Raw genomic sequence first — 45540 nt, 5'->3', positions numbered from 1 at the left:
TGCATGCCGCCGGTGTTCAGGACGGCGCGGGTCATGCGGAAGACGCTGTTGAGGTTGGTGTCGATCACGTCGTGCCACAGGTCGTCGGTGAGGTCTGCGGTCACGCCGCCGCCGGAGCGTCCTGCGTTGTTGACCAGGATGTCGATGCGGCCGTAGCGCGCGACGGCGGCTGTCACGAAGGTGTGGGTGGCGGGTGTGGAGCGGACGTCGACGGCGGCGCCGTCGACGTCCAGGCCTTCCTCGCGCAGTTGCTTGACGGTCGAGGCGACGTTTTCCGCGGTGCGGGCGCCGATGAACACCTGGTGGCCCTGGCCGGCCAGGAGGCGGGCGACGGCGAGGCCGATCCCGCTGGTGGCACCCGTGACGAGCGCCACGCGGGAGCTGGACTCTGTCGTGTCAGGCGCCGTGTCAGGTGTCTGGTCGGGTGTGTTGTCGGGTGTCATGTCGGGTGTCCTTTCAGGCCGCGCGGGCGGCGGCCAGCCGCTCGTTGACGGTGTGGATCAGCTCCCGGGGCGTCAGGGCGTCGGTCAGCGTGTCGTCGTCGAGCGAGATGCCGTACTCGCGCTCGATGCAGCCGCCGGTCTCCAGCAGGGCCAGCGACTCGTAGCCCAGCAGGGCGAACGAGGTGTCCAGGAGGTCGCCGTCGGGGTGGGTGGCCTCGTCGGCGCCCGCGGCCTCCCGCAGGATGCGCTTGAGGTCGGCGAGGGTGAAACGTCGGTCCGTCATGTCGGTCTGCTTCCTTCGTGTGGGGCTCGGCCGGCGCCGCGGTGCTCCGGCGCCGGTGCGCGGCGGGCGGCTCACCGGCCGCCGCGCACGACCATCGCGGAGTTGAACCCCCCATGGCCCCGGGCCAGCACCAGCGCGGTGCGCAGGGTGGCCGGGCGCACCTGGTGGAGCACCAGGTCCAGGTCGTACTCGGGGCAGGGGTCGATGTGCACGGTGGGCGGGATGACGCCGGCCCGCATCGCGAGCAGCGCGCAGGCCACGTCCAGTGGTGCGGCGCCGGAGTGCAGGCGGCCGGTCATCGTCTTGGGCACGGTGACCGGGACCCGCCCCGAGCCGAAGACCTCACTGATCGCCTCCGCCTCGGCGCGGTCCAGGTCGGGCACGCCCGCGCCGTCGGCGAAGACCACGTCGACGTCGCCGGGGGCGGCGCCCGCGTCGTCCAAGGCGATGCGGATGGCGGTGCGCAGGGTGGCGGGGCGGCCGCTGCCGGGCGGCGGGTCGAAGGTCGCCCCGTACCCGGAGATCTCGCCGTACACCCGGGCGCCGCGGGCGCGGGCCGAGGCGGCGGACTCCATGATGAACAGGGCGCCGCCCTCGCCGGGCACGTAGCCGCGGGCGTCCCGGTCGAAGGGCAGGTAGGCGCGGGTGGGTTCGTCGCTGTCGCTCATCCGCCCGCCCGCGAGCTGGGCCACCCAGCCCCAGGGGCAGACCGAGGCGTCCACGGCGCCGCACACCATCAGCGAGGTGCCCCTGCGCACCAGGCGCCGGGCCTGCGCCAGCGCGTCCAGGCCGCCTGCCTGGTCGCTGACGACGACGCCGCTGGGCCCCTTCATGCCGTGCCGGATGGAGATCTGGCCGCTGTTGACCGCGTAGAACCAGGCGAAGGACTGGTAGGCGGAGACGAACTGGCTGCCCTTGGACCACAGTTTCCGCAGCTCGTCCTGGCCGAACTCGAAGCCTCCCGCGTGGCTTGCGGTGACGACGCCCATGTCCAGCGCGTCGAAGGAGCGCGGGTCGACGCCGGCGTCGGCCAGCGCCCAGTCCGCCGCGGCCAGCGAGAGCCGGGTGACGCGGTCGGTCTGGGCCAGGAGCCGGCCGGGCAGGTGCTCGGCGGCCTCGAAGCCGGGTATCTCGCCCGCCAGTTGGGCGGGGTAGCCGGAGGGGTCGAAGCGGGTGATGCGGCCGATGCCGCTCTTGGCGCCCAGGGTGGAGGCCCAGTAGTCGGCGGCGCCCAGGCCGTTGGGGGCGGCGATGCCCATTCCGGTGACCGCGACCGCCGTCATTCGGTGCTCCTTTGCGCGCAGGTGAGCACCATGGCGCTCTGGAATCCGCCGAAGCCGCTGCCGACCGTCAGCACGGTGTCGACCCGCTGGTCGCGGGCCGTCAGCGGGACGTAGTCCAGGTCGCATTCGGGGTCCGGCGTGTGGAGGTTGGCGGTGGGCGGCACGACGTCGTACTCCATCGCCAGCGCGGAGGCGGCGATCTCGATGGAGCCGATGGCGCCCAGCGAGTGGCCCACCATCGACTTGATGGAGCTGACCGGGGTGCGGTAGGCGTGCTCGCCCAGGGCCCTTTTGAACGCGGCCGTCTCGTGCCGGTCGTTCTGCTTGGTGCCCGAGCCGTGCGCGTTGATGTAGTCGATCGCCGTGGGGTTCAGCCGGGCCTCGTCCAGGGCCAGGCGGATGGCCTCGGCCATCTCCGCGCCGTCCGTGCGCAGTCCGGTCATGTGGTAGGCGTTGGAGCGCGTGGCGTAGCCGGCGATCTCGGCGTAGATGTGCGCGCCCCGGCGCCGGGCGCTCTCCAGCTCCTCCAGGACGAAGAAGGCGGCGCCCTCGCCGAGCACGAAGCCGTTGCGGGTGGCGTCGAAGGGCCGCGAGGCCTGTTCGGGCGCGTCGTGGCGGGGCGTGGTCGCCTTGATCGCGTCGAAGCACGCCATGGTGATCGGCGAGATCGGCGCGTCCGAGGCCCCGGCGACCATGACGTCGACGGTGCCCTCGCGCACCAGCTCGACGGCGTAGCCGACCGCGTCGATGCCCGAGGTGCAGCCGGTGGAGACGACCGTGGAGGGTCCCTCGGCGCCCACCGCCCAGGCCACCTCCGCCGCGAACGAGCTGGGCACCAGGTAGTTGTACAGGTGTGGCACGGCGTAGCGGTGGTCGACCAGGTCCAGGCGGCCGCCGTCGCTGACGACGCGGTACTCGGTGTCCAGGCCCATGGTGGCGCCCACCGCGCTGCCCACGGCCACGCCGATGCGGTGGCGTTCGAGCGCGTCCAGTTCGGCGCCGCTGTCCTGGACCGCGCTGCGCGCGGTGACCACGGCGAACTGCGCGGCCCGGTCCATGCGCCGCACCTCCTGCGGGCTGAGGCCGTGTTCGAGGCCGCAGAAGTCGGCCTCGGCCGCCACCCGGGAGCGGAACGGCGCGGGGTCGAAGAAGGTGATGCCGCGGGTCGCGGTGCGTCCCTCGCTGATGAGCTGCCAGAACTCCTTGCGGCCAAGACCGCCGGGGGCCAGGACCTCCAGGCCGGTGATGACGACGCGGCGCTGTGTCATGCGCCGGCCTCCCAGGAGTAGAAGCGCCGGGCCATGGCGTCGGCCGGGGAGCGCCAGGTCGCCGGGTCGTAGGCCTCGATGTGGGGCTTGAGGTCGTCACTGATCCTGACGAAGCGCGGGTCGTCCTTGGCCAGCTCGATCCGGGCGCCCCCGTCGTCGTTGTCGAAGTCCTGGAGGTGGAAGTAGAGGCCGCGGTAGGCGAAGAGTTGACGGCGCCGGGTCCCCATCCGGTGGGGCATGTCCGTGGCGTCGAAGTCGGTGAACAGGTCGGCGACGCTGCGGCTGGAGTCGATCGCCATCCGGGCCACGATCAGCGTGCTGTGCATACCTCGCTCCTTGCGGTGGACGCCGGGCAGGACGCCGGGCACTGGACACGACAGGGACAGGGCCGGCGGGCCGGCGCGCAGCGGCCCGGGGCCGGGCGCCGGGCGGGCTTGGGGGCCGGCCCGGCGCGGCCGGGACGGGCAGGGCTCACTCGGCCGCGCGGCTGTGGATCACCCGGTAGGAGTTCCAGTCGCTCTCGGTCTTCAGGGCGTCCACCCGCGCCTGGGACTTCTGGCGGGTCTCGGACTGCTGCGCCGGCGCCTGGTTGCGGTGGGCGTCGTACTGCTCCTTGCCGGCCCACTGCGAGTAGACGACGACGAAGGGGCCCTCCAGGAAGCGGGCGCGCAGTCCCTTGAAGACGCTGTGCGAGCGGTAGCCGGGGACGTCGAGGAGCCAGGACTGGCCCTCGCCCAGTTCCGCGATCAGTTCGTCCTGGTGGCCCGGGGAGACCTTGAAGATCTCGATGACGGTGTGGTCGTCGCGTTCGGGCGAGACCTCGGTCGCCTCGCCCTGGGAGGGGTGGCGCTGGGTGTACACGATCTCGCTCTGCAGCAGCCGGATCGAGGTGGTGATGTCCTGGAAGACCGGCAGCGTGCGGTGCTTGAACTCCTCGCCCGCGTAGCGCTTCTCCAGGTCCTCGCCGCTGCGCCACTGGATGAAGTTGGCGGTGCCGGGGCTGTCCTGGCCGGCGTGCACGGTGGAGGAGATCCACCCGTCGAAGGCGGCGGTGTCGACGATCTTCCGCATCTCCTGGATCAGCTTGTCCTGCTTCTCCGGCCGGTCGGTGGTGAACAGGTTGAGGACGGTCAGGTGCTTGTCCTGGGTGGAGATGTAGGGCATGGCGTGGTGTCACTTCCTGTCAGGAGTGGATGCGCACGGCAAGGGGTGCGCACGGCGCGGGGGGTGTCAGGCGGCGGGGCCGAACCAGCGCTCCAGTGCCTGGGTGAGGGGGCCGGCGCCCTGGTCGGGCGAGATCCAGGCGATGTAGCCGTCGGGGCGCAGCAGGATCGCGTCGGCCGCGGGCAGGTCCGTGCCGCGGTCGGCCTCGACGATGTCGATACGGTCGGACCAGGCCTTGGCGGTGCCCGACAGGGGGCTCTCGCCGCCGAAGTCGAGCAGGACGCCCCGGCCGGCGTGCAGCAGGCTGTAGAGGCTCGTGCGCCGCCCCTGGCAGGTCAGTTCGCCGTCCTGGAGGCGCCGGCCGAGCAGGGGGTGCTCCCCCGGGCCGACGTCGTGGCGGATGTCGAGTCCGGTGACCATGCCGACGAGGTGGCGCTGCACCGACTCGTACCGGGTGAGTTCGGTGAACACGTCGAGCAGCGGGGTGATCTCCTGGCCGCCGAGGTAGAGGATGCGCTGGGCCAGGGTGTTGGTGAGGATGCGGGCGCCGACCGGGTGGCGCTCCGCGTGGTAGGTGTCCAGGAGTTCCTGGGGGGCCAGGCCCTTGAGGACGAGCGCCAGTTTCCATCCGAGGTTGACCGCGTCCTGCACGCCGGCGCTCATGCCCTGGGCGCCGATGGGCAGGTGGATGTGGGCGGCGTCGCCCGCCAGGAACACGCGGCCGCTGCGGTACTGGCCGGCCTGCCGGCTCACGTCGGTGGTCGAGCTCACCCACAGCGGGGTGGCCTGGTGGATGTCCTCGCCCGACAGCTTCTGGAAGGTGTCGGCGACCTCTTCGAAGGTGATGGGGTCCGCGCTCTCGCGCAGCGGCTCGTCGCGGTCGTAGTAGATGATGCGGCAGCGGTCGGGGCCCAGCGGCAGCACCATGATCATGCCGCCGGGCACCCGTTCCCCGGCGAAGCGGGGCCGCAGCCGCACCCCGGCGACATCGGCGAAGCGCAGCTCGATGGCCGGCTCGGTGCCGGGGAAGTCGATGCCGGCGGCCGTGCGCACCGCGCTGCGGGCGCCGTCGCACCCGATGACGTAGCGTCCGCGCAGCTGGGCGCCCTCGGCGCCGGCGCCGGACACCCGCAGCGTCACCCCGTCCTGGTCCTGGACCAGGCCGGTGACCTCGACGGAGCGGCGGATGCGGGCGCCCTGCTCGGTGGCCCAGCCGGCCAGCATCGCCTCGGTGCGGGACTGGGGTATGCCCCGCGCGCCGTAGGAACCGCCGCTGAGCACCTGGTAGTCGAGCGGCACCCCGCCGAAGTGCCCGGCGGGGATGACGCCGACCTCGCCGAGGCGGGACAGCAGGCCCCGCTGCCCGAATTCCTCGATGGTGCGCGCGGAGAATCCAAGAGCGCGTGACTGCTGCATCGGCTCGGCGAGCCTGTCGACCACGAGAACGGAAATTCCGTGCAGGCCGAACTCGCCGGCGAGCATAAGTCCTGTGGGGCCCGAACCTACGATGATCACGTCCGCGTCATAATTATCCATCGTCGCCCGTCCGCCCTCTTCCGGTTGATGTTCCACGAGTATGGACAGCACCGGACGGGGCGGTAAAGAGACGCCGTTACAGGGCTTCTACAGCCCACTACAGAAACGTGCGGTGAATGTCAGATCTTCTACAGGAAGGGTTGGTCGGGGCACTGTTGTGGGCCCATTCTCAAGCATGACCTCGACTGAATCCGAATCATTCACTCCGGACACGGACATGGTGGACGCGTTGACCGTGCGCGGGCTGCTGGACCGCTATCTCCTGGCGTTGGACACCGAAAAGCTGGACGACGCGTGGGCGCACACCCTGTTCACCGAGGATGCCCTCGTCGCGTTTCCCCTGAGCCAGTACGAGGGAATAGACGGGCTCGCGGAATGGCACAGCAGCGCGCTGGCGCATTTCGCACGCACCCAGCACCTGAATTCTTCGGCGGTGGTGGACTGCGCGGGCGACGTGGCGACGCTGCGCGCCAACCTCGTCTCCACGCACGTCCACCATCCCGGCGGCGAGGGACCGGAGTTGTTCACCACCGGCACCTCGGTGAGCGGCGCGGCCCGGCGCACCCCGGACGGCTGGCGGCTCACCCGGCTCTCGTTCGGGCTGATCTGGGTGGACGGGGTGCCGCCCGGCGCGCGCGGCTGATGTCCCGCAGGACCGCCGCCGGCGCGGCGGTGCCGGCGGGCCGTGCGGGCTCAGCAGTTGAGGGTCGTCGCCCGGTCGACCACGATCTCCACGACCACGCGTCCGGGCGGGTTCGGCGGCCCGGAGAAGTAGCGTTCGCTGTAGCGGCGGACCCCTTCGGCGACGCGTTCGGGGTCATCGACGACGCGGGCGGTGCCCTCCAGACAGACCCAGGCGAAGCCGTCCACCTGGCAGAGCGCGACGCGTGCCCGCGGCGCGGCCAGCACGTTCTTGACCTTGCGCGTCGTGTTGAGCGTCAGGACGCGGACCAGGCCGGCCCGCGGGTCCCAGGTGAACCGCACGGGCGTCAGGTGGGGCGAGCCGTCGGGGCGCAGCGTGGTCAGCACGGCGGTGTGCGGTGCCGCCAGGAACGCCTGGGCCGAGGGGGACATCGCCGTCGTGCTGCCGCGCTGCGGGGAGAGCGTCATCGTCTGGGGCTCCTCATTCCGTCACCGGCGCACCGCGCCCTGGCACATCACCGTCGCGGCTCGCGGGCCGTGCCGGGAAGGGCCCGGTCAGTCGATCCCGCGCACCACGTTCGGCTCCGCGGGGGCGTCCTCGTCGTCGTCCACCCCGGCGAGCCGGAGCAGGGGCGCGCCGGCCCCTTCCGCGCCGCGTACCTGCCGCTCACGTTCGGCCTCGTCCATGGACTTCTCCTTACGCGAGCGTGCGCCCTGCGGGGCTGCGGAGCCCGATTGCTCCACCCGCCCACGTTGGCAAGGCGTTCTCGAGGCCGGGCGGAGGGGTGGCTCGAGTCCGCCTCGACACCTCGCCGACGGCCCGGGCGCTTGAGTCAGCTTCGAATCCGGTTCGACCCGGGGCCTACACAGTGACGGCTCTCGGCGCACCGGAGCCGCCGCAGTCACCGCGGCCACGCCCCTCGGAGGGATCCCCCATGGCCAGCTTGATCAGGCGTTTCTGGCGCGAGGTGTACGCGGCCCTGCAGGCCTACGGCGCCATCTACATGTCCGGGCCCTGCCCCGCCCCCGCCCCGGCAAAGACGGAGCCGGCGGGCCACGAGCCTGCGGGCAAGGTCCCGCCCAGGCTGACGGGGCCGCCCACGGCCCATCCGGAGCGGCTGTGCCCGGAGGTCGCCCTGAGCCCGGTGGAGCAGGCACTGAACCGGCAGCTGCGGGCCGGGTCCTGACCCCGGCAGCGCGCCCGGCAGGCCCCGGCGCCCCGGCAGGTCCCGGCAGCGCGGCGGGGGTTCGCTCCCGGGCGGGGCCTCACACTTCGTGCCGGCCGCGCAGCCGCTCGGCGAACAGGCTCCACTCCTTGCTGAGGCTCTCCGCGATGGGGGCGATGACGCCGACCCAGTGCGCGGGGACGGCGCTGACGAGGTCCTGCCAGCCGTCCGGGTCGCCCGCGTGCAGGGCCATCCACTGGAGGAACTTCTTGCCGCCCTCGGTGTAGCGCAGGCACGGGTCGTTGGCGACCTTGGCCGCGACCGTCTCCCAGGCGGGGGGCTCGTCGGCGGGGCCGGCGGGCCGCGGGGACGGGGTCGGGGGCGGGCCGTGGGTGTCCGGCTCCCGGGTGTGGCCGGCCGCCGGGGTGTCCGCGGGCCGGTCGGCGGGGTGCAGGGTCAGCCGCGGCCCGGGCCCCCGCAGGCCGTTGCACTCGGGGCTGACCCCGCGGCGCAGCCGGGCGCTGACGTCGTGGACGGTGCCCAGGGACACCTCGGTCTCCCGGGCGACTTCCCTGAGCGTGGCGTCGGGGTGGGCGTTGATGTACGCGGCGGCGCGGCGCCGGCCGTCGCCGGCGCTCACCGAGCGCAGTTTCCCGTCCAGGCCCAGGCGTTGGCCGCCCGGCGGTGTGGGGCACGCGGAGCGGTCGCGCAGGGACGCGATGGTTTTCGCGCTCAGTCCCGTGACGCTCGCGATGGCGCGGTCGGACCATTCGGGATGGGACAGGAGCACGCGTTCTGCTCCGGATACGCGGTCGGCCTTCGACAGCGGAAGTCCGTGCGAACTGTTGGCCCTCATGGCGAGGACGAGTGCTTCGGCGTCCGTGCAGTCGACGAGGCGTGCTCTGATGCTGTGGTCGCCGCAGAGTTTCGCCGCCTCCAGCCTGTGCAGCCCGTCGATAATCCGCCAGCCGTCTTTCCGGACGAGAATGGGCGGCAACGGGGAATGACCCGACGCGTCGACGAGGATTTGAAGGTATGCGGCGTTGATACCGCCCTGGCGCAGGCGCAGTCCGGGTGACAGTGCGTGGACCGGGAGTTCCTGTACCGGTGTGTTCTCGATGGTTTCGGGGCCGTTTACTTCACCGGCCGCCGATTCTTCGCACCTTAATCTGGTGGAACTCAATCCGTCTGCGATCACCGTAGCCCGCCCGTCGTTGAAAGCCATCCGGTGTGCCCTTTTTTGCTGCCATTCCGGGTGAGCGTCGCAGCGGAATCTCTAGCCTCGGTCGAGGGTGGGTTGACGTTCGTCGGACCGTGGCGGGGCGGGCGTGGCGGGGTGGTTTCAGCTCCGCGTCAGCAGGCCGCGGCTGCGCAGGACCCAGCGTTCCAGGGGGCTGAAGAGGAGCAGGTCGATGGCGACGCCGACCAGGAGGATGAGCAGGATCGCCTCGAAGACCATGGCCATGTCGCTGGCGTTGCGGCCGTTCTCCAGGAGCTGGCCGAGTCCCAGGCCCAGGTCGGGGAAGGAGGCGATGATCTCGGCGGCCATGAGCGAGCGCCAGGAGAACGCCCAGCCCTGTTTGAGTCCGGCGACGTAGCCGGGCAGGGCGGCGGGGAGCAGGACGTGCCAGGTTCCTCGCAGGCCGGTGGCGCCCATGGTGCGCCCGGCCCGCAGGAACAGCGGTGACACCTGGTCGACGCCGGAGACCAGGCCGTTGGCGATGGAGGGGACCGCGCCGAGCAGGATCACGGTGTACATCATCGAGTTGTTCAGGCCCAGCCAGATCACCGCGGGCGGCACCCAGGCCACCGAGGGCAGGGACTGCAGGCCGGACAGGATCGGGCCGATCGCGGCGCGCAGGAACTTCAGCCGGGCCACGAGCAGGCCCAGCGGGGTGCCGATGAGCAGGGCGAGGCAGAAGCCGAGCAGGCCGCGCGAGACGCTGGTCCAGATGTAGCCGAGGAGTTCGCCCTCCCGCCACGCCTGGCGCACCACCTCCAGCACCGCGCCCGGAGAGGGAAGTCTGCTGGGGTCGTCGACGATGCGGAAGGAGATCAGCGCCTGCCACACGGCCAGGACGAGGGCGAGGGCGATCAGCGGCGGCAGGACCTTTTCGCGCAGGGTCAGCGTGAAGGGCCTGCGGATCTGCTGGGGTGTCTCCAGGGCGTCCAGGCCGGCGAGGTCGTTGCCCTCCTTGGCGGCGGTGGTCTCAGTACTGGCCATGTCGGCGGATCTCCCCCCGCAGTTGTTCGGTGATCTCCAGGGACAGCTCCGCGACGGCGGCGTCCTCGATGCGGCGCGGCTGGGGGATGTCCACGCTCCACTGGCGGGCGATGCGCCCGGGGCGGGAGGACAGCAGGATGACGCGCTGGGCCAGCCGCGCGGCCTCGCGCACGTTGTGGGTGACGAACAGCACCGACAGCTGTGTCTGGCGCCAGATGCGGGTCAGCTCGTCGTGCAGCACGTCGCGGGTGATGGCGTCCAGGGCGGCGAAGGGTTCGTCCATCAGCAGCAGCCGGCTCTCCTGGGCCAGCGCGCGGGCCAGCGCGACCCGCTGGCGCATCCCGCCGGACAGCTCGTGCACCCGCTTGCCGTGGGCGTCCTTGAGGCGTACGAGCGCCAGGAGTTCCTCGGCGCGTTCGCGGCGCTGCGGGCGGGCCACGCCGCGCAGTTTCAGGGCGAGTTCGATGTTCTTGCCGGCGGTCAGCCAGGGGAACAGGGCGTGTTCCTGGAACATCAGCGCGGGCCGGCCGTCGGTGGTGATCTCTCCGGTCGTGGGCCGGTCCAGGCCCGCGACGAGGTTGAGCAGGGTGGATTTGCCGCAGCCCGAGGCCCCCAGGAGGGTGACGAACTCGCCGGGTGCGACATCCAGGCTGATGTCGTCCAGCACGAGCTGCTGCCCGGCGGGGCCCGGGAAGGACTTCGAGACGTGCTCGATGCGGGCGGCGTGGCGGGTTGTCGCGGTGCCGTCACCGGCCTGGGCGAGGGTCGTGGCCATGGTGGTCACCTCCTGGGACGTCATCGGGGCGGCTCACCGGGCGCCCAGGCCCGCGTCGTCGACGGGGCTGCGGCCCGCGGCCTTGAGGACCTTGTTGAGCGGGCCGAGGTCGTAGATGCCCTTCAGGTCGGGCTTGTCGAGCAGGCCGGCCTTGACGGCGTGCGCCGCTTCGGTGTCCAGGGTGTCGGCCAGCGGGTCGTCGGTGAAGTCGATCGATTTCCATGCCGGGTCCAGCACCTCGTCGGGCAGGGCCTTGCCGGCGTCGGCCGCCAGCTGCTGGTTGGCCGATGCCTTGGCCCGGCCGGGGTGGGCGTCGATCCACCGGTTGGTGTCCACCGACACCTTCAGGACCGCCTCGACGACCTTGGGGTGCTCGGTGAGGAACTTCTGCGACACGATGATGTTCGTGATGACGAACGTGCCGCCGGGCCACAGCGTCTTCTCGTCCAGCAGGACCTTGCCGCCCTGGGCGACGAGCTTGGAGGCGGTCGGCTCGGGCACCCATGCGCCGTCGACGGCCCCGGCCCGGTAGGCGTCCGGGGTGACCTTGTTGTCGCTGCGCACCACGGTCACCTCGCCCTTGCCGCTCTGCGGGTCGACGTGCCAGCCCTGCTCGGCGGCCCAGTTGAGGAAGGCCACGTCCTGGGTGTTGCCGAGCTGCGGGGTGGCGATCCTCTTGCCGCGGACGTCCTTGAGGGAGGTGACCTTCTTGGGGTTGACGACCAGTTTCACGCCGCCGGAGGCCGCACCGCCGATGATCCGCAGGTTCTTGCCGCGTGACTTGGTGAACCCGTTGACGGCCGGGGACGGGCCGATCCAGCCGATGTCCAGGGAGCCGGAGTTCAGCGCCTCGATCTCGGAGGGGCCTGCGTTGAACACCGCGTACTTCGCCTTCGTGGCGCCCAGCGCCTTCTGGAAGAAGCCCTGCCGGCGGCCCACCAGCGCGGTCGCGTGGGTCAGGTTGGGGAAGTAGCCGATCCGTACGGAGTCCAGGCCGTCGATCTTCTCCGCGCCGGCGGCGACCTTCGCGGTGTCGTCCTCTTTGGCGTCGGAGCCGTAGCCGCACGCGGTGGTGACGGCGGCGAGCAGGCACAGCACGGCGAGGACCGGCACGTGGCGGCGCGGCACGGTGGGGCGGTGGTCGGGCACGGGGAATCTTCCTCTCGTCAAGTGGGTGCCGGCGGGCGGCGGGGGACGTGGTCAGAAGTCCCATCCCTCGTCCTGGGCGCCGGCCGGGTCCGGGGAGGCGAACGACTCGCCGACCATGCCCGCGGTGAGCGTGGCGCCGTCGCCGGGGTCGATCAGGATGAACGAGCCGGTGCGCCGGGACTGGGCGTAGGAGTCCAGGGGCAGCGGCTCGGCGGTGCGGATCGTGACCCGGCCGATGTCGTTGGCGACGAGCTGCCCGGGGTGCGGGTACCGGGACAGGTCGTCCAGGGTGAGCCGGGAGGCGATGTCCTTGACGATCGCCTTGACCGTGCGGGTGCCGTGTTTGAGGAGCACCCGGTGGCCGGCGCACAGCGGCTGGTCGCCGACGTGGCACACGGTCGCCTCCACCTCGCGGGTGGTGGCCGGCGCGTCCTTGCTCGGCACGATCAGGTCGCCGCGCGCGACGTCGAGGTCGTCGGCCAGCAGCACGGTCACCGACTGCAGGGCGCCCGCGGACCCGACGGGCCGGCCCAGGCGTTCGATGCCGGCGATCCTGGTGGTGCGGCCCGAGGGCAGCACGCTCACCTCCTGCCCGACGTGCAGGGTGCCCTCCGCGATCCGCCCGGCGTAGCCGCGGTAGTCGGGGTGCCGGGGGCTCTGCGGGCGGATCACGTACTGCACGGGCAGCCGGGCGGCGCAGGTCGCCAGGTGGTGGCTGACCGGCACGCTCTCCAGGTGTTCCAGGACGGTCGGGCCGCCGTACCAGTCCATGTGCGCGGAGGGTTCCACGACGTTGTCGCCGGCCAGTGCGGAGATCGGGACGACGGTGACCTCCGGGCCGCCCAACTCCTTGACGTAGGCGGTGTATTCCTCGGTGATCGCGGTGAACACGGACTCCTGGTGGGAGACGAGGTCCATCTTGTTGACGGCCAGCACGACGTGCGGGACGCGCAGGAGGGCGGCGATGGCGGTGTGGCGGCGGGTCTGCTCGACGACGCCGTTGCGGGCGTCGACCAGGATGACGGTGAGGTCGGCGGTGGAGGCGCCGGTGACCATGTTGCGGGTGTACTGCACGTGTCCGGGGGTGTCGGCGAGGATGAACCGGCGCCGGGGGGTGGCGAAGTAGCGGTAGGCCACGTCGATGGTGATGCCCTGTTCGCGCTCGGCGCGCAGGCCGTCGGTGAGCAGCGCCAGGTCGGGGGTGTTCCGGCCGCGGCTGCGGGAGGCGTGGGCGACGGCCTCCAGCTGGTCGGCGAGCACCGACTTGGAGTCGTGCAGCAGGCGCCCCACCAGGGTGGACTTGCCGTCGTCGACGGAGCCGGCGGTGGCGAAGCGCAGTGTGCCGACGGTTGTGTCGTTCAGAGCGGTCATCAGAAGTACCCCTCGCGCTTGCGGTCTTCCATCGCGGCCTCGGAGAGCTTGTCGTCGGCCCGGGTCGCGCCGCGCTCGGTCAGGCGGGACGCGGCGATCTCGGTGATGACCTTCTCGATGGTGTCGGCGTCGGAGTCGACCGCGCCGGTGCAGGACATGTCGCCCACCGTGCGGTAGCGCACCCGGCGCTTCTCGGTCCGCTCGCCGCCGGTGGGGCCGCCCCACGGGCCTGCGGTCAGCCACATGTGGTGGCGGCGGAACACCTCGCGTTCGTGGGCGAAGTAGATCTCGGGCAGTTCGATGCGTTCGCGGGCGATGTACAGCCAGATGTCCAGCTCGGTCCAGTTGGAGAGCGGGAAGACGCGGACGTGCTCGCGGGGCAGGTGCCGGCCGTTGTACAGGTTCCACAGTTCGGGGCGCTGGCGGCGCGGGTCCCACTGGGAGAACTCATCGCGCAGCGAGAACACCCGCTCCTTGGCGCGGGCCTTCTCCTCGTCGCGTCGTCCGCCGCCGAACACGGCGTCGAAGCCCTGCTGTTGGATGGTGTCGGTCAGTGGCCGGGTCTGCAGCGGGTTGCGGGTGCCGTCCGGGCGTTCCTTCAGGATCCCCTGGTCGATGTAGTCCTGCACCGAGGCGACGTGCAGCCGCAGTCCGTGCCGGGCCACCGTGCGGTCGCGGTAGGCGAGGACCTCGGGGAAGTTGTGCCCGGTGTCCACGTGCAGCAGCGCGAAGGGCACCGGCGCGGGTGTGAACGCCTTGCGCGCCAGGTGCAGCATGACGATGGAGTCCTTGCCGCCGGAGAAGAGGAGCACCGGCTTGTCGAACTCGCCCGCCACTTCACGCAGGATGTGCACCGCCTCCGACTCCAGCGCGTCCGGGTGCGAGAGGGCGCAGGGGGTGTCGCTGCCCCCGTCGCCTCCCGTGACCGGGTCGAGGGTCGGCGTCATAACAGTCCCCTTTCGGTGAGCACGGCGTACACCGCGGCGGCGGACTCCTGAACACTCTGGTGCTGCGGCTCGATGCGCAGGTCGGGTGCCGCGGGCTCCTGGTAGGGGTCGTCCACCCCGGTCAGGCCGCGCAGTTCGCCGGCGGCCTGCTTGGCGTAGAGGCCCTTCACGTCGCGGGCGCTGCACACCTCGAGGGGGGTGGCGACGTGCACCTCGAGGTAGGGGGTGCGGTTGCTGTCGTGGCGCTTGCGCACCGCCTCGCGGCTGTCGGTGTACGGGGCGATCACCGGGACCAGCGCCAGGATGCCGTTGCGGGCCAGGAGTTCGGCGACGAAGCCGATGCGCTGCACGTTGGTGTCCCGGTCGGTGCGGGAGAAGCCGAGGCCGGCCGAGAGTGCCTCGCGGATCTCGTCGCCGTCCAGGACCTCCACGCGGTGGCCGTCCGCGCGGAGCCGGTCTGCCAGCTCGTAGGCGATGGTGGTCTTGCCGGCGCTCGGCAGGCCGGTGAGCCAGACGGTGACTCCGCTCATCACGTGTCTCTCCTGGGGGTCGGGGGCGTCCGTGCGGGTCAGGCGGTGGCGGCGGGGGTGCCGAACCAGTGGTCCAGGACGTCGGTCAGGTCGCGGTCGGTGCCCGGGGATGTCCAGGCGACGTAGCCGTCGGGGCGGATGAGGACCGCGTCCAGTGCGGGGTCCTGGGGGGCGGCCCAGGTGCCGGTGACGATGTCGATGTGCGGCGCCCGGTCCTCGGCGAGCCGGGCGGCCTTGCCCGCGTGCTCCGTGGCGATGAGGATGCCGCGCGCGGGGTGCAGCAGCTGCGCGATGCGGGCCCTCGTGCCGTCGGGGCGCAGCAGTTCTCGGTCGGGTGGCATGCGCAGGCCCAGCAGCGGGTGTGCGCCGGGCCCCATGTCGTAGCGGATGCCCAGGCCGCTCAGGAGGCCGGCCAGGTGGGCGGCCGCGTCCTTGTGTGTCATCAGTTCGCCCAGGACGTCGCGCAGCGGGGCCATCTCCTGTCCGCTCAGGCGCAGTTCGATGGCGGCGCGGGCGTTGCGCGACAGCTGTGCCCCGATCGGGTGGCGTTCGGCGTGGTAGGTGTCCAGCAGGTCCTGGCCGCACCGGCCCGCCAGTACGGCGGCCAGTTTCCAGCCGAGGTTGACCGCGTCCTGCACGCCCACGCTCAGCCCCTGGGCCATCGCCGGCGGCTGGACGTGCGTGGCGTCGCCCGCCAGGAACACCCGGCCGCGCCGGTAGTGGGCGGCGACCCGGGAGGCGTCGGTGAAGCAGCTGATCCACCGGCACTGGCCGTGGTGGATGGACTCGCCGGTCAGGCGCTGCCAGGCGTCGGCGAGTTCGGTGTACGACAGGGCGTCGCGGTCCTTGGGGCGCGCGCCCCGCTCGTAGGCGACGATGCGGGTGACGCCGTTCTCCAGGTCCATCGCCATGACCATGCTGCCGTCGGGGAGGTTCTCGCCGATGCGCCGGCGGCGGGTCTCGATGCCGGTCACGTCGGCCGTGTAGAAGCCGCGGGTGGGTTCGGGTCCGGGGAAGTCGATGCCGGCCAGCTTGCGCACGGTGCTGCGTCCGCCGTCGCAGCCGATGACGTAGCGGGCGCTGTCCTGCCCGGCGCCCTGGGGCCCCTCGAAGCGCACGGTGACGGCGTCGGACTCCTCGCGTACGTCGGTCACTCGGCAGCCGCGGCGCACCGGCACGCCGAGTTCGCCCGCCCAGTCCTCCAGCATGCGCTCGGTGCGGAACTGGGAGACTCCCCTGGCGCCGCTGTGGTTCTCCGCCAGCATGCCCAGGTCGATGGGTACGCCGCCGAAGTGGCTGTCGGCGGGCTCCGTCGCGCCGAGCCGGCCGAGGAGTCCGCGCTGGTCGAAGCTCTCGACCGCGCGCCGGGTGAGGCTGGCGCCGCGGGACTCCCGGGCCGGGGCGGGCAGTTGCTCGTAGACGACGACGTCGGCGCCGCCCAGGCGCAGTTCGCCGGCCGCCATCAGCCCGACCGGGCCCGCGCCGACGACGATCACGTCCGTGGTCATGCTCGCGCTCCTGTCCGGTGGGGGGCGGTGGGGGTGCCGAACCAGTGGCCCAGGACGTCGCCCAGGTCGCGGTCGGTGCCCGGAGAGGTCCAGGCGACGTAGCCGTCGGGCCGGATGAGGACCGCTTCGGGCACGCCGTCGGGGTGCGGGCCGTCGGCCCAGGTGCCGGTGACGATGTCGATGCGCCGGGCCCAGTCCTCGGCGAGCCGGGCGGCCTTGCCCGCGCCGCCCGCGCCGCCGGTGTCGATCAGTACGCCGCGCGCGGGGTGCAGCAGCTGGGCGACGCGGGTCGTGGTGCCGTCGGGGCGGGCCAGTTCGCGGTCGGGCGGCATGCGCCGGCCCAGCAGCGGGTGCGCGCCGGGGCCCAGGTCGTAGCGGATGCCCAGGCCGCTGACGATGCCGGCCAGGTGCCCGGCCGCGTCCCGGTGTTCCGTCAGCTCGCCCAGCACGCCGCGCAGCGGGTCCATGGCGGCGTCGCCGAGGTAGAGCAGGGAGGCCGCCTGGGCGTTGCGGATCAGTTCCCGGCCGATCGGGTGGCGTTCGGCGTGGTAGGTGTCCAGCAGGTCCTGGCCGCACCGGCCCGCCAGTACGGCGGCCAGTTTCCAGCCGAGGTTCGCCGCGTCCTGCAGGCCGGCGCTGAGTCCCCAGGCGGCCAGCGGCGGCATCGCGTGTGCGGCGTCGCCGGCGAGCAGGATGCGGCCGCGCCGGTAGTCCTGGGCCAGGGCGGCCGCGTTGTCGCAGGCCCACATCCACTGGGCGCGGGCCTGGTGGAGGGATTCGCCGGTGAGCCGCTGCCAGGCGTCGGCGATCTGAGGGAACGTCAGGGCGGCGGGGTCCTGGTGGGCGGGCAGGCTCTTGTCGTGGACGACGATGCGCTGGCGGCCCTCGCCCAGCGGGGTGCACACCACCATGTGGCCGCCGGGCAGGCGTTCTCCGATGGGCCGCGGGCGCAGCGTCACCCCGGTGATCTCCGCGGTGTACATGCCGCGGGTGGCCTGCCACTGCCGGGCGGGGATGCCGGCCGCGGTGCGCACGGTGCTGTGCGGGCCGTCGCAGCCCACCACGTAGGGGGCGGTGTGCCGGCCGGGGCCCTGCGGCCCGTCGTAGGTGACGGTGACGCCGTCGCTCCGCTCGTGCACGCCGGTGACCTCGCAGCCGCGGCGCACCGGCACGCCGAGGTCGGCCAGCCAGCCGTTCAGCATGTCCTCGGTGCGGGCCTGGGACAGTCCCAGGACGCCGCTGTGGTCCTCCTCCAGCATGCCGAGGTCGAACCGGACGCCGCCGAAGTGTCCCATCGGGCCCCACCGGAATGTGCCGAGCCGGGGCAGCAGTCCGCGCTGGTCGAATGTCTCGGCGGCCCGCCGGTTGAAGCCGAGGGCGCGGGATTCCCCGGACGGTGCGGGGAGCCTGTCGAAGACGGTGACATTCACACCGCCCAGGTGGAGTTCGCCGGCCAGCATCAATCCGACGGGTCCGGCACCGACAATTATGACGCCAGTTTCCATTGTTGACCTTCCACGCGGGGCGGCTGAGGAATCGTCGACGTAAAACTACACATCACCCTGTTCGGCTGCAATGAAGGTGATGAATTCATAAACGGGGCCTGTTGTTTGGGCGTTCAACCGCGGATTTCACGCGGCTGAACGCGGCGGGTGGCTGTCACGGGGTCGGTTCGGGTGCCGGGTTGGCCCGGCAGGTGGCGTCGGCGTGTGTGCCGGGGGCGGGCCGGGTGCCGTCCTTCAGGTAGGCGCCGACATGGTCGTTGATGCAGGTGTTGGCGTTGCGGGACAGGGACGTCTCGTGTTCGTAGCCGTCGCGTTCCAGCAGCAGCCGGGAGTCGGGGAAGCGCCGGTGCAGGTCGTAGGCGCCCGCCAGCGGGGATCCGGCGACGTGCTGGCCCTGCACCAGCAGGACGTTCACGTTCTTGGCGCCGATCTTCTGGGGTGTTCCCGCGGGGGCCGGCCAGGAGGCGCACGGCGCGTTGTACCAGGCGTTGTACCAGGTCAGGAAGGTGGTGCCGGCGCGGTACTGGCGTGTGTAGTCCTCGTGCCAGCGCTGCCAGTCGCGGGGCCAGGGCGTGTCGGTGCACTGGACCGCGTTGTACATGGCCTGCTTGTTCTGGGTGGGGTAGCCCGGGTCGTTGAAGTTGGCCTGCAGGCCTGCCGGGTCGCCGCGCAGCACCCAGTCGGCCAGGGCTTTGGTGTGGCCGGCCCAGGAGGAGCGGCGGTAGAGGTTGACCAGGAAGATCTCGGTGTACTCGGCCGGGCCGATGCGTCCCTGGACCGGCTGCTCGCGGAGCTTTGCCATGCCCGCGTAGTACTGCGCCTCGACCGCGGCCCGGGTGGTGCCCAGGTGGTAGGCCGCGTCGTGGCGGGCGATCCAGGAGAAGTAGTTCTGCGCGCTCTTCTCGAAGGTCACGTTCTGTTCGAGGACGTCCTGGTACCAGCCCCGGGCGGGCTGGACCACGGTGTCCAGGACCATCCGGCGCACCCGGTGGGGGTACATCGAGGCGTAGACCGAGCCGAGGTAGGTGCCGTAGTCCCAGCCGAAGTAGGTGAGTTGGTCCTGGCCGAGTGCCCGGCGGATCAGGTCCAGGTCGCGGGCGGTGTCCTTGGTGCTCAGAAAGTTCAGCATGTCGCCGTGGGCGCGGCCGCAGCTGGCGGCGAAGTCGCGGGCCTTGGTGCGCCAGGCCCGTTCCTCGGCGGCGGTCGCGGGCACCAGGTCGGCGCGGGCCTTGCCGGGCCAGACGTAGCCGGGGTCGCAGGTCAGCGCCGGCCGGCTGGCGCCGGTGCCGCGCGGGTCGAAGCCGATCCAGTCGTAGGTGGCGCCGACGGCCGGGGACAGCCCGGAGGTGCCCTTGGCGAACCGGGTGGGCAGGTCGCGGCCGAACTGGCCGGGCCACTGGCCGCGGTTGAGCAGCACGATGCCCTGGTACTGCTCCTGGGGTGCGGTGTGCCGGGCGCGGGTCAGCGCCAGTTCGACCGTCCGGCCCCGGGGGCGGCGGTGGTCCAGGGGGACGTCGAGCGAGCCGCACTCCAGGCCTTTGAGCAGGCCCCCGACGACGGGGTCGTTGTCCGGGCAGGGCGACCAGGAGATGCCGGCCGCCGGCCGGTGGTCGGGGCCCTTCGCCGGTGCCGCGGCGACCGTTCCGGCCAGGGCGGTGGCGGCCGCCGCCGTAATTGCTAGGAACTTCCTCACGTAATCCCCTTCTTGAGGCAGGTACGGCGCCGGGCCCATTCACGGGCAGGGCGGCGGAGCCGGTTTTCACGGGCAGGTCCGGGGAGCGGCGAGAGACTATCTGCTGCGGGAAGTGGCGTGAAAACAACTACGGTTGAACAATGGCCGCCGGTCGAGCGGGGGTGGAATGGCGGTATCGGCGCCGGCGCATCGGTACAAAAAAATCCCGCGGAGCAGCCGTGAATTCGGCGCTCCGCGGGGGAATTGCAGAAGAAAGGGAGGGTGGTGTCAGTGCGCTCCGTCGGGTGTGAGCGGCGTGCCGGGTGCGGGCGGGCCGCCGGCGGCCATCTGCTGCATCCGCTCGCGCATGTTCGCGGTGGTGTTGGCGTGCGGGAACTCCCTGTCCGGCGCGTCGGCGCCCAGGAACGCGCACAGCGGCCCCCAGCCCTCCTTCACGTCGTAGACCAGGAGGTTGTCCGCGGGCACCGCGTCGATGATCTCGCGGTTGCGCCGGTGGTAGACCTCGATGGCCCGGTCCTTGTCGGAGAAGCGCCCCTCGAACAGCCCCTCCCAGGTCATGACGGTGGTCATGCGGTAGACCCGGGCCTGCCTGCTGCCGGGCTCGGGAGGGTTCTCCCGGTTCTTCAGGACGAACTGGTACAGCGTGTTGTAGGTGCTCTCGTACCAGCCCTCCGCGTCGCGCACCGTCAGGACGACCTTGGCGTCGGGGAACGCCTTGGTGATCTGCTGGTAGTAGAAGGAGGGCGGGCCGTCCACCGCGGAGGTGTACCCCTCGAACACCGCGTCCCAGTCGGCTTGTTGCCCGTCGCAGATGATGCGTTCCCACTGCTCCAGACGCTTCTCATCACCGACGATGTCGAACATGTGGTAGCAGGGGCCGTAACCGAGCTGTTCCAGTGCCACCTGCAGTGACGTGGTCCCGGTCCTGCCTAAACCGGCGTTGATGAGCTGCAACACGTGAGGTTCCTTCCCTCCGGCTGGGTGGTCGGCTGGGTGCGTGCGCTTTCGCAGGGGGCGCGGTGCCCTGTGCGGGGTGCGGCTGTCGCATCCCTCCCACGCGGGTGGTCCCGTTCGTCACTGCTATGACGCCCGGCGGCGCGGAGATGTGACAGGAGCTGGTCACCACAGCGCTCTGCGGTACGGCAGTTGGTGCCGCACCGGGTGTGCGGGGGCGGTTCAGCGCCAGGCCGCGGGCACCTGCCGGGTGGAGACGTTGATGCGGTTCCAGAGGTTGACCAGGCCGATGTGGATGACCAGGGAGGCGAGTTCCTCCTCGGTGTAGTGGGCGGCCGCCTCCTGCCAGACCTCGTCGGGCACCGCGTCCTCGCGGCCGGTGAGTTCGGTGACGTCCTCGGCCAGCGCCAGTGCGGCGCGCTCGGCGGGGCTGAAGCCGGCCGCCTCGCGCCATTCGGCGACCAGGGGCAGGCGTTCGTCCGCGGCCGCCTGCCCGAGGTCGTCGGGGATCGTGTAGATCCGGCCGTTGAGCTGGCTCACCCGCAGCCGGATGAGGTCGAGCGTCTGCTGCGGGACGCCGACCTTGCCGATGACCTGGGTCAGGTCGAGCAGGGGCTGCAGGGCGTCGGGGACGACCAGCGAAGGGTTGTTCATCCGGGGTGGCATCGGGGCGTCTCCTGTGGGTCGGGCCCGCGCCGTCGCCGCTTCGCCGCCTCCCGGCACGGGGCACGGGGGCGCGAAGGAGAGGCGGGGCGGGCAGCGGCGAGTGCCGGTGCACCAGGCTGCCGCCGCGCCCCGCGTCCTGCAAGTGGCCGCCGAACGGCCCGGGCCTGTCGTCGCACTCCTGCCTGCCCCGCGGCGCCCGGCACGCACCGGATGCCGCGGGCCCGTGCTCCGGGCGAGGGCAGGAGCGTGACGACAGGGCCGCGGCCCGCCGGGCGTGTTCGGCCCAAAGGCCCGCGGGTGCCCGGCCAGAAGGGTGCCGCGCGTGTTCGACCGCGAAGTTCGCGCAGTTGAACATCGCGTTCACGAGGGGCCCGCCGGGTGTGCTGCCCGATCTGTGTGAGTCTTCGATGCGCTGCGCCGCGCGTGCCCCACCCACCACCCACCACCTTCCCCTCCCCCGACGGCGGGGATGCCAGGGGAGCCAGGGATGCCAGGGACGACAGAAGGGACCACCGACGTGCCGGTCGAGAAGATCGCGCTCATCACGGGCGCCAACAAGGGCATCGGGCAGGAGACGGCCCGGCAGTTGGGCGAGCGGGGCGCCGTCGTCCTGATCGGCGCCCGGGACGAGGTGCGCGGCAAGCAGGCGAGCGCCCTGCTGGCCGAGCGCGGCATCACCGCGGTGCCGCTGCGCGTCGACGTGCGCGATGCGGACTGCGTGGCCCGGGCCGCGGCGTTCGTCGAGCAGCGCTACGGGCGGCTGGACATCCTGGTCAACAACGCCGGCATCGCCGGAGGGTTCACCGGGGCGCCCAGTCAGGCGACCGCCGGCGATCTGCGGGAGGTGTACGAGACCAACGTCTTCGGCGTGGTCACCGTGACCAACGCGATGCTGCCGCTGCTGCGCCGCGCCGAGGCCGGACGCATCGTCAACATGTCCAGCCATCTGGCGTCGCTGACCCTCAACGCCGATCCCGCCTCCCCGATGGCGCACGTCAACATGCTCGCCTACCAGTCCTCCAAGACGGCGCTCAACGCGATCACGCTCGCCTACGCCAAGGAGCTGCGGGACACCCCGGTCAAGGTGAACGCGGCCCATCCCGGCGTGGTGGCCACGGACATCAACGGCCACCGCGGGCAGCGCACCGCGGCCCAGGGTGCCGTGATCGCGGTCCGTCTCGCACTGCTGGACGCCGCCGGCCCCTCGGGGGCCTCGCTGTCGCAGGACGGCCCGGTGCCCTGGTAGCGGCCCGCGCCGGCGGGCGTGCGGCGGGCGTCCGGCCGGCCGGGCGCTCCGATGAACCTCGTCCTCTGCTCGGCTCATCCTCGAGAGCCGGGCCCGAGCGTGAGGCCCGGCGCGTGAGATCCGGCGCGTGCAATCCGGGAGATACCGGACCCGATGCGGGAGGAGAGCGGGAGCGATGAGCTTCATCAAGGTGTGTCCGGTGGACAAGATCCCGGCGCAGGGTGCGCTCGCGGTGGAGGTCGGCGACGAGCCGGTCGCCCTGGTGCGCAGGGACGAGGCGGTGTACGCGGTCAGTGACCTGTGCTCGCACGCCGAGGTCTCGCTGGCCGAGGGGGAGGTCTACGGCACGACGATCGAGTGCTGGCTGCACGGGTCGTGCTTCGACCTGCGCACCGGCCGGCCCGTCAACCCGCCGGCGACCCGGCCGATCGCCACCTACCGGGTGAAGGTCGAGGACGGCTTCGTCTTCGTGGCGCCGGAGCCCGTCGAGCACGGACCAGGGACCAACGACTAGGGGCAGGTAGTCATGACGTCAGCGCAGTCAGCCGGGCCGGCGGCCGGGCGGCCGGCCCCGCCGGTCATCGGGATCACGGCCCGCACGGTGCCGGTCACCATCCAGGGCACCGACATGGTGGTGAGCCTCTCGCTCCAGTCGCACGTGGACTTCCTGGCCGCCGCGGGCTGCATCCCGGTGGTGATCCCGCTGCGGCCCGGCAACGAGGAGATCCTCGGCGGCCTCCAGGGCCTGCTGGTCCCGGGCGGCCCGGACATCGACCCGGAGCTGTACGGGCAGCACCGCCACCCCACGACCCGAGGCGGCAGCCCCGGGACGGACCGCGCCGAACTCTCCCTGATCGGCGCCGCGCTGGAGAGCGGGCTGCCGCTGCTCGCCATCTGCCGCGGCATGCAGCTGCTCAACGTGCGCTGCGGGGGCACCCTGCACCAGCATCTGCCGGAGGTCACCGGCAACGACGCCCACCGCCCGCAGTCCGACACCTTCGAGTTCGGCCGGCACCCCCTGGACGTGCGCGCCGGCAGCCACATCGCGCGGATCTTCGGCGGCGACACCGCCAAGACGGCCTGCCACCACCACCAGGCCCTGGACCGCATCGGCGCCGGCCTGACCGTCACCGCCCGCACGCCGGACCGTGTCGTCGAGGCCGTCGAGGCACCCGGCCACCCCTTCGCCGTCGGCGTGCAGTGGGAGGCCGGCCAGACCGAGGACGACCGTCTGCACCGGGCGCTGGCCGACGCGGCCCGGCGCCGCTGAACCGTCCGGCGGGATCCACCCGTCATCGACCGGGACTAAAGAGCCCCTGGTCACGCTTCGCAGCATCTCGGATCAGAACGCTCGGATCGCAAGTGCACGGACGCACACGACACATTCCGTGTCGCCTTTCATCCCCGGCACATTCGGCAGTCCCCATGAGCGTGTGACTGTCACCTTCCGGAAGGACAACAATGGGAGCAGTCGAGGTTCCGGTTCTTATCGTGGGCGGTGGCGGATGCGGTCTTGCCGCCTCCAACTTCCTGTCCGACCACGGTGTGGGCCATCTGCTCGTCGAACGGCACGCGGAGACCGCGCACGTGCCGAAGGCGCACTACCTCAATCAGCGCACGATGGAGATATTCCGTCAGCACGGTCTCGACGGGCCGATGGTGGAGCAGGGGGCGCCCCTGGAACTGTTCGGGAAGCTTCGCTGGGTGACCTCGCTCGCCGGGGACCGGCCGATGGACGCGCAACAGATCCATGAGATCGACGCCTTCGGCGGCGGCTCGCTGCGCGAGCGGTACGCGGCGGCCGGCCCCGTCCTGCCGGTCAAGCTGCCGCAGGTGCGCCTGGAGCCGCTGCTGCGCGCCACCGCCGAGGAACGCAATCCCGGGCGCGTCCTGTTCGGCCACGAGATGGTCTCCTTCACCGACGAGGGCGACCGGGTGGTCGCCGAGATCCGCGAGCGCGCCACCGGGGAGACGACCACGGTCAGCGCGCGCTACCTGATCGGGGCCGACGGCGGGCGCACCGTCGGTGACGCCCTGGGCATCGAGATGCAGGGCGTGCACGGCCTGCTCGACGTGACGACCGCGTACTTCACCGCCGACCTGTCGCAGTGGTGGGGCGAGGGCACCCTGCTGACCCACCTGCTCAACCCCTACGACCCGGACCTGTGCAGCAACCTCATCGAGATGGGGCCCAGCTGGGGCAAGGCCTGCGAGGAGTGGGTCCTGCACTTCCCCCCGATGGACCCCGACCGGATGGATGCCGAGGCGGTCACCGCCCGGGTGCGTGAACTGCTGGGCCTGCCCGGCCTGGAGCTGGACCTGCACCACGTGACGAACTGGACCGTGCAGGCGCTGGTCGCCGAGCACTACCGCAAGGGGCGGGTGCTGCTGGCCGGCGACTCCGCGCACCGCCAGCCGCCCACCGTGGGCCTGGGCCTGAACTCCGGCATCCAGGACGCCCACAACCTGGCGTGGAAACTGGCCGCGGTGCTCGGCGGCCACGCCGACGACTCCTTCCTTGACACCTACGAGGCCGAGCGGCGTCCCGTGTGCCAGCTCAACGTCGACTGGGCGGTGTCCGCGGCCTCCCACCACCAGGCCGTCCTGAACACCGTGGGCCTTGGCCCCAACGCCCCCGCCCAGCGCAGGCAGCGGATGTTCGCCGCCTACTTCGAGCAGTCCCCCATCGGCGAGGTGGTGCGGGCCAGGACCGCGGAGATCCTGGACACCCACCGCGCGGGCTGCCAGGCGCACGACTTCGAGATCGGCTTCAACTACGAACAGGGGGCGCTGGTCCCCGACGGCAGCAGTCCCCCGGCGCGGGTGCCCCTGCGCGACGTGTACCGGCCCACGACCCGGCCCGGGCACCGGCTGCCGCACGCGTGGCTCGAGCAGGACGGCCGGCGCCTGTCGACCCACGACCTGACCGGCTCCCCGGCCCGGTTCGTGCTGCTCACCGGAGCCGACGGGCACGCGTGGGCGGAGGCGGCCGCGCAGGTGGCCGAGAAGCTGTCCCTGGCCATCCACGCGGTCCGTATCGGCCCGGGCGCGCCGTACACCGACGTCGACGGCGGCTGGGAGCGCGTGCGCGAGGTCGCCGGGGACGGCGCCGTCCTGGTGCGCCCCGACAACCACGTGGCGTGGCGCAGCACGGGCGCCGCGGAGAATCCGGCGGACCTCCTGGCGAACGCGTTCTCCCGCATTCTCGATCACCGTTCCGGCGGCGGTTCCGCTTCCTGATCTCGAAGAAAGGTGAAAGGGGCGGGGGTTGAAAAGCCCCTCCCCTTTCACGGCACCCCCGGGCAGGCCGGGACAACCTATCGGCGAGGCAATGGACTTCGGAGGAATACGGTGGCGGTAGACGGAGCAGTCCTGGTGCTGGGCGGAACCGGCCGGCAGGGCGGCGCGACGGCCCGCGAGCTGCTGGCCCGGGGGCAGGTCGTGCACGCCCTGGTACGTGATCCGCAGGCCCCCGCGGCGCTCGCCCTCCAGGCGGCCGGTGCGGTGCTCGTGCGCGGCGACCTGGAGGACCGGGCCTCGCTGCGCGCGGCGATGCGGCCGGTCCAGGGCGTGTTCAGCGTCCAGACGTTCCGGGGCCCGGGCGGTGTCGACGCGGAGGAGCGGCAGGGCAAGGCGGTGGCCGATGCCGCCGCCGAGGCGGGCGTGTCCCACTTCGTGTACAGCTCGGTGGGCGGCGCGGAACGCTGCGAGAGCATCCCGCACTTCCGCAGCAAGTGGAACATCGAGCAGCACATCCACAAGCTCGGTCTGCCGGCGACGGTGCTGCGGCCGACCATGTTCTACGACGTCCTCCTGGATCTCGGCCCCCGGCTGGCCGGGGGCGAGCTGGTCCTTGGCCTGTGGCTGCGGCCCGAGGTCCCGGTGCAGATCATCGCGACCGGCGACATCGGCGCGTTCGCCGCGGACGCCTTGACCGACCGGGCCGGCTGGCTGGGCCGGCAGGTCGAGATCGCCGGTGCCGAGCTGACCGGCCCGCAGATCGCCGAGGCGTTCGGGCGGGTGGCCGGTGTCCCGGCCCGCTACGAGCAGCGCTCCTTCGGGCCGCTGCGCGCGAGCCGCGGGGACCTGGCCGCCATGTTCGACTGGCTCGACAACGAGGGCTACCGCGCCGACCTGGCCGCGCTGCGCCGCACGCGGCCCGCTCTCATCAGCCTGGAGAGCTGGCTGCGGAGCAACTGGACCGTCCCCGTGGCCTAGGGCGGACGCCTGGGGCAGAGCGCGTGAGGTGTGCGCGGGTGCGACCGGGTCGCCGGCCGGGGCCGGGGTCCGGTCGCACCCGCGCGGGCCCTCTTTTCAGGTGGTGGTGAACCCGGCCAGGACCCGGCCCAGGATGTCGGTGTCGATGCGGTGCCACGATCCGGGCAGTTGCATCCCCCAGCCGCTGGGCAGGGCGGCCGCGGTGGCCCGGGCCGCGTCCCGCAGCCAGTCGCCGGTCGCGTCGCTGTTGAGGACCAGCGCCGGGGTCGACAGGGTGGCCAGGCGCTCGGCGGGCACCTCGAAGTCGCCCAGGATGGCCGTGTCGTAGAGCAGGGTGTGGGCGTGGGCCTCGTTCGCCGCCCACAGGGGGGCCTTGCGCCAGTCGGCGATGGTCTCGGGGCTCAGTCCCAGCAGTTCGCGCAGCCAGTACTCGGCGCTCTCGCCGCGCCGGTCCTGGGCGAGCAGCGCCCGCAGGGTGTCCATGCAGTCGGCCGGGGGCTTGGGGTGCGGGGCGGGGCGGAAGTACGGCTCGTGCAGCGCGAGTCTGCTGATCGGCACGCCGGCCAGGGCCGCTTCCAGGGCCAGGTTCGCGCCGGTGGAGCCGGCGAAGACGACCGCCTGCCCGCCGGCGTCGTCGATGACGGCCGCGAGGTCCTCGATCTCGCGCTCGACGGCGTACTGGGGAGAGTCGCCGCTCTGTCCCCTGCCCCGGCGGTCGTAGACGTGGACGGTGCAGTGCGGCGCCAGCTCCGGGACCAGCGCGTCGAAGATGGTGTGATCACGGAACGCGCCGTTCAGCAGCACGATCGGCGGGCCCTCGCCGGTGCTGCGACAGGCGATCGTCGTGCCGTCCCGGGAAACGACCTTCCGCATGCCGACCACTCTCCTCAGGCTCTGTGGGTGTGTTGTCGCAGCGGTAACGTCCAGCGCTCCGGTCGACAGCGGGTCGAGGATGAATCGGATACGGCACCGGGGCCACGCATCCTCGTATGACAGAACGTCAAGAACCCTTGACCCGGGGGAAGTTGGCGCCCTGGAGGCCTGTTGTCCGGGCCGGATCCCGGGTCGACCCTCGCTCGACCGGGACTATCGGCGCCTCTTCACAATTGGTGCGACACCGTATCCATGAAGGAGCAGGTCAATGGCGGACAACGAAGTGGCTCAGGCGGGTACGGCCCCGCATGTGGTCGTCGTCGGGGGCGGCGTGGCGGGTCTGGCAGCGGCGTTCTTCCTGCGCGAGGAGGCGGTGCGGGTGACCGTCCTGGAGGGCTCCTCCCGGCTGGGCGGGCAGCTGGCCGTCTCGGAACTGGCGGGCGTCGTCATCGACGAGGGTGCGGAGTCGACCTACGCCCGGCGCCCCAAGACCGCCCGGCTGCTCCGGGCGGCCGGCCTGGAGGACCAGGTCGTGGCCGCGGGCACCAAGTCGATGGCGCTCTGGAGCGGGGGCCGGCTGCGCCCGCCGCTGGACCGCCAGTTCATGGGCGTGCCCTGCGACATGGACGAGCTCGCCACCTCCGGCATCCTGTCCCGGGCCGGGGTGGCCCGGGCGCGCGAAGACCTGACACGGGCGCGGAGCGGGCCGGAGCAGGACGTCTCGGTCGCGGACATGGTCGGCGGACGGATGGGCCGTGAGGTCGTGGAGCGCCTGGTGGACCCGTTCCTGTCCGACGCCTACTTCGGCCGGGCCGGCGAACTGTCCTTCCAGGCCACACTCACCCCGCTGGTCGGTGCGGCCCGCCGGCGCGCCTCGCTCGCCGAGGCGGCCGGAGCACTGCTCCCGGACCCTCCGGCGCCGGGACAGCAGCCCACCACCGGCATCTCCACCCTGGCCCGGGGGCTCGGCTCGCTGCCCCAGGTCCTCGCGGACGGCCTGCTCGCCGCGTCCCCGCACTCGGCGGTGCGCACCGGGACCACGGTGGAGCGCCTGGAGCGCCGTGAGCACGGCTGGCGGGTCACCGCCGGCGCCGGCGCCGGCCAGGAGCACCTCGACGCGGACGCCGTCATCCTGGCCGTGCCCGCCGGCCCGGCCGGCCGGCTGCTCGCCGAGCTGCCCGGCAGCGCCCCGGCCACCACGGCGCTCGCCGAGATCCCCTACGCCGGGTCCGTGATCATCACGCTCGCCTTCCCCCGGCAGGCACTTGACGCGGTACGCGCCCTGGGCCACAGCGGCTACCGGGTGCCCGCGGTGGACGGGCGGGCCCTGAAGGTCGTCACGTTCTCCACCGTGAAGTGGCCGCACCTGGCGGGCGAGGTGGACATCGTGCGCTGCCAGGCGGGAGGCAGCGGCGGCCAGGACCTGCTGCGGCGCGAGGACGCCGACCTCGTCGCGCTCGCCGCCCGTGAGGTCGCCGGGGCCACCGGGGTGAGCGGGACGCCGCTGGCCGCACGGGTGAGCCGGTGGGAGGAGGCGGTGCCGCAGTACACGGTCGGGCACCTGGAGCGGGTGCGGCGCATCCGTGCGGGGGTCGCCGGCCAGGCGGGCCTCGCGGTGTGCGGCGCCGCCTACGACGGCGTCGGCGTCGGCCAGTGCGTGGCCAGTGCCCTCACGGCCGTCCAAGAGGTGCTCGGCGCGCTGCCCGCCCACGCCAGTGCCGCCTCGGCATGACGGGGCCGCGCCCCGCCGCAAGGACAGCGATCCCGGCAGAGGAGACTGATGTGCCCCAGGGCGAAGTGACCCCCGTCGACTTCTGGTTCGACCCGCAGTGCCCGTGGGCGTGGATCGCCTCGCGGTGGATCCACGAGGTGGCCCGCCGGCGGCCCCTGGACATCCGCTGGCACGTGATGAGCCTGGCGGTCCTCAACCAGGGACGCGACATGCCGCACAAGTACCGCCAGGGGCTGGGACTTGGCCCGGTGCGGGTCTGCGTGGCCGCCGGGCAGAAGTACGGCCCCCAGGTCCTTGGCCGGCTCTACACCGAACTGGGCACCCGCTACCACCACCACAAGGCGCCCAAGGACCAAGCCACCCTGGAGGCCGCCCTGGAGGCGGCGGGACTGGACCGCGCCCTGGCCGCGGCGATGGACTCCACCGAGTACGACGGCGCGCTGCACGCCTCCCACCACGCCGGCATGGACCAGGTCGGCCAGGACGTCGGCACTCCCGTGATCGCCGTGGACGGCAACGCGTTCTTCGGCCCGGTGGTCACTCCCGTCCCCCGCGGCGAGGCCGCGGCCAGGCTCTGGGACGGCGTGCTCCTGGTCACCGCGACGGACGGGTTCTTCGAGCTCAAGCGCACCCGCGACCGCAAGCCGTCCTTCGACTGACGCGCCCCGGCCCGCGGCCGTGCCACACCGATGGTGGCGAATCCCCGCCCCCCGGGCGCCCGCCCCCGTCAGGATGTGACCGACACGGTCACCCGCGAGCCGGCAGGAGCCGGCGCACGCCGACAGGAGCAGCTGATGAAGTTCCGAACCCACGTCGAGCCCCCGGAGCCCATGCGGGGCCTGGAAGTTCCCGCGGAGGTCGTGGAGAAGCTCGGCGGAGGCAAACGGCCGGCGGTGACCATCACGGTGGGCGGGCACTCCTGGAACAGCCGGCTCGCGATCATGCGGGGCCGCCACCTGATCGGCTTCAGCAAGGCCAACCGGGAGGCCGCCGGCGTGGAGACCGGCGAGGAGGTCGAGGTCGACCTGGTCCTGGACACCGAACCCCGTGTCCTGGTCGAACCGCCCGACTTCGTCGAGGCCCTGGACGCCGACCCGATCGCCCGCAAGGTCTACGACCGGCTCTCGCCCAGCCGCAAGCGGGCGCACGTGCACGCCATCGAGAGCGCGAAGAAGCCCGAGACGCGCCTGAAGCGGATCGAGAAGGCGGTGGCGGCGCTGCGCGAGGAGGCATTCGCCTGAGGCGCGGCGGGAGGGCGTCCCGCCGCGCGGTTCAGCGGCCCTTGCGCGACTTCATGTACCAGGCGGCTGCGACGGCGAGGACGACGAGGACGAGGAGGATCTTCATGCTTCTCGGCTCCCCCCGATCCCGGCGGACATGCCTGCCCGCCGGGCACCGCGTTCTCAGACCCTCCGCCCGGGCGGCCGCCACTCGATCATGAGGATGGTGGCGTCGTCGCGGAGCCGGTCGCTCTGCGCGTCCAGGACCGAGTGGATGAGCCGGCGCAGGGTCTCCGGCGCCACCTCCCCCGCCGAGGTGGCGCGGATGACGGAGTCGGCGAACCGTTCCAGGCCGAACTCGGTGCCGTCGCCCAGCCGCGCCTCGGTCAGGCCGTCGGTGTAGAGCAGGACGCGGTCGCCGGGCTCCAGCGTCGTCTCGTGCAGCTGGCGCTCCCCGCTGCGAAAGTCCGCGGAGAAGCCCAGCGGCGGGTCGGGTTCGCGTTCCAGGGCGCCCTCGACGAGCCGGCCGTCGCGGATCAGCAGCGGCGGCGGATGCCCGCAGTTGCTCCAGCGCAGCACCCCGCCGACCAGGTCGAGGCGGGTGAGCACGCCCGTGCAGAACTGGTCGGGCAGCCACTGCCCCAGCGCCGCGTCCACCGAATCCAGCAGCTCGGGCAGGTCGGCTCCGGTGCGCCGGCCGTTGCGGCAGGCGGCCAGCGCGACCGCCGTGGTCAGGCCGGAGAGCAGGTTGTGGCCCATCGCGTCGACGATCGTGGCGTGCAGGTCCGTCCGGGTGAGGCAGTGGTCGAAGGCGTCGCCGCCGATCTCGTAGGCGGGCTCCAGCACCGCGGTCGAGACGACGTGGGCGTTGCCGATGGTGCGCGGCGGCAGGAAGGCGCGGAGCATCTCCGCCGGCAGCTGCATGGGCTCGACGCGGGTGCGCTGGACGACGGTGTCCTTGTACGCGCGCTTGGAGGTGATCGTCATCGCGAGCAGTGCGGCCAGCGCCCGGCCGCGGCGCAGCAGCGGGGCGTCCAGGCACGGTGCGTGCACGGCGAGCACGCCCAGGCGTTCGGCGCCGTCCAGCAGGGGCAGCCAGGCCGTCATGCCGGCCGGCGGGGACTCCTCCACGTGCAGGGCCAGGGTGCGGTAGGCCCAGCCGGCCAGCGAGCCGTCCACGGCCAGGGCGGTGCCGTCGTCGTTCAGGGGGACCAGCCGGCGCTGCTGGAGGTCGGCGAGGTAGACCGCCACCTGGGGCAGTCCCAGGGCCGACGCGCTGCGGGCGACGGCGGTGGACAGGTCCAGTACGGCGCTGTCCGGGTCCGCGAGGAATTCCTCGAGTCCGCCCGACGGCTCCGGTGCCGGCACGTCGTCTCCCTTCCCCGCGGGGCTGCTGTGCGACACGAGCAGTCTCACACCGCCTCGCCGGGCACGCCCGGCACGGCGGTGCCCCCCCGCTCGCCGATCCGGCGCGGGTGGTCCACGGTGATCAGTACGAGTTGTCCGGCCCTGCGCGGGTACCTGCACACCGGCTCCGCAAGGGCCGGCGCCCATGGCCGGGCACCCGCTTTCGGAGCCGACGCTCGAGAGGAGACATCGTGAGTGAACAGGTACCGGCGTCCCCCGGCGCGGACGGCAGCACGCCGATCCCCAGGGACCCGCCCGACCAGCAGGCCGACGGGTCCCAGGACCCCTGGGAGCTGGCGGAGAACGCGGGCAGCGCGAAGAACACAGACGCCAAGGACGGCGGCACGGACGGCAGTACGGGTGAGAGGGCCTCGGACGACGTGCCCGACACCGACGAGGCCGGCACCGGCCGGCGCGGCGAGGGCCCGGACGCCGACGCCCTCTCCGAGGACCCCCGGCCCGAGGAGCCCTCGGGCTGAGGGCACGGCGGTACGGCCCAGCACAGCAGCACGGCACAGCGGTTGCGGAAGGAAGGGAACGACGGTGAGTGGTGCGCACGAACCCCCGGCGCGGGTCACGGTGGAGCTGAGCGGCGAGGCGGACGACGCCGGGAGCGTCTTCGCCGTCCTGGGGGCGGCCTTCGCCTCGGACCGCACCGGCGGCCCGGCGCCGGAAGGGGCGGGGCACGCCGCGCCCACCGTGTGGAGCGGCGTGTTCGACACCGCGCGCCCGGCGGGCGGCGGTCCGGGCTCCGCGCCGAAGCTGAGCGGGCCGGTGAGCGCCGATGTGCAGGGCGGCTACGTCGCGGTCGACCAGATCGTCACGGTCCTCTCGGCGGCGTTCGCCGTCACCGAGGAGGGCTCGGCCCCGGGCGACCAGGAGAAGGACGTGCACCTGCGCCTGGAGAGCCGCTGACGGCGGCCGGGCGCCGGCGGGCGGCCCCGGCGGTCACGGCGCACCGTGCCGCCGGGGCGGCCGCCGCCGGGGGCGCTCACGCCTTGCGGTCGCCCGGGATGCGCTCCAGCAGGCCGCGCAGGTCGTCGGCGTGCTCCTCCTCCTGGGCCAGGAGTTCCTCGAAGACGCGCCGGGTGGTGGGGTCGCCCTCGCCCAGCCACTGGGCGATCTCGGTGTAGGCGGCCACCGCGACGCGTTCGGCGACCAGGTCCTCCCTGATCATCTCGATCAGGTCGGTGCTGGCGTCGTACTCCGCGTGGGCCCGGGAGGTGAGGGTGTCGGGGTTGAAGTCCGGCTCGCCGCCCAGCTGCACGATCCGCTGCGCCAGCTTGTCGGCGTGCTCCTGCTCCTCCTGGGCGTGCTCCAGGAACTCCGCGGCCACCGGCTCGGAGTAGAGCCCGGAGGCGGTGTAGTAGTGCCGCTTGTAGCGCAGCGTGCAGACGATCTCCGTGGCGAGGGCCTCGTTGAGCACGACCAGGACGCGCTCCAGGTCCGCCCCGTAGGCGTCGGTCACCGGGCCCTTCTCGATCTGCTGGCGGGCCCGCTCGCGGATGGTCTTGATGTCGGTCAGGAACTCGGCCATGGCAACTGTTCTCCTCGGTGAACGACACGGCGGTCCGTACGGCGGGCCGCCGATCTTGACCGTACCCATTTATCCCGTTTCGTCCCGCAGGTGTGTCACGGCACGCGGCGCGCGGCGGCCGCGGGGAGGGCCGGGTGGCCACCGTGCGACCGCGCCCGGACCGGTCCGGGCAGCCGGCCCGGACCACCGGTAGGGGCCGGGGCGCGGCGGGGGGGGCCGGGGCGGCTGTCCGGATTCGCACTGCGCAGCAGCCGGCGGCGCCCCCGGACCGACGACTGGCTGATTCCGTCCTACCGTCAGGTTCGCTTCGCTGCGGACGGCCTCACGGGCCTGCGGAGCGGACCCGCCGGTCCTCGGAGAGGGGCGGCGCGAAGGCGGTGGCGGTGGCGGTGGCGGCCGAGCGGAAGGCCCTGCGGTAGGCGGACGGGGTGATGTCCAGGGCGGTGCGCATGTGCTGCCGCAGGTTGGTGCCGCTGCCCAGGCCGGCCCTGGCGGCGATGTCGTCGACAGGCAGTTCCGTCGACTCCAGCAGATGGCGTACGTGTGCCAGGCGGGCCGAGGCGAGCCATTCGGCCGGGGAGAGTCCGGTCTCCTGCCGGAAGCGCCTGGTGAAGGTCCGCACGCTCATGTGGCAGTGGGCCGCGAGGTCGTTGAGGGACAGCCGCCGGTCCAGGTGTTGCGTCATCAGCGTCCGCGCCCCGGCCGTCGAGGTGCCCGCGTCCTCCCGGACCGGGTGCTCGACGTACTGTGCCTGCCCTCCGTCTCTCATGGGCGCGACGACGTTGTACCGCGCCACCCGGTTCGCCACGGAACTGCCGTGGTCCTCCCGGACCAGGTGCAGGCACAGGTCGATGGCGGCCGCGCCGCCGGCTGACGTCAGGATCCCGCGGTCGGCGATGTAGAGCGGGTCGGTGTCGAGGTCGACTGCGGGAAAGAGCCGCCTGAACTGCTGCGCATAGCGCCAGTGGGTCGCGGCCCGGCGGTCTTCCAGCAGGCCGGCGGCCGCCAGTACGAACGAGCCGGTGCACAGGGACACCACCCGGGCGCGGCGCCGGGCCGCACGGCGCAGCGCTTCGGCGACGGAGGCGTCCACCACGCCGGCGTCCAGCACCTCCGGGCAGCGGGTGCCGGCGACGATCACCGTGTCGGCGTGCTCCAGCAGGGACAGGTCGCCCTGCGGCGTGACGCCGTACCCGTTCACCGTCGGTACCGGGGAGCCGTCCGGGGTGAGGGTGCGCACCTCGTAGGCCGCGGCACCCGCGCGGGTCTCGACCGCGGCGAGCATCTGGGCCGGGATGCTCAGGTCGAAGGCCACCACCGGCGCGAGGGCCAGGACGGCCACATGATGCGGTGCCGCAACAGTCATGGCCCAATAGTTGCACATAGTGGCTCCCGGGCCACTTCTGTGCCGCTGGTGATCGGCAGAGACTGAGATCAGTTCCGCACAGCAGACCGGGCAGCACCCGGTCGAACACCCGGAAGGTGCCCGTCAGCCATGACTGCTCCCGCTGTCGATCCCGAGATCCAGACCCTGCTCGACACCGCCGACACCGGTGTCTTCCCCGTCCAGGGCCTGGACGCCGTCCTGGCCGACCCCCAGCGCTACGCGCTGCTGCGCGCCCGCCCCGACACCCCCGTCGACGACCAGGTCACGGTGCGAGACCTGTACATCCCCGGCCCCGCGGGACAACTGCGGCTGCGCGTCTACCGCCCCGACACCACCGAAGACCTGCCGATGATCCTCTACGTGCACGGCGGCGCCTTCACCTACGGATCCCCCGAGGCCGAAGAGGGACGCTCCCTGCGCTACGCCCGCGACGCCCACGCCGTCGTCGTCTCCGTCGACTACCGCCTGGCCCCCGAACACCCCTTCCCGGCCGCAGCCGACGACGCCTACGCCGCCCTGACCTGGATCGCCGACAACCCGGCCGAACTCGGCGGAGACCCGACACGCATCGCGGTGGCCGGCGGCAGCGCCGGCGGGAACATCGCCGCCTCCACCGTGCTGCGCGCCCGCGACCAGGCGGGCCCGCACCTGCTCTTCCAGTCCCTGACCTACCCCAGCCTCGACGGCAGTCTCACCAGCGCCTCGGCACGGGAGTTCACCGATACCCCGGTCTTCAACCGGGGCGCGCTGGAACTGGCCGTGCAGTACTACGCCAAGGACGGCCGCACCGACCCGTACGCCTTCCCGATCCGTGCCGGCGATCTCAGCGGCCTGCCGCCCGCCTACATCGCCGTGGCCGAGATCGACCCGCTGCGCGACGAGGGCCGCGACTACGCCGCACGCCTGTCCGCCGCCGGCGTCACCACCGAACTCGTCCAGGTCCCCGGCGCCGTCCACGGCTTCGACCTCCTCTTCCCCCAGGCCCGCATCAGCGAACGCAACCTCACCGACCAGGTACGCACGCTGCGCGACGCCCTCCACCCCTGAGAGGGCGTTCCGGCCGGCCCGGCCGGAAGGCATGCAAGCAGCGCAGCGCCGTCGAGCGGTGCGTCAACCGCTCGCGCCTCTTCTCCGCGCGCGGCTCCCGACGCAACCGGCTAGTGCCCCATGGCCGCGCCGCCGTCGACCGGCAGGACGGCGCCGGTGATGTAGCCGGCCTGGGGCGAGGCGAGGAAGGCGATGGCGGCGGCCGTCTCCTCGGGGGCGCCCAGGCGGCCCAGCGGGATCTGGCCGAGCATGTGCTCGCGCTGCTCGTCGCCGAGCGTTCTGATCATGTCGGTGTCGGTCAGGCCGGGGGCCACGACGTTGAAGGTGATGTTGCGCGGGCCCAGTTCGCGGGCCATGGAGCGGGCGAATCCGACCAGTGCGGCCTTGGAGGCGGCGTAGTTGGCCTGGCCGCTCTCGCCGCGCAGGCCCACCGCGGAGGAGACCAGGACCACGCGGCCCGACCGGGCGCGGAGCATGGCCCGGCTGGCGCGTTTGACGGCCCGGAAGGTGCCGGTGAGGTTGGTGTCCAGGACGGCGGTGAAGTCGTCCTCGCTCATCCGCATCAGGAGCCGGTCGCGGGTGATGCCGGCGCAGCACACCAGGACCTCGACGGGTCCGTGGGCCTGTTCGGCGGTGGTGAAGGCGGCCTCGACCTGGGCGGTGTCGGTGACGTCGCAGCGGATGGCGAGCAGTCCCTCGGGGGCCCGGGTGCTGTGGTGGGTGACGGCGACGCGGTCGCCGGCCGCCGCGAGGGCGCGGGCGGCGGCCAGGCCGATGCCGCGGCTGCCGCCGGTGATGAGAACGGAACGGGGCACGGGTGGGCCTCTCTGCCGGGAGCGGGGAGACGGGCGCGCCGGGACCGGCGTGCCCAGGGCGATGGGACCGGTGCGCTCAGGGCGCCGGGCGGTGCTCGCCGGGGCAGGCCAGCCGGCGGCCGATGCGGGCCGCGCTGTCCCGCACGGCGGCGGCCAGGCTCTCCTGGGCGGGCCGGCCGCGCAGTTCGGCGTGGCGCACCAGCAGGCTCACCGCCCCGGCCACCACCGCGCCCCGCCACACGGGGGCGGCCACCACGTCGTGGCCGGGCAGCGGGCTGGCGCTGACGGCGTGGCCCGTCTCACGGATGCGGGCCGTGCGCGGGTGGGCGGGGGCGGCACCGTCCAGGGCGGCCTGGATGACCCACCCGGAGGCGTCCGTGGTCAGGGGCGCGCGCCACAGCGCCTCCAGTGCCGCTCGAGGAGCGGACAGCAGGCTGGGGGCGTGCGGGCCCAGCGCCCGCTGCGCCTGCACGCGCAGCGCGGGGCCCATCAGCAGCGGCACGTAGGCCACCGCGCTGTGCCCGGTGCGCGCCTGCAGGCCGGTCAGTTCGGTTCGCAGGGCGGTGGCTCCCGGGCCGGACGGGGTGTCGGCGCCGCCCCGGGGGAATTCGGAGAAGAGATGCGGTGGCTGGGCGAGGGCGTAGCGGCCGCGCGGTCCCTGGCGGGTCAGCGCCCGCGCGTCGACCAGCGCTTGGACGTAGCGGTGGGTGGTGGGTGCGGGCAGGTCCGCCCGGGCGGCGATCGCGCCCAGGGAGTGGGCGCCGGGGCCCAGTTGGCGTACCGCCCGCAGGACGGCGAGGGTGCGGCGCACCGCCCCTTCGGGGTGCTCGGGCGCCGGCGTGCCAAGAGCGTTGCGCGGCACGGTGCACACCCCCTGACGGCCAGGAAGGACCGCGGCGTTCGCGCCGTGGCCGGATTCGGTCCGTCATTGTCGGCGTGCACCGCGGCCGAGTACCAGGAACGGTTTCTTCCTGTCCGTGAGTTTCAGGAAATCCCGCTTCCGGTAAGCGGCGCGGGTGCGGGGGTGTGCGGTGGACAATAAGGCGGCGCTGCGGCGGTTGCTGCGGTGGAAGCGGGGCCAGCTGGACCCGGCGGCGCTGGGCCTGCGTCCGGCCAGCGGCCGGGGCCGCCGGGCGCCTGGCCTCTCCCAGGCCCAGGTCGCCCAGCTCCTGTACGTGTCCGAGCGCACCTACGCCCAGCTGGAGCGCGGCGAGATGCCCTCCCCCGCCGCCGACTTCCTGGACCGGGTCTGCGGGGTCCTGCGCCTGGAGGAGGCCGAGCGGACGGCGGTGTACGTCTATGCCCTGGGCCACGAGCCGCCGCGCCCGCAGGACCCGCTGGCCGGGCAGCACATCCACGCGGCCTGGCAGGAGGCGGTGCGGGGCGTGACCAGCGGGCCCTGCTACATCAACGACGTCGCCTGGAACCTGCTGGCCTGCAACGACGCCTTCGTGCGGATGTTTCCGCGCGCCCCGGGCGCCGACCCGGCCGTCCCCGAGCGCAACCTGATGCGCTACATGCTGCTCCAGGAGGCGGCGCGCGAGCACCACTTGGTGGACTGGGCGGAGCGCTGGGCCCGGCCGCTGAGCGCCCAGCTGCGCAATGCCGTGGCCCAGTACCCGGACAACGAGGACCTGCAGGACCTGGACAAGGACGTCGACGCCGACCCGGTGGCGGGGCCCATCTACCGCAGCCACCCGGTGACCTACGTCCAGACCAGCGGCGCCACCCGCCCGATCCGCTCCCCCCTGCCCGCCGGACAGGACCGGGAGGACGGACAGGACAGACAGGACGGGGAGGACGGGTACGGGCGGTGCTGCGAGGGGCACGTGCCCTCCAGGACCGGCGACGTGACGATGTGCGTGGCGACGCCGCTGGGCTCGCCCGGCGCCCGGTTCTTCATCCTGCTCTTCGAACCCCACCGGCCCGCCGGCCCCGCCTGAGCCGCGCCCTCCCGCCGTCCGGGCAGGGGCGGAGTGGGTCAGGGGGCGGTCAGGAAGTCCTGCACGCCGCGGGAGACGCCGTCGTCGCCCAGCAGGTCGTTGTGGGCCAGACAGCCGGCCGCGTGGTTGGCGGCGCCGGTCAGCGGGACGCTGTTGTCGGGGTTGATGACCTCGTCGCAGTTCGACCACCACGTCGCGTAGGCCACCGGGCCCGGCGTCTCGTCGCCCTGGGCGAGCCGGTCGGCGACGTAGGAACCCGGGGTCATGTCCCGGCAGGCCTGGGACCACAGGGCGCAGGCCCAGGCGGTGCTGGTGCCGTGGTTGGGCCCGGCCAGGGAGACCCAGCGGGCGACCGTGGAGGTGCCGCCGGCGAACTTGACGTACCAGCGGGTGACCAGGCTGCCGAAGGAGTGGGCCACCAGGTCGACGCGGTCGGCGCCGGTGCGGGCGCGCACCTGGGCGACGTAGTCGGCCAGCTGGCCCGCGAGGTCCTCGTTGACCGAGAGGCTGGTGTCGTAGCCGAAGGAGAACAGTTCGTCCGCGCCGTAGCCGGCGGCCGTCAGGTCCTGGCGCAGGGCGCCCCACACGCCGGGGTCGGCGTTGTAGCCGTGCACGAACACGACCGGGCGGTGGGCGGCTGCCGGGGCCCGGCCGGGCGCGGCGTGCGCGGCGGGCGCCAGTACGGCGAGCACGCACAGACAGCCGAGCAGGCGCCCCAGGGTGCGCACCGTCTTCACCATCGACACAGGGTTCTCCTCACCGGGCGCGGCAGGGCTCTCACCCAGGCGTCCGCGCGGGCGCGGGGACGCCCGGGTGATTGTGGGGGCCGGTGGCGCAGATGAGAAGAGTCCGGCCGGCGGCGCCTTCTCTCTCCCCCCGGGGCACGGCCGGCCGGGTGCGGTCAGCCGGGTGCGGTCAGCGGCGTCCCGCAGCGGGCGCAGTAGCGGTCCTCCCGGCCCCCGGCCAGGTACCCGCAGCCGGCACAGACCCGCTCCAGCAGACAGGCCGGTTCGCCGGGGCTCTCGCCGCGGGGCGGGCGGCGGCGGGCGCCGGTGCTGGTGTAGGTCAGTCCCTGCGGGCCCGCGCGCAGCGAGCGCGGGGTGGGTGCGGGCAGCCAGGCCAGTGCGCCGGGCGCCAACTGCCGTACCTCCGGGGGCAGGTGGAGCTCGCCGCTGCCGGCCAGTACGGTCAGCAGCACCCCGTGGACGCTGCCGGTGCGCTCGTCGACCTCCGCGCCGGGGGCCAGCCGGACGACGACGGCGTCCAGGTCGCGCCCCGGGCCGCCCAGCGTCCACACGACGCTGATCCGTCCGGGTCCGGCGGCCACCGTCTGCTCGGGGCCGGCGAAGAGCGGGCCGTCGGGGCTCTCGTTCATGGGGGTTCCTCCGGCGCGGTCGGGGGTGGGGGCGGTGTGCCGCATCCGCCGTGCCCGGCGCGGCCATGGCCGCGCCACCTGGGCGACAGCCTGCCGCAACGCGGGGCCCGCGGCCCCGAGCAGACCCGAGCGTGCCTCGAGCCGTCCCTGATCAACTACTGCTGGCACCAGACGGCTTGACGCTGGAGCGCCCCCTTTTGACCGGAGGGGGCGCCGTCGTCGTGTGGCTGCCCCACTTTCTTTTTCCCTTACTTAGGAGGGCAACCATGGTCACCCGACGCCGTCTGCTCGGCACAGGGCTCGCCGCCGCGGGCGTAGGGCTCACCGGGGCGTCATTCACCCCCCTGCTCGCCGTGGACCCCGCCCAGGCAAGCCCGCCCGCCGAGGCGGCCGCGCCCGAGCTGTTCGCCGTTCCCATGCCCAAGATGTCGGTGCTCAAGCCCGCGTTCACCACCGCGGTGGCCGATCACTACGAAGTCACCATGCGCCGGGTCCGCAAGGAGATCCTGCCCGGCATCCAGACCGAGCTGCTGACCTACGACGGGAACTTCCCCGGCGCGACCATCCGGGCCCGCGCAGGACGCCCCGTGATCGTGCGTCAGCGCAACCAGCTGGACGTGGCCACCTCGGTGCACCTGCACGGCGCCTCGGTCAGCCAGGCCAACGACGGCGACCCGATGGACACCCTGGCCCCCGGCGGCGAGCGCCTGTACACCTATCCCAACAAGCAGTCGCACGCCTCGCTCTGGTACCACGACCACGCCCACCACATGGAGTCGGAGAACGTCTACCGCGGGCTGCACGGCAGTTACCTGCTGACCGACGGCGTCGAGGAGAAGCTGCCGCTGCCCAAGGGCGAGTACGACGTGGTGGTCGGGATCCGCGACGCGCGGTTCGACGCGGCCGGGCAGCTGGCGTACACGATGGACGACCAGCAGCGCTCCACACTGCTGGTCAACGGCGCGCCCTACCCGTATTTCCAGGTCGCGGCCCGCAAGTACCGGCTGCGGTTCGCCAACATGTCCAACCAGCGCTTCTTCGGCCTGCGGCTGGCCGACGGCGGCGAGATGGTCCAGATCGGCTCGGACGGCGGTCTGCTGCCGCGTCCGCACCCCACCGACATGCTCACCCTCTCGCCGGGCGAACGCATCGACGTCGTCGTGGACTTCTCCCGCTACGCGGTGGGCCAGAAGGTGGTGCTGGAGAACACCATCATCTTCGCCGGCACCCCCGAGCAGGTCGGCCAGGTGATGCGTTTCGACGTGGTGCGCACGGCCGCGGACTCCAGTTCGGTGCCCGCGGTGCTGCGCTCCCTGCCGGCGCTGCCCACGCCGACCAACCAGCGCACCATCACGATGCTCATGGACGAGGGCGTCGCGCACCCCAAGGGGTACATGGACGGCAAGGTCTACGACCCCGCGCGGGTGGACTCCCACATCCGCTTCGGTGCCAGCGAGGTCTGGACGGTCACCAACGCCAACCCGCGCGTGCCGCACAACTTCCACATGCACCTGGTGCAGTTCCGGGTGCTCGAGCGGGGCGGGAAGCCGCCGGCGCCCGGTGAGTCCGGCCTGAAGGACACGGTGATCGTCGCGCCGGGCGAGACGGTCAAGCTCCAGGCGACCTTCGACACCTTCAAGGGCTCCTACGTGTACCACTGCCACATGCTCGACCACTCGGCCATGGGCATGATGGCCACCATGAAGATCAGCTGAGGCGGGGCTGCCCGCGGCCCTCCGGCCGCGGGCAGCGCTCCCCTCCCCTTGCGGGGGGGGAGGGCTGGTGGCGGCTAGCCGAACTGGCCGACCCGGTAGTCGCCGGCGGGCTTTTGGACCAGGACGTTCACGCGGTTGAAGGCGTTGATGAGGGCGATCTGGGAGACCAGGACCGCCAGCTGGTCCTGGTCGTAGTGGCGGGCGGCGTTCTGCCAGACCTCGTCCGTGACCCCGCCGGCCGCGTCGGCGATCCGGGTGCCCTGCTCGGTCAGCTCCAGCGCCGCGCGCTCGGCCTCGGTGAAGACGGTGGCCTCGCGCCAGGCGGCGACCAGGTTGAGGCGCACCGCGCTCTCCCCGGCGTGCGCGGCCTCCTTGGTGTGGATGTCGATGCAGAAGCCGCAGCCGTTGATCTGGCTCGCGCGCAGCCTCACCAGTTCCAGGGTCGCCGCCGGCACCGTCGCGTCCGCGGCCGCTTTCCCCGCCGCGGTCAGGTGCTTGAGGAACGTGGCCGAGACCGGGTTGTCGAAGAGGTTCAGGCGGGCGTCCATGTCGGGCTCCTCTGTCGTGCTGGTGCGTACACAGCTCTGACGAAATAGCCCCGCAAAATGTGACACGAACCCATGTGACCTGCGGTGTCGCACCCGGCCCGGCCGCCCCGGCCCGGCCGCGCGCGGGCGGGCCGGGGCGGGGCGGGGGTCAGGCCGCGGTCGTCCAGGGGCGGAGCTTTTCGGGGTTGCGCACCGCCCACAGGTGCTTGATGCGGTCGCCGGCGAAGTCGAAGGCCAGGACCGAGACGGTGACGCCGTCCTGCTGGACCACCAGGCCGGGCTCGCCGTTGACGGTGCGCTCCAGGATGGTCAGGTCGGGGACCTTGCCGGTGATGGTGACCAGGTAGTGCGCGATCTGCTCGCTGCCTCCGGTGGGGGGTGCGGCGTTGACCAGGCCGCCGCCGTCGGCAAGGCCCGTGGCGTCGGGGTCCAGGAGGCTGATGAGGGCGCCGATGTCCTTGGCCTCCCAGGCCTGCTTGAAGTCCCGCACGATGCCGGCCCGCTGGGCGGTGGCGGTGGCGGGGGCCTGCTGGGCGCCGCGCAGGCGGCGCCGGGCGGAGGAGGCCAGCTGGCGGCAGGCGGCCGGGCTGCGGCCCACGCTCTCGGCGACCTCGGCGAAGGAGTAGCGAAAGACGTCGTGCAGGATGAACGCGACCCGCTCGGCGGGGGTCATGGACTCCAGGACGACCAGGAAGGCCATGTTGACCGACTCGTCCAGGGTGATGCGGTCGGCCGGGTCGGCCACCGCGCCGGTGCGCCCGCTGATCCACTCCGTGTGGTCGGGCAGCGGCTCGGGGATCCACTCCCCCACGTAGCGCTCGCGCCGGGCGCGGGCCGAGCCGAGCAGGTCCAGGCAGATGCGGCTGGCGACGGTGGTCAGCCAGCCGCCAGGGGAGGCCACCGCCTCGCGCTGCGGGCGGGACATCGCGTACCAGCGGGCGTAGGCCTCCTGCACGACGTCCTCGGCATCGGCCAGGGAGCCCAGGAAGCGGTACGCGAGGTTGATCAGCTGACGCCGCTCGCTCAGGACCGTGCTCAGGCCCGCCTCGAGCTGTCCGTCTTCCGGCTCGGTCTGCGTCCTCATCGTCTCGCGTGCTCCTTTGGCCGAAAATGCCGTCGTGACTACGACGAGACAGCTGCCGTGAATGTGAGGCGGCCCTGCCCGTTTCGCCGTCCTTGCGGGGTACGGGTGCGGACTTCTGGCGGTATTCCAGTGCTCTCCTAGGCGTATCCCATAGTCATGTGACATGAGCAAACACAAAGCCATCGTTGAGCGGTACCGCGACGGGGTCCTCAGCGGCGACCACGAGCAGGTCCTGGCCCTGGTGACCGACGACGTCGTGTGGGAGAGCCTGGGGCAGCTCAGTGTCCGGGGCAAGGACGCGCTGCGCGGGGTCATCCAGAACAAGGACGGGGTGGTCGACAAGGACATCGTCCAGCGTCCGACGCTGACCGTGGACCGGCTGATCGAGGAGGGCGACACCGTGGTCGCCACCGGCCGTGCCGGCCTGCCCCTGCCGGGCGGTGCGACGGCGGAGTTCCTCTTCTGCGACGTGTTCACCTTCGTCGGCGACGCGATCAGTCACCTGGAGAGTTACAAGGTCAGCCTCGGCGGCCCGCCGAAGGGCTGAGTCCCCCGCCCGCCACCGGAGTCCGGCGCGGCCCAGGCCGTGCCGGGCTCAGTGGCGTCCGCGACAGGCCGCCCCGGGGCGGGAGTTGCCCCCCCGGGGGCGGGTGCGGGTCAGTCGGCCGTCCAGGGGCGCAGCTTCTCGGGGTTGCGCACGGCCCAGATGTGCGTGATCCGGTCACCGGCGAAGTCGAAGGCCAGGACCGAGACGGTGACGCCGTCCTGCTGGGCGACCAGGCCGGGCTGGCCGTTGACGGTGCGCTCCAGGATGGTGAGGTCCGGGGCCCGCCCGGCGACGTCGGCGAAGACGTGGGCGATCTCCTGGCCGCCGGTGACGGGGCGCAGTTGGGCGCTGACCAGGCCGCCGCCGTCGGCGATCGTGGTGGCGTCGGGGTCGAGCAGGCCGATCAGGGCCTCGATGTCCTTGGCCTCCCAGGCCTGTTTGAAGTCCCGTACGAGGTCGGCGCGTCGGGCGGTGGCGGTGGGGGCCTGCGCGGTGGCGATGCGGCGGCGGGCGGAGGAGGCCAGCTGGCGGCAGGCGGCCGGGCTGCGGCCGACGATCTCGGCGACCTCGGTGAAGGCGTAGTGGAAGACGTCGTGCAGGATGAACGCGACCCGCTCGGCGGGGGTCATGGAGTCCAGGACGACCAGGAAGGCCATGTTGACCGACTCGTCCAGGGTGATGCGGTCGGCCGGGTCCGTGGTCACGGCGGTGCGTCCGCTGATCCACTCCATGCGGTCGGGCAGCGGCTCGGGGATCCACTCCCCCACGTAGCGCTCGCGCCGGGCGCGGGCCGAGCCGAGCAGGTCCAGGCAGATGCGGCTGGCCACCCGGGTCAGCCAGCCGCCGGGCGCGGCGACGGCGTCCCGCTGCTCCTCGGACATGGCGTACCAGCGGGCGTAGGTCTCCTGCACGACGTCCTCGGCATCGGCCAGGGAGCCCAGGAAGCGGTACGCGAGGTTGATCAGCTGGCGCCGCTCGCTCAGCACGGCGCTCAGGCCCGGTTCGAGCCGGCTGTCCTCCGGCCCGGAATGCATGCTCATGGTGTCGCCAACTCCCTCGGCTGCGGCCTGGCTTCACCAGTTGGTGTCGCCAACTCCCTTGGCTGCGCCGTGGCTTCGCCAGTTCGATGAGGCATCGCACTGAAGGTGGCGCGCGTCACCTCACATTACAACGGGCTGTGTCGTCGTACTGGTGGAGATCGAATTCCCGCCGGGCTCCATCCCCCGGTCGTCCGGGGGGAAATCGGCGCTCCCTGTCCCGGCTCCGTCCTGGAGCCCCGTTCGTCATCTGTGAGGAGAATGCGCGTGAACCCCACCACGATTCGCGGATCACCAGCCGGCCGGCCGGGCGCGGCTTCGGGGACCGGCCGCAGGGTGCAACCGGACCGGTCCCCCACGTCCGGCGCCCGCGGCCGGTGAGGGCCGCGCGGGCGCCGGTCCGCGGGGGTGCCGTGCGGGCCGACCGGGCCTGCGGCGCCCCGCGGAAGGGACCTTCGGGACTGCCCGCACGGCATTTTTTGTCTTTCTTTACCGAATGTGTTGTCCAGGGTGCCCGGCCGTTCTGCCGCGGCCGGCCGCATCCGCTGTACCACCCGATAGAGCACGCAAAGAAAAGGACACAGCTGTGGAATCTGTGAACGTTGCAATCATCTATTACAGTGCGACCGGCAACGTGCACACGCTGGCTCAGGCGGTGGCCGAGGGCGCGGAGAAGGCCGGTGCGAACGTGCGGCTGCGCAC

Annotated in this window: 49 protein-coding genes; 17 read left to right on the top strand and 32 right to left on the bottom strand. The window is 72.7% G+C overall.

Annotation, left to right across the window (positions count from 1 at the left end):
• The 7 genes from ACZ592_RS39485 to ACZ592_RS39455 all read right to left on the bottom strand — a co-directional run.
• Positions 1-443 (bottom strand): SDR family NAD(P)-dependent oxidoreductase (locus tag ACZ592_RS39485; RefSeq protein ID WP_471586597.1); only part of this gene is annotated, 443 nt, incomplete at its 3' end.
• A 13-nt stretch (positions 444-456) separates the two neighbouring features.
• Positions 457-726, bottom strand: coding sequence for an acyl carrier protein (locus ACZ592_RS39480; RefSeq protein WP_471586596.1), 270 nt, complete (start codon positions 724-726; stop codon positions 457-459).
• 71 nt (positions 727-797) lie between these two features.
• On the bottom strand, positions 798-2009 hold the full coding sequence (locus ACZ592_RS39475; protein WP_471586595.1) for a ketosynthase chain-length factor: 1212 nt from the start codon (positions 2007-2009) through the stop codon (positions 798-800).
• Positions 2006-3277 carry a beta-ketoacyl-[acyl-carrier-protein] synthase family protein gene (locus tag ACZ592_RS39470; RefSeq protein ID WP_471586594.1) on the bottom strand — a complete coding sequence of 424 codons (1272 nt, stop codon included), beginning with the start codon at positions 3275-3277 and terminating at the stop codon, positions 2006-2008. The genes ACZ592_RS39475 and ACZ592_RS39470 overlap by 4 nt, the downstream gene beginning before the upstream one ends.
• Positions 3274-3603 carry a TcmI family type II polyketide cyclase gene (locus tag ACZ592_RS39465; RefSeq protein WP_471586593.1) on the bottom strand — a complete coding sequence of 110 codons (330 nt, stop codon included), beginning with the start codon at positions 3601-3603 and terminating at the stop codon, positions 3274-3276. The genes ACZ592_RS39470 and ACZ592_RS39465 overlap by 4 nt, the downstream gene beginning before the upstream one ends.
• A 145-nt stretch (positions 3604-3748) precedes the next feature.
• Positions 3749-4441 carry an antibiotic biosynthesis monooxygenase family protein gene (locus ACZ592_RS39460; protein WP_471586592.1) on the bottom strand — a complete coding sequence of 231 codons (693 nt, stop codon included), beginning with the start codon at positions 4439-4441 and terminating at the stop codon, positions 3749-3751.
• 66 nt (positions 4442-4507) lie between these two features.
• Entirely contained in the window at positions 4508-5956 is a 1449-nt protein-coding gene (locus tag ACZ592_RS39455) for an FAD-dependent monooxygenase (RefSeq protein ID WP_471586591.1), read from the bottom strand.
• Positions 5957-6152: 196 nt separating this feature from the next.
• Here ACZ592_RS39455 and ACZ592_RS39450 point away from each other — a divergent pair, with 196 nt between their 5' ends.
• Positions 6153-6620 (top strand): nuclear transport factor 2 family protein, encoded by a 468-nt coding sequence (locus ACZ592_RS39450; RefSeq protein WP_471586590.1) that lies wholly within the window; start codon positions 6153-6155, stop codon positions 6618-6620.
• Between the two features lie 50 nt (positions 6621-6670).
• Here the strand turns inward: ACZ592_RS39450 and ACZ592_RS39445 are convergent, their stop codons facing one another.
• Positions 6671-7087: a pyridoxamine 5'-phosphate oxidase family protein gene (locus tag ACZ592_RS39445; RefSeq protein ID WP_471586589.1), complete on the bottom strand. Its 417-nt coding sequence runs from the start codon at positions 7085-7087 to the stop codon at positions 6671-6673.
• Between the two features lie 87 nt (positions 7088-7174).
• Positions 7175-7306, bottom strand: a complete 132-nt coding sequence (locus ACZ592_RS39440) for a hypothetical protein (protein WP_471586588.1) — start codon at positions 7304-7306, stop codon at positions 7175-7177.
• Positions 7307-7554: 248 nt separating this feature from the next.
• Here ACZ592_RS39440 and ACZ592_RS39435 point away from each other — a divergent pair, with 248 nt between their 5' ends.
• The gene (locus tag ACZ592_RS39435; protein ID WP_471586587.1) at positions 7555-7806 is read left to right on the top strand and encodes a DUF6059 family protein; all 252 of its coding nucleotides are present in this window, start codon (positions 7555-7557) and stop codon (positions 7804-7806) included.
• Positions 7807-7885: 79 nt separating this feature from the next.
• On the opposite strand, the gene ACZ592_RS39430 is transcribed toward ACZ592_RS39435, so the two are convergent.
• The 12 genes from ACZ592_RS39430 to ACZ592_RS39375 all read right to left on the bottom strand — a co-directional run bounded on the left by ACZ592_RS39430 (position 7886) and on the right by ACZ592_RS39375 (position 21107).
• Positions 7886-9010 carry a ParB/RepB/Spo0J family partition protein gene (locus tag ACZ592_RS39430; protein WP_471586586.1) on the bottom strand — a complete coding sequence of 375 codons (1125 nt, stop codon included), beginning with the start codon at positions 9008-9010 and terminating at the stop codon, positions 7886-7888.
• A gap of 117 nt (positions 9011-9127) precedes the next feature.
• Complete coding sequence (locus ACZ592_RS39425; protein ID WP_471586585.1) at positions 9128-10009, bottom strand: ABC transporter permease; 882 nt, start codon at positions 10007-10009, stop codon at positions 9128-9130.
• Positions 9996-10784 carry an ABC transporter ATP-binding protein gene (locus ACZ592_RS39420; protein WP_471586584.1) on the bottom strand — a complete coding sequence of 263 codons (789 nt, stop codon included), beginning with the start codon at positions 10782-10784 and terminating at the stop codon, positions 9996-9998. Before ACZ592_RS39420 ends, ACZ592_RS39425 begins: the two co-directional genes overlap by 14 nt.
• A 33-nt stretch (positions 10785-10817) precedes the next feature.
• Complete coding sequence (locus ACZ592_RS39415) at positions 10818-11933, bottom strand: aliphatic sulfonate ABC transporter substrate-binding protein (RefSeq protein ID WP_471586583.1); 1116 nt, start codon at positions 11931-11933, stop codon at positions 10818-10820.
• A gap of 51 nt (positions 11934-11984) precedes the next feature.
• On the bottom strand, positions 11985-13304 hold the full coding sequence (locus ACZ592_RS39410; protein WP_471586582.1) for a sulfate adenylyltransferase subunit 1: 1320 nt from the start codon (positions 13302-13304) through the stop codon (positions 11985-11987).
• A complete protein-coding gene (cysD, locus tag ACZ592_RS39405; RefSeq protein ID WP_471586581.1) occupies positions 13304-14251 on the bottom strand; it encodes a sulfate adenylyltransferase subunit CysD in 948 nt (315 codons plus the stop codon). The genes ACZ592_RS39410 and cysD overlap by 1 nt, the downstream gene beginning before the upstream one ends.
• Entirely contained in the window at positions 14248-14823 is a 576-nt protein-coding gene (gene cysC, locus ACZ592_RS39400) for an adenylyl-sulfate kinase (RefSeq protein ID WP_471586600.1), read from the bottom strand. Before cysC ends, cysD begins: the two co-directional genes overlap by 4 nt.
• Positions 14820-16289, bottom strand: a complete 1470-nt coding sequence (locus ACZ592_RS39395) for an FAD-dependent monooxygenase (protein WP_471586580.1) — start codon at positions 16287-16289, stop codon at positions 14820-14822. The genes cysC and ACZ592_RS39395 overlap by 4 nt, the downstream gene beginning before the upstream one ends.
• Positions 16286-17794, bottom strand: coding sequence for an FAD-dependent monooxygenase (locus tag ACZ592_RS39390; RefSeq protein WP_471586579.1), 1509 nt, complete (start codon positions 17792-17794; stop codon positions 16286-16288). Before ACZ592_RS39390 ends, ACZ592_RS39395 begins: the two co-directional genes overlap by 4 nt.
• A gap of 154 nt (positions 17795-17948) precedes the next feature.
• Positions 17949-19487: an alpha/beta fold hydrolase gene (locus tag ACZ592_RS39385; RefSeq protein WP_471586578.1), complete on the bottom strand. Its 1539-nt coding sequence runs from the start codon at positions 19485-19487 to the stop codon at positions 17949-17951.
• A 267-nt stretch (positions 19488-19754) separates the two neighbouring features.
• On the bottom strand, positions 19755-20444 hold the full coding sequence (locus ACZ592_RS39380; RefSeq protein ID WP_471586577.1) for a sulfotransferase family protein: 690 nt from the start codon (positions 20442-20444) through the stop codon (positions 19755-19757).
• A 219-nt stretch (positions 20445-20663) separates the two neighbouring features.
• Positions 20664-21107 (bottom strand): carboxymuconolactone decarboxylase family protein, encoded by a 444-nt coding sequence (locus ACZ592_RS39375; RefSeq protein WP_471586576.1) that lies wholly within the window; start codon positions 21105-21107, stop codon positions 20664-20666.
• A 487-nt stretch (positions 21108-21594) separates the two neighbouring features.
• Here ACZ592_RS39375 and ACZ592_RS39370 point away from each other — a divergent pair, with 487 nt between their 5' ends.
• From ACZ592_RS39370 to ACZ592_RS39350, 5 genes are all read left to right on the top strand, one after another.
• The gene (locus tag ACZ592_RS39370) at positions 21595-22353 is read left to right on the top strand and encodes an SDR family oxidoreductase (protein ID WP_471586575.1); all 759 of its coding nucleotides are present in this window, start codon (positions 21595-21597) and stop codon (positions 22351-22353) included.
• Positions 22354-22528: 175 nt separating this feature from the next.
• Complete coding sequence (locus ACZ592_RS39365) at positions 22529-22867, top strand: Rieske (2Fe-2S) protein (RefSeq protein WP_471586574.1); 339 nt, start codon at positions 22529-22531, stop codon at positions 22865-22867.
• Positions 22868-22879: 12 nt separating this feature from the next.
• The gene (locus ACZ592_RS39360) at positions 22880-23623 is read left to right on the top strand and encodes a gamma-glutamyl-gamma-aminobutyrate hydrolase family protein (protein ID WP_471586573.1); all 744 of its coding nucleotides are present in this window, start codon (positions 22880-22882) and stop codon (positions 23621-23623) included.
• Between the two features lie 191 nt (positions 23624-23814).
• The gene (locus ACZ592_RS39355; protein ID WP_471586572.1) at positions 23815-25593 is read left to right on the top strand and encodes an FAD-dependent monooxygenase; all 1779 of its coding nucleotides are present in this window, start codon (positions 23815-23817) and stop codon (positions 25591-25593) included.
• 135 nt (positions 25594-25728) lie between these two features.
• Entirely contained in the window at positions 25729-26571 is an 843-nt protein-coding gene (locus ACZ592_RS39350; RefSeq protein WP_471586571.1) for an NmrA/HSCARG family protein, read from the top strand.
• A gap of 96 nt (positions 26572-26667) precedes the next feature.
• Here the strand turns inward: ACZ592_RS39350 and ACZ592_RS39345 are convergent, their stop codons facing one another.
• A complete protein-coding gene (locus ACZ592_RS39345) occupies positions 26668-27444 on the bottom strand; it encodes an alpha/beta fold hydrolase (RefSeq protein ID WP_471586570.1) in 777 nt (258 codons plus the stop codon).
• A 268-nt stretch (positions 27445-27712) separates the two neighbouring features.
• Here ACZ592_RS39345 and hemG point away from each other — a divergent pair, with 268 nt between their 5' ends.
• The 3 genes from hemG to ACZ592_RS39330 all read left to right on the top strand — a co-directional run bounded on the left by hemG (position 27713) and on the right by ACZ592_RS39330 (position 30417).
• A complete protein-coding gene (gene hemG, locus ACZ592_RS39340) occupies positions 27713-29176 on the top strand; it encodes a protoporphyrinogen oxidase (protein ID WP_471586569.1) in 1464 nt (487 codons plus the stop codon).
• Between the two features lie 50 nt (positions 29177-29226).
• Positions 29227-29835 carry a mycothiol-dependent nitroreductase Rv2466c family protein gene (locus ACZ592_RS39335; RefSeq protein ID WP_471586568.1) on the top strand — a complete coding sequence of 203 codons (609 nt, stop codon included), beginning with the start codon at positions 29227-29229 and terminating at the stop codon, positions 29833-29835.
• A 135-nt stretch (positions 29836-29970) separates the two neighbouring features.
• Positions 29971-30417 carry a YdeI/OmpD-associated family protein gene (locus ACZ592_RS39330; protein WP_471586567.1) on the top strand — a complete coding sequence of 149 codons (447 nt, stop codon included), beginning with the start codon at positions 29971-29973 and terminating at the stop codon, positions 30415-30417.
• Between the two features lie 162 nt (positions 30418-30579).
• Here the strand turns inward: ACZ592_RS39330 and ACZ592_RS39325 are convergent, their stop codons facing one another.
• Entirely contained in the window at positions 30580-31764 is a 1185-nt protein-coding gene (locus ACZ592_RS39325; RefSeq protein WP_471586566.1) for a PP2C family protein-serine/threonine phosphatase, read from the bottom strand.
• 230 nt (positions 31765-31994) lie between these two features.
• On the opposite strand from ACZ592_RS39325, the gene ACZ592_RS39320 reads away from it, so the two are divergent.
• Positions 31995-32282 (top strand): hypothetical protein, encoded by a 288-nt coding sequence (locus ACZ592_RS39320; RefSeq protein ID WP_471586565.1) that lies wholly within the window; start codon positions 31995-31997, stop codon positions 32280-32282.
• A 64-nt stretch (positions 32283-32346) separates the two neighbouring features.
• Positions 32347-32718 (top strand): hypothetical protein, encoded by a 372-nt coding sequence (locus ACZ592_RS39315; protein WP_471586564.1) that lies wholly within the window; start codon positions 32347-32349, stop codon positions 32716-32718.
• Between the two features lie 76 nt (positions 32719-32794).
• Here ACZ592_RS39315 and ACZ592_RS39310 read toward each other — a convergent pair whose 3' ends face one another.
• Positions 32795-33340: a ferritin-like domain-containing protein gene (locus ACZ592_RS39310; protein WP_471586563.1), complete on the bottom strand. Its 546-nt coding sequence runs from the start codon at positions 33338-33340 to the stop codon at positions 32795-32797.
• A 322-nt stretch (positions 33341-33662) separates the two neighbouring features.
• Positions 33663-34706: a GlxA family transcriptional regulator gene (locus tag ACZ592_RS39305; protein ID WP_471586562.1), complete on the bottom strand. Its 1044-nt coding sequence runs from the start codon at positions 34704-34706 to the stop codon at positions 33663-33665.
• A 129-nt stretch (positions 34707-34835) separates the two neighbouring features.
• Here ACZ592_RS39305 and ACZ592_RS39300 point away from each other — a divergent pair, with 129 nt between their 5' ends.
• Complete coding sequence (locus tag ACZ592_RS39300; RefSeq protein ID WP_471586561.1) at positions 34836-35774, top strand: alpha/beta hydrolase; 939 nt, start codon at positions 34836-34838, stop codon at positions 35772-35774.
• Between the two features lie 110 nt (positions 35775-35884).
• Here the strand turns inward: ACZ592_RS39300 and fabG are convergent, their stop codons facing one another.
• Both fabG and ACZ592_RS39290 read right to left on the bottom strand, forming a co-directional pair.
• Positions 35885-36589: a 3-oxoacyl-ACP reductase FabG gene (gene fabG / locus ACZ592_RS39295; protein WP_471586560.1), complete on the bottom strand. Its 705-nt coding sequence runs from the start codon at positions 36587-36589 to the stop codon at positions 35885-35887.
• A gap of 76 nt (positions 36590-36665) precedes the next feature.
• A complete protein-coding gene (locus ACZ592_RS39290; RefSeq protein ID WP_471586559.1) occupies positions 36666-37451 on the bottom strand; it encodes a helix-turn-helix domain-containing protein in 786 nt (261 codons plus the stop codon).
• A 169-nt stretch (positions 37452-37620) separates the two neighbouring features.
• Between ACZ592_RS39290 and ACZ592_RS39285 the strand changes: the two genes are divergently transcribed.
• Positions 37621-38532: a helix-turn-helix domain-containing protein gene (locus tag ACZ592_RS39285; RefSeq protein ID WP_471586558.1), complete on the top strand. Its 912-nt coding sequence runs from the start codon at positions 37621-37623 to the stop codon at positions 38530-38532.
• Between the two features lie 38 nt (positions 38533-38570).
• Here ACZ592_RS39285 and ACZ592_RS39280 read toward each other — a convergent pair whose 3' ends face one another.
• Both ACZ592_RS39280 and ACZ592_RS39275 read right to left on the bottom strand, forming a co-directional pair.
• Positions 38571-39272: an esterase/lipase family protein gene (locus tag ACZ592_RS39280; RefSeq protein WP_471586599.1), complete on the bottom strand. Its 702-nt coding sequence runs from the start codon at positions 39270-39272 to the stop codon at positions 38571-38573.
• A 161-nt stretch (positions 39273-39433) separates the two neighbouring features.
• Complete coding sequence (locus ACZ592_RS39275) at positions 39434-39907, bottom strand: cupin domain-containing protein (RefSeq protein WP_471586557.1); 474 nt, start codon at positions 39905-39907, stop codon at positions 39434-39436.
• 266 nt (positions 39908-40173) lie between these two features.
• On the opposite strand from ACZ592_RS39275, the gene ACZ592_RS39270 reads away from it, so the two are divergent.
• Complete coding sequence (locus tag ACZ592_RS39270) at positions 40174-41622, top strand: multicopper oxidase family protein (RefSeq protein WP_471586556.1); 1449 nt, start codon at positions 40174-40176, stop codon at positions 41620-41622.
• Positions 41623-41696: 74 nt separating this feature from the next.
• Here ACZ592_RS39270 and ACZ592_RS39265 read toward each other — a convergent pair whose 3' ends face one another.
• Together ACZ592_RS39265 and sigJ (ACZ592_RS39260) are read right to left on the bottom strand one after the other, a co-directional pair.
• Positions 41697-42170, bottom strand: a complete 474-nt coding sequence (locus ACZ592_RS39265; protein WP_471586555.1) for a carboxymuconolactone decarboxylase family protein — start codon at positions 42168-42170, stop codon at positions 41697-41699.
• A gap of 148 nt (positions 42171-42318) precedes the next feature.
• Positions 42319-43254, bottom strand: a complete 936-nt coding sequence (gene sigJ, locus ACZ592_RS39260; RefSeq protein WP_471586554.1) for an RNA polymerase sigma factor SigJ — start codon at positions 43252-43254, stop codon at positions 42319-42321.
• A 163-nt stretch (positions 43255-43417) separates the two neighbouring features.
• Here sigJ (ACZ592_RS39260) and ACZ592_RS39255 point away from each other — a divergent pair, with 163 nt between their 5' ends.
• Positions 43418-43801, top strand: coding sequence for a nuclear transport factor 2 family protein (locus tag ACZ592_RS39255; RefSeq protein ID WP_471586553.1), 384 nt, complete (start codon positions 43418-43420; stop codon positions 43799-43801).
• Positions 43802-43911: 110 nt separating this feature from the next.
• Here ACZ592_RS39255 and sigJ (ACZ592_RS39250) read toward each other — a convergent pair whose 3' ends face one another.
• Positions 43912-44841 carry an RNA polymerase sigma factor SigJ gene (sigJ, locus tag ACZ592_RS39250; protein WP_471586552.1) on the bottom strand — a complete coding sequence of 310 codons (930 nt, stop codon included), beginning with the start codon at positions 44839-44841 and terminating at the stop codon, positions 43912-43914.
• A gap of 583 nt (positions 44842-45424) precedes the next feature.
• On the opposite strand from sigJ (ACZ592_RS39250), the gene ACZ592_RS39245 reads away from it, so the two are divergent.
• Positions 45425-45540 (top strand): flavodoxin domain-containing protein (locus ACZ592_RS39245; protein ID WP_471586598.1); only part of this gene is annotated, 116 nt, incomplete at its 3' end.

The sequence above is a fragment of the Streptomyces sp. NPDC040622 genome (assembly GCF_055593965.1).
This window is presented reverse-complemented; position numbering and strand designations above follow the sequence as displayed.

What these genes read in the sequence shown, in the direction of transcription:
- ACZ592_RS39480 (WP_471586596.1), bottom strand. Translation starts at nt 726, where the DNA reads ATGACGGACCGACGTTTCACCCTCGCCGACCTCAAGCGCATCCTGCGG.
- ACZ592_RS39475 (WP_471586595.1), bottom strand. Translation starts at nt 2,009, where the DNA reads ATGACGGCGGTCGCGGTCACCGGAATGGGCATCGCCGCCCCCAACGGC.
- ACZ592_RS39470 (WP_471586594.1), bottom strand. Translation starts at nt 3,277, where the DNA reads ATGACACAGCGCCGCGTCGTCATCACCGGCCTGGAGGTCCTGGCCCCC.
- ACZ592_RS39465 (WP_471586593.1), bottom strand. Translation starts at nt 3,603, where the DNA reads ATGCACAGCACGCTGATCGTGGCCCGGATGGCGATCGACTCCAGCCGC.
- ACZ592_RS39460 (WP_471586592.1), bottom strand. Translation starts at nt 4,441, where the DNA reads ATGCCCTACATCTCCACCCAGGACAAGCACCTGACCGTCCTCAACCTG.
- ACZ592_RS39450 (WP_471586590.1), top strand. Translation starts at nt 6,153, where the DNA reads ATGACCTCGACTGAATCCGAATCATTCACTCCGGACACGGACATGGTG.
- ACZ592_RS39445 (WP_471586589.1), bottom strand. Translation starts at nt 7,087, where the DNA reads ATGACGCTCTCCCCGCAGCGCGGCAGCACGACGGCGATGTCCCCCTCG.
- ACZ592_RS39440 (WP_471586588.1), bottom strand. Translation starts at nt 7,306, where the DNA reads ATGGACGAGGCCGAACGTGAGCGGCAGGTACGCGGCGCGGAAGGGGCC.
- ACZ592_RS39435 (WP_471586587.1), top strand. Translation starts at nt 7,555, where the DNA reads ATGGCCAGCTTGATCAGGCGTTTCTGGCGCGAGGTGTACGCGGCCCTG.
- ACZ592_RS39430 (WP_471586586.1), bottom strand. Translation starts at nt 9,010, where the DNA reads ATGGCTTTCAACGACGGGCGGGCTACGGTGATCGCAGACGGATTGAGT.
- ACZ592_RS39425 (WP_471586585.1), bottom strand. Translation starts at nt 10,009, where the DNA reads ATGGCCAGTACTGAGACCACCGCCGCCAAGGAGGGCAACGACCTCGCC.
- ACZ592_RS39420 (WP_471586584.1), bottom strand. Translation starts at nt 10,784, where the DNA reads ATGGCCACGACCCTCGCCCAGGCCGGTGACGGCACCGCGACAACCCGC.
- ACZ592_RS39410 (WP_471586582.1), bottom strand. Translation starts at nt 13,304, where the DNA reads ATGACCGCTCTGAACGACACAACCGTCGGCACACTGCGCTTCGCCACC.
- cysD (WP_471586581.1), bottom strand. Translation starts at nt 14,251, where the DNA reads ATGACGCCGACCCTCGACCCGGTCACGGGAGGCGACGGGGGCAGCGAC.
- ACZ592_RS39395 (WP_471586580.1), bottom strand. Translation starts at nt 16,289, where the DNA reads ATGACCACGGACGTGATCGTCGTCGGCGCGGGCCCGGTCGGGCTGATG.
- ACZ592_RS39390 (WP_471586579.1), bottom strand. Translation starts at nt 17,794, where the DNA reads ATGGAAACTGGCGTCATAATTGTCGGTGCCGGACCCGTCGGATTGATG.
- ACZ592_RS39375 (WP_471586576.1), bottom strand. Translation starts at nt 21,107, where the DNA reads ATGCCACCCCGGATGAACAACCCTTCGCTGGTCGTCCCCGACGCCCTG.
- ACZ592_RS39370 (WP_471586575.1), top strand. Translation starts at nt 21,595, where the DNA reads ATGCCAGGGACGACAGAAGGGACCACCGACGTGCCGGTCGAGAAGATC.
- ACZ592_RS39365 (WP_471586574.1), top strand. Translation starts at nt 22,529, where the DNA reads ATGAGCTTCATCAAGGTGTGTCCGGTGGACAAGATCCCGGCGCAGGGT.
- ACZ592_RS39360 (WP_471586573.1), top strand. Translation starts at nt 22,880, where the DNA reads ATGACGTCAGCGCAGTCAGCCGGGCCGGCGGCCGGGCGGCCGGCCCCG.
- ACZ592_RS39355 (WP_471586572.1), top strand. Translation starts at nt 23,815, where the DNA reads ATGGGAGCAGTCGAGGTTCCGGTTCTTATCGTGGGCGGTGGCGGATGC.
- ACZ592_RS39345 (WP_471586570.1), bottom strand. Translation starts at nt 27,444, where the DNA reads ATGCGGAAGGTCGTTTCCCGGGACGGCACGACGATCGCCTGTCGCAGC.
- hemG (WP_471586569.1), top strand. Translation starts at nt 27,713, where the DNA reads ATGGCGGACAACGAAGTGGCTCAGGCGGGTACGGCCCCGCATGTGGTC.
- ACZ592_RS39330 (WP_471586567.1), top strand. Translation starts at nt 29,971, where the DNA reads ATGAAGTTCCGAACCCACGTCGAGCCCCCGGAGCCCATGCGGGGCCTG.
- ACZ592_RS39310 (WP_471586563.1), bottom strand. Translation starts at nt 33,340, where the DNA reads ATGGCCGAGTTCCTGACCGACATCAAGACCATCCGCGAGCGGGCCCGC.
- ACZ592_RS39305 (WP_471586562.1), bottom strand. Translation starts at nt 34,706, where the DNA reads ATGACTGTTGCGGCACCGCATCATGTGGCCGTCCTGGCCCTCGCGCCG.
- ACZ592_RS39300 (WP_471586561.1), top strand. Translation starts at nt 34,836, where the DNA reads ATGACTGCTCCCGCTGTCGATCCCGAGATCCAGACCCTGCTCGACACC.
- ACZ592_RS39280 (WP_471586599.1), bottom strand. Translation starts at nt 39,272, where the DNA reads ATGGTGAAGACGGTGCGCACCCTGGGGCGCCTGCTCGGCTGTCTGTGC.
- ACZ592_RS39275 (WP_471586557.1), bottom strand. Translation starts at nt 39,907, where the DNA reads ATGAACGAGAGCCCCGACGGCCCGCTCTTCGCCGGCCCCGAGCAGACG.
- ACZ592_RS39270 (WP_471586556.1), top strand. Translation starts at nt 40,174, where the DNA reads ATGGTCACCCGACGCCGTCTGCTCGGCACAGGGCTCGCCGCCGCGGGC.
- ACZ592_RS39265 (WP_471586555.1), bottom strand. Translation starts at nt 42,170, where the DNA reads ATGGACGCCCGCCTGAACCTCTTCGACAACCCGGTCTCGGCCACGTTC.
- sigJ (WP_471586554.1), bottom strand. Translation starts at nt 43,254, where the DNA reads ATGAGGACGCAGACCGAGCCGGAAGACGGACAGCTCGAGGCGGGCCTG.
- ACZ592_RS39255 (WP_471586553.1), top strand. Translation starts at nt 43,418, where the DNA reads ATGAGCAAACACAAAGCCATCGTTGAGCGGTACCGCGACGGGGTCCTC.
- sigJ (WP_471586552.1), bottom strand. Translation starts at nt 44,841, where the DNA reads ATGAGCATGCATTCCGGGCCGGAGGACAGCCGGCTCGAACCGGGCCTG.